At 68.2% G+C, this 57,671-nt stretch carries 47 protein-coding genes, 3 tRNA genes and 1 pseudogene (1 of these 51 running past the window's edge); 21 read left to right on the top strand and 30 right to left on the bottom strand.

From position 1 onward, the window contains the following. The 4 genes from NAM01S_RS23585 to NAM01S_RS23570 all read left to right on the top strand — a co-directional run. Positions 1-266, top strand: partial view of a peptidase inhibitor family I36 protein gene (locus NAM01S_RS23585; RefSeq protein ID WP_084483221.1) — the 3' portion only. The gene continues 124 nt to the left of window position 1, outside the view; the window shows 266 of its 390 coding nt (coding positions 125-390); its start codon lies off the left edge, out of view; its stop codon occupies positions 264-266. 169 nt (positions 267-435) lie between these two features. Next, positions 436-1,404 (top strand): NADPH:quinone reductase, encoded by a 969-nt coding sequence (locus NAM01S_RS23580; protein ID WP_067788710.1) that lies wholly within the window; start codon positions 436-438, stop codon positions 1,402-1,404. 136 nt (positions 1,405-1,540) lie between these two features. Continuing rightward, positions 1,541-1,876: a ferredoxin gene (fdxA, locus tag NAM01S_RS23575; RefSeq protein WP_067788872.1), complete on the top strand. Its 336-nt coding sequence runs from the start codon at positions 1,541-1,543 to the stop codon at positions 1,874-1,876. Positions 1,877-1,962: 86 nt separating this feature from the next. Then, positions 1,963-2,811, top strand: coding sequence for a 3-hydroxybutyryl-CoA dehydrogenase (locus NAM01S_RS23570; RefSeq protein ID WP_067788708.1), 849 nt, complete (start codon positions 1,963-1,965; stop codon positions 2,809-2,811). Positions 2,812-3,017: 206 nt separating this feature from the next. Here the strand turns inward: NAM01S_RS23570 and NAM01S_RS23565 are convergent, their stop codons facing one another. Both NAM01S_RS23565 and NAM01S_RS23560 read right to left on the bottom strand, forming a co-directional pair. Further along, positions 3,018-4,271: an FAD-dependent monooxygenase gene (locus NAM01S_RS23565; RefSeq protein WP_067788706.1), complete on the bottom strand. Its 1,254-nt coding sequence runs from the start codon at positions 4,269-4,271 to the stop codon at positions 3,018-3,020. A gap of 1,007 nt (positions 4,272-5,278) precedes the next feature. Continuing rightward, entirely contained in the window at positions 5,279-6,250 is a 972-nt protein-coding gene (locus tag NAM01S_RS23560; RefSeq protein WP_067788704.1) for a hypothetical protein, read from the bottom strand. 1,034 nt (positions 6,251-7,284) lie between these two features. On the opposite strand from NAM01S_RS23560, the gene NAM01S_RS23555 reads away from it, so the two are divergent. Further along, positions 7,285-8,271, top strand: coding sequence for an IPT/TIG domain-containing protein (locus NAM01S_RS23555; protein WP_218018444.1), 987 nt, complete (start codon positions 7,285-7,287; stop codon positions 8,269-8,271). A gap of 383 nt (positions 8,272-8,654) precedes the next feature. Here NAM01S_RS23555 and NAM01S_RS23550 read toward each other — a convergent pair. Then, positions 8,655-8,736: transfer RNA gene (locus tag NAM01S_RS23550), tRNA-Leu, on the bottom strand. Between the two features lie 437 nt (positions 8,737-9,173). On the opposite strand from NAM01S_RS23550, the gene NAM01S_RS23545 reads away from it, so the two are divergent. Together NAM01S_RS23545 and acpS are read left to right on the top strand one after the other, a co-directional pair. Further along, a complete protein-coding gene (locus NAM01S_RS23545) occupies positions 9,174-18,500 on the top strand; it encodes a type I polyketide synthase (protein WP_253799250.1) in 9,327 nt (3,108 codons plus the stop codon). A gap of 133 nt (positions 18,501-18,633) precedes the next feature. Continuing rightward, on the top strand, positions 18,634-19,071 hold the full coding sequence (gene acpS / locus NAM01S_RS23540) for a holo-ACP synthase AcpS (RefSeq protein WP_067788698.1): 438 nt from the start codon (positions 18,634-18,636) through the stop codon (positions 19,069-19,071). A gap of 6 nt (positions 19,072-19,077) precedes the next feature. On the opposite strand, the gene NAM01S_RS23535 is transcribed toward acpS, so the two are convergent. Beyond that, entirely contained in the window at positions 19,078-19,758 is a 681-nt protein-coding gene (locus NAM01S_RS23535; protein WP_084483232.1) for a TetR/AcrR family transcriptional regulator, read from the bottom strand. A 345-nt stretch (positions 19,759-20,103) separates the two neighbouring features. On the opposite strand from NAM01S_RS23535, the gene NAM01S_RS23530 reads away from it, so the two are divergent. Next, positions 20,104-21,321 (top strand): hypothetical protein, encoded by a 1,218-nt coding sequence (locus tag NAM01S_RS23530; RefSeq protein WP_157107868.1) that lies wholly within the window; start codon positions 20,104-20,106, stop codon positions 21,319-21,321. 94 nt (positions 21,322-21,415) lie between these two features. On the opposite strand, the gene NAM01S_RS23525 is transcribed toward NAM01S_RS23530, so the two are convergent. Beyond that, on the bottom strand, positions 21,416-22,204 hold the full coding sequence (locus tag NAM01S_RS23525) for an ABC transporter permease (protein WP_067788695.1): 789 nt from the start codon (positions 22,202-22,204) through the stop codon (positions 21,416-21,418). A gap of 17 nt (positions 22,205-22,221) precedes the next feature. After that, complete coding sequence (locus NAM01S_RS23520) at positions 22,222-23,181, bottom strand: ATP-binding cassette domain-containing protein (RefSeq protein ID WP_067788693.1); 960 nt, start codon at positions 23,179-23,181, stop codon at positions 22,222-22,224. Positions 23,182-23,308: 127 nt separating this feature from the next. Here NAM01S_RS23520 and NAM01S_RS23515 point away from each other — a divergent pair, with 127 nt between their 5' ends. After that, entirely contained in the window at positions 23,309-24,040 is a 732-nt protein-coding gene (locus NAM01S_RS23515; protein ID WP_067788691.1) for a TetR/AcrR family transcriptional regulator, read from the top strand. 3 nt (positions 24,041-24,043) lie between these two features. Here NAM01S_RS23515 and bcp read toward each other — a convergent pair whose 3' ends face one another. Further along, positions 24,044-24,514 (bottom strand): thioredoxin-dependent thiol peroxidase, encoded by a 471-nt coding sequence (gene bcp, locus NAM01S_RS23510; protein WP_067788866.1) that lies wholly within the window; start codon positions 24,512-24,514, stop codon positions 24,044-24,046. A gap of 140 nt (positions 24,515-24,654) precedes the next feature. On the opposite strand from bcp, the gene NAM01S_RS23505 reads away from it, so the two are divergent. Continuing rightward, on the top strand, positions 24,655-24,876 hold the full coding sequence (locus tag NAM01S_RS23505; protein ID WP_067788690.1) for a DUF3618 domain-containing protein: 222 nt from the start codon (positions 24,655-24,657) through the stop codon (positions 24,874-24,876). 67 nt (positions 24,877-24,943) lie between these two features. On the opposite strand, the gene NAM01S_RS23500 is transcribed toward NAM01S_RS23505, so the two are convergent. Together NAM01S_RS23500 and NAM01S_RS23495 are read right to left on the bottom strand one after the other, a co-directional pair. Next, on the bottom strand, positions 24,944-25,240 hold the full coding sequence (locus tag NAM01S_RS23500) for an excalibur calcium-binding domain-containing protein (RefSeq protein WP_067788688.1): 297 nt from the start codon (positions 25,238-25,240) through the stop codon (positions 24,944-24,946). A gap of 134 nt (positions 25,241-25,374) precedes the next feature. Beyond that, positions 25,375-26,352, bottom strand: a complete 978-nt coding sequence (locus tag NAM01S_RS23495) for a pirin family protein (protein ID WP_067788687.1) — start codon at positions 26,350-26,352, stop codon at positions 25,375-25,377. A gap of 79 nt (positions 26,353-26,431) precedes the next feature. On the opposite strand from NAM01S_RS23495, the gene NAM01S_RS23490 reads away from it, so the two are divergent. After that, complete coding sequence (locus NAM01S_RS23490) at positions 26,432-26,896, top strand: MarR family winged helix-turn-helix transcriptional regulator (RefSeq protein ID WP_067788685.1); 465 nt, start codon at positions 26,432-26,434, stop codon at positions 26,894-26,896. Between the two features lie 3 nt (positions 26,897-26,899). On the opposite strand, the gene NAM01S_RS23485 is transcribed toward NAM01S_RS23490, so the two are convergent. The 3 genes from NAM01S_RS23485 to NAM01S_RS23475 form a co-directional block, all read right to left on the bottom strand. Next, positions 26,900-27,214 carry a hypothetical protein gene (locus NAM01S_RS23485; RefSeq protein WP_067788683.1) on the bottom strand — a complete coding sequence of 105 codons (315 nt, stop codon included), beginning with the start codon at positions 27,212-27,214 and terminating at the stop codon, positions 26,900-26,902. A gap of 76 nt (positions 27,215-27,290) precedes the next feature. Further along, positions 27,291-27,941, bottom strand: a complete 651-nt coding sequence (locus NAM01S_RS23480) for a transglycosylase SLT domain-containing protein (protein ID WP_067788682.1) — start codon at positions 27,939-27,941, stop codon at positions 27,291-27,293. 693 nt (positions 27,942-28,634) lie between these two features. Next, positions 28,635-28,707: transfer RNA gene (locus tag NAM01S_RS23475), tRNA-Lys, on the bottom strand. Positions 28,708-29,018: 311 nt separating this feature from the next. On the opposite strand from NAM01S_RS23475, the gene NAM01S_RS23470 reads away from it, so the two are divergent. Further along, on the top strand, positions 29,019-30,233 hold the full coding sequence (locus tag NAM01S_RS23470) for a L,D-transpeptidase (protein WP_067788680.1): 1,215 nt from the start codon (positions 29,019-29,021) through the stop codon (positions 30,231-30,233). A 70-nt stretch (positions 30,234-30,303) separates the two neighbouring features. Here the strand turns inward: NAM01S_RS23470 and NAM01S_RS23465 are convergent, their stop codons facing one another. The 3 genes from NAM01S_RS23465 to orn form a co-directional block, all read right to left on the bottom strand. Next, positions 30,304-30,618 carry a hypothetical protein gene (locus NAM01S_RS23465; protein ID WP_067788679.1) on the bottom strand — a complete coding sequence of 105 codons (315 nt, stop codon included), beginning with the start codon at positions 30,616-30,618 and terminating at the stop codon, positions 30,304-30,306. A 252-nt stretch (positions 30,619-30,870) separates the two neighbouring features. Further along, positions 30,871-30,946 (bottom strand) — tRNA-His (locus NAM01S_RS23460). A gap of 54 nt (positions 30,947-31,000) precedes the next feature. Further along, a complete protein-coding gene (gene orn / locus NAM01S_RS23455; protein ID WP_067788676.1) occupies positions 31,001-31,651 on the bottom strand; it encodes an oligoribonuclease in 651 nt (216 codons plus the stop codon). Positions 31,652-32,019: 368 nt separating this feature from the next. On the opposite strand from orn, the gene NAM01S_RS23450 reads away from it, so the two are divergent. Further along, complete coding sequence (locus tag NAM01S_RS23450) at positions 32,020-33,684, top strand: helicase HerA-like domain-containing protein (RefSeq protein ID WP_157107867.1); 1,665 nt, start codon at positions 32,020-32,022, stop codon at positions 33,682-33,684. 107 nt (positions 33,685-33,791) lie between these two features. Here the strand turns inward: NAM01S_RS23450 and NAM01S_RS34280 are convergent, their stop codons facing one another. Both NAM01S_RS34280 and lysA read right to left on the bottom strand, forming a co-directional pair. After that, a complete protein-coding gene (locus NAM01S_RS34280) occupies positions 33,792-34,424 on the bottom strand; it encodes an antibiotic biosynthesis monooxygenase family protein (RefSeq protein ID WP_084483220.1) in 633 nt (210 codons plus the stop codon). A gap of 257 nt (positions 34,425-34,681) precedes the next feature. Continuing rightward, complete coding sequence (gene lysA, locus NAM01S_RS23440) at positions 34,682-36,025, bottom strand: diaminopimelate decarboxylase (RefSeq protein WP_067788673.1); 1,344 nt, start codon at positions 36,023-36,025, stop codon at positions 34,682-34,684. 235 nt (positions 36,026-36,260) lie between these two features. On the opposite strand from lysA, the gene NAM01S_RS23435 reads away from it, so the two are divergent. Next, complete coding sequence (locus NAM01S_RS23435; RefSeq protein ID WP_157107866.1) at positions 36,261-36,521, top strand: acyl carrier protein; 261 nt, start codon at positions 36,261-36,263, stop codon at positions 36,519-36,521. Here NAM01S_RS23435 and cmrA read toward each other — a convergent pair whose 3' ends face one another. Genes cmrA through NAM01S_RS23420 form a run of 3 tightly spaced genes read right to left on the bottom strand, consistent with a single transcriptional unit; the run spans position 36,522 to position 39,953 of the window. Then, positions 36,522-37,325 carry a mycolate reductase gene (gene cmrA, locus NAM01S_RS23430; RefSeq protein WP_067788668.1) on the bottom strand — a complete coding sequence of 268 codons (804 nt, stop codon included), beginning with the start codon at positions 37,323-37,325 and terminating at the stop codon, positions 36,522-36,524. A 22-nt stretch (positions 37,326-37,347) separates the two neighbouring features. Continuing rightward, entirely contained in the window at positions 37,348-39,378 is a 2,031-nt protein-coding gene (locus tag NAM01S_RS23425; protein ID WP_067788666.1) for an NADPH-dependent 2,4-dienoyl-CoA reductase, read from the bottom strand. Continuing rightward, on the bottom strand, positions 39,375-39,953 hold the full coding sequence (locus NAM01S_RS23420; protein WP_067788664.1) for a PadR family transcriptional regulator: 579 nt from the start codon (positions 39,951-39,953) through the stop codon (positions 39,375-39,377). Before NAM01S_RS23420 ends, NAM01S_RS23425 begins: the two co-directional genes overlap by 4 nt. Before the next feature lie 113 nt (positions 39,954-40,066). Here NAM01S_RS23420 and NAM01S_RS23415 point away from each other — a divergent pair, with 113 nt between their 5' ends. Beyond that, on the top strand, positions 40,067-41,398 hold the full coding sequence (locus tag NAM01S_RS23415; protein WP_067788663.1) for an MFS transporter: 1,332 nt from the start codon (positions 40,067-40,069) through the stop codon (positions 41,396-41,398). 16 nt (positions 41,399-41,414) lie between these two features. Here the strand turns inward: NAM01S_RS23415 and NAM01S_RS23410 are convergent, their stop codons facing one another. Next, positions 41,415-42,353, bottom strand: a complete 939-nt coding sequence (locus tag NAM01S_RS23410) for a hypothetical protein (protein WP_067788662.1) — start codon at positions 42,351-42,353, stop codon at positions 41,415-41,417. A 66-nt stretch (positions 42,354-42,419) separates the two neighbouring features. Beyond that, a complete protein-coding gene (locus NAM01S_RS23405; RefSeq protein WP_253799241.1) occupies positions 42,420-43,040 on the bottom strand; it encodes a TetR family transcriptional regulator in 621 nt (206 codons plus the stop codon). A gap of 196 nt (positions 43,041-43,236) precedes the next feature. Here NAM01S_RS23405 and NAM01S_RS23400 point away from each other — a divergent pair, with 196 nt between their 5' ends. The 3 genes from NAM01S_RS23400 to NAM01S_RS23390 are packed head-to-tail and all read left to right on the top strand — an operon-like array spanning position 43,237 to position 45,771. Next, entirely contained in the window at positions 43,237-44,295 is a 1,059-nt protein-coding gene (locus NAM01S_RS23400; RefSeq protein WP_067788659.1) for a ferredoxin reductase, read from the top strand. A gap of 21 nt (positions 44,296-44,316) precedes the next feature. Further along, positions 44,317-45,465, top strand: coding sequence for a fatty acid desaturase family protein (locus tag NAM01S_RS23395; RefSeq protein ID WP_067788656.1), 1,149 nt, complete (start codon positions 44,317-44,319; stop codon positions 45,463-45,465). Between the two features lie 42 nt (positions 45,466-45,507). After that, complete coding sequence (locus tag NAM01S_RS23390) at positions 45,508-45,771, top strand: hypothetical protein (RefSeq protein WP_253799244.1); 264 nt, start codon at positions 45,508-45,510, stop codon at positions 45,769-45,771. Here NAM01S_RS23390 and NAM01S_RS23385 read toward each other — a convergent pair whose 3' ends face one another. After that, complete coding sequence (locus NAM01S_RS23385) at positions 45,772-46,302, bottom strand: DUF4254 domain-containing protein (RefSeq protein WP_067788653.1); 531 nt, start codon at positions 46,300-46,302, stop codon at positions 45,772-45,774. A gap of 392 nt (positions 46,303-46,694) precedes the next feature. On the opposite strand from NAM01S_RS23385, the gene NAM01S_RS23380 reads away from it, so the two are divergent. After that, positions 46,695-47,015, top strand: coding sequence for a hypothetical protein (locus NAM01S_RS23380; RefSeq protein WP_067788863.1), 321 nt, complete (start codon positions 46,695-46,697; stop codon positions 47,013-47,015). Positions 47,016-47,403: 388 nt separating this feature from the next. On the opposite strand, the gene NAM01S_RS23375 is transcribed toward NAM01S_RS23380, so the two are convergent. From NAM01S_RS23375 to NAM01S_RS23360, 4 genes and pseudogenes are all read right to left on the bottom strand, one after another. After that, complete coding sequence (locus tag NAM01S_RS23375) at positions 47,404-48,657, bottom strand: MFS transporter (protein WP_067788651.1); 1,254 nt, start codon at positions 48,655-48,657, stop codon at positions 47,404-47,406. Between the two features lie 263 nt (positions 48,658-48,920). Then, a pseudogene (locus NAM01S_RS23370) lies at positions 48,921-50,012 on the bottom strand (PLP-dependent cysteine synthase family protein); the annotation flags it as partial. A gap of 106 nt (positions 50,013-50,118) precedes the next feature. Further along, the gene (lpqS, locus tag NAM01S_RS23365) at positions 50,119-50,538 is read right to left on the bottom strand and encodes a putative copper homeostasis (lipo)protein LpqS (protein WP_157107865.1); all 420 of its coding nucleotides are present in this window, start codon (positions 50,536-50,538) and stop codon (positions 50,119-50,121) included. A 598-nt stretch (positions 50,539-51,136) separates the two neighbouring features. After that, entirely contained in the window at positions 51,137-51,427 is a 291-nt protein-coding gene (locus NAM01S_RS23360) for an excalibur calcium-binding domain-containing protein (protein ID WP_067788648.1), read from the bottom strand. 233 nt (positions 51,428-51,660) lie between these two features. Here NAM01S_RS23360 and NAM01S_RS23355 point away from each other — a divergent pair, with 233 nt between their 5' ends. Then, the gene (locus tag NAM01S_RS23355; RefSeq protein WP_372508083.1) at positions 51,661-52,350 is read left to right on the top strand and encodes a DUF4389 domain-containing protein; all 690 of its coding nucleotides are present in this window, start codon (positions 51,661-51,663) and stop codon (positions 52,348-52,350) included. Positions 52,351-52,391: 41 nt separating this feature from the next. On the opposite strand, the gene NAM01S_RS23350 is transcribed toward NAM01S_RS23355, so the two are convergent. The 3 genes from NAM01S_RS23350 to NAM01S_RS23340 all read right to left on the bottom strand — a co-directional run bounded on the left by NAM01S_RS23350 (position 52,392) and on the right by NAM01S_RS23340 (position 54,941). Then, entirely contained in the window at positions 52,392-53,258 is an 867-nt protein-coding gene (locus NAM01S_RS23350) for an ABC transporter ATP-binding protein (protein ID WP_301318221.1), read from the bottom strand. Between the two features lie 128 nt (positions 53,259-53,386). Further along, positions 53,387-54,217 carry an ABC transporter permease gene (locus tag NAM01S_RS23345; protein ID WP_067788644.1) on the bottom strand — a complete coding sequence of 277 codons (831 nt, stop codon included), beginning with the start codon at positions 54,215-54,217 and terminating at the stop codon, positions 53,387-53,389. Next, on the bottom strand, positions 54,210-54,941 hold the full coding sequence (locus NAM01S_RS23340; RefSeq protein WP_157107864.1) for an ABC transporter permease: 732 nt from the start codon (positions 54,939-54,941) through the stop codon (positions 54,210-54,212). Before NAM01S_RS23340 ends, NAM01S_RS23345 begins: the two co-directional genes overlap by 8 nt. Positions 54,942-55,211: 270 nt before the next feature. On the opposite strand from NAM01S_RS23340, the gene ectB reads away from it, so the two are divergent. Then, a complete protein-coding gene (gene ectB, locus NAM01S_RS23335) occupies positions 55,212-56,468 on the top strand; it encodes a diaminobutyrate--2-oxoglutarate transaminase (RefSeq protein WP_067788642.1) in 1,257 nt (418 codons plus the stop codon). Positions 56,469-57,671 lie beyond the last annotated feature (1,203 nt).

Genomic DNA, 57,671 nt, shown 5'->3' with positions numbered 1-57,671 from the left:
GCGGATTGTTCTGCGGCTGGGACGGTCCCGACGGCACCGGCAGCATGATCGTGCAGGTCGATTCGAACTGCGTGCTGCACGACATCGGCAACGGCGGCGTCGGCGACCGCCTGACGTCGTACTGGAACCGCACCGGCAAAACCGTGGGTGTGTACAACTGGACCGGCGTGCGCTGGCAGCTGCTCGCCTCCGTCCCGAACAACGGTCGGGGGAACATGCCGCGCGGTGCCGACAACGCGGCCGACGCGGTGCGCGTCTGCGCCTGAGCCGCCCAGTAGATGCCCCGGGATTCCTCGGCGCTCGGTCCCGGGGCATCGCAGGCCACGGCTGATTCCGGCTCACCCGCGCGTCGGCTGCTGTGTCGTTGCCCGCCTCGGGAACGGCGTGACAGACTGAGCCGACTCCGCTTGCCCATTCGCAGGGGAGGACCATCGCGTGCGAGCTGCTTACATCGAACGACTCGGACCGCCGGAATCGATCGTCTACGGCGAGCTGCCGCCGCCGGTGGCCGGACCCGACGACGTCGTGGTCAGAGTTTCGGCCACGGCGGTGAATCACGTCGACACCTTCGTGCGCTCCGGGCGATACCCGACCGCGATGGAGTTCCCGTTCGTGATCGGCCGCGACCTGGTCGGAACTGTCGTCGAATCGCGTTCACCGGAATTCTCGCCCGGCGATCGGGTCTGGTGTAACAGCCTCGGGCACGAGGGGCGGCAGGGAGCGGCCTCCGAACTCGCCGCCGTTCCCGTCGACCGCCTCTACCATCTGCCTGACGGCGCGTCTCCCACGCAGACGGTGGCGGTCGTCCATCCGGCGGCCGCCGCCTACCTCGCCGCATTCACCCACGGGAATCTCCGGCCCGGTGAGACGGCGCTGATCGCGGGCGCGGCAGGCAACCTCGGTAGCGCACTCGTCGCCCTGATCACCCGCGCCGGAGGCACGGTCATCGCGACCGCGCACCCCGACGACCACGACTACTGCCGACGCCTGGGCGCCGCGCACACCATCGACTATCGCGAGGCGAACGTCGTCGACAAGGTGCGCGACATCGTGACCAGCGGCGTCGACCTCTTCATCGATACCTCCGGCCGGAACGACATGGTGGCCGCCGTGGAGATGCTCGCGATCGGAGGCCGGATCGTCATCGTCGCGGGCACGGGTTCCCGATCCGAACTGCCGACGGGAGCGCTGTATCTGAAGGACGGTTCGATCCGCGGCTTCGTCATCTCCCGCGCGACCAGCGCACAACTGCGCGACGCCGCGACGGCGATCAATCGCCACCTGCTCGACGGAGCGCTGCGACCGCGGTCGATCGACCTGCTTCCACTGTCGGCCGCCGCCGAGGCGCATCGCCGAATCGAGACCGAGCGACTGCACGGCACCCGCCTGGTCCTGGAGATCTGAGGCGTAAGGGTGACGCCAGGACATAAGGGCAAGTTATGAGGTTGTCGGTACCGGACCTCTAGCCGCGCACGTGATCGGGCACCAAGATCGGGGACATCCGCTGGTCGCGGGGTGCGGAACGGCAGAGGAGAACATTGTGACGTTCGTGGTCGGCGCTGCCTGCGTCGATGTCCTGGACAGGGCCTGCGTCGAGGAGTGCCCGATCGACTGCATCTTCATCGGTGATCGGATGGCGTACATCCAGCCCGACGAGTGCATCGACTGCGGGGCATGCGAACCGGTCTGCCCGGTCGAGGCGATCTACTTCGAGGACGACATTCCCTCGGGCCAGGAGCAGTTCGTCATCGAGAACGCCCGCTTCTTCGCCGAGCCGCTGCCCGGACGGCAAGCCCCACTCGGGCAGCCGGGTGCCGCGGCGGGTATCGGCGCGCTGGGAGTCGACACCGTTTTCGTGCGGGAATACCAGCCGTGATTCTTGTTCCGACCTTGCCTCCTGTTCGGCGCGTGATTTCGTGCCCTGCTAGGAATGGGTGTTGATTTCGGATAGGAGACATGACTGTGAAGTTGATCGGTGTGATCGGTGGCGGCACGATGGGTGCGGGCATCGCCGAGGTGTGTGCGAAGGCCGGGAGCGAGGTCCTGGTGCTCGAGACGACGGTGGAGTTCGCCGAGGCGGCGCAGCAGCGGATCGCGTCGTCGGTCTCGCGTGGCGTGACGAAGGGCAAGATCACCCAGGAGGACGCCGACGCGGTGCTGGCGCGGGTGCGCGTCACCCTCGATATCGAGGAGTTCGCCGATCGTGACCTGGTCATCGAGGCGGCCCCGGAGATCGAGTCGCTGAAGTACGAGATCTTCGGCAAGCTCGACAAGATCGTGAAGCCGGCAGGCATCCTCGCGACCAACACCTCGTCGATCCCGGTCATCAAGGTCGCGGGCGCGACCCAGCGTCCCGAGCAGGTCGTCGGCGTGCACTTCTTCAACCCGGTGCCGGTGATGCCGCTGGTCGAGATCATCTCCACCCTGGTCACCTCCCCGGAGACGGCCGCCGCTGTCACCGACTACGCGAAGAACACCCTGGGCAAGACCACCGTCCAGGCCGGTGACCGCTCCGGCTTCATCGTCAACGCGCTGCTGATCCCGTACCTGTGCCAGGCCGTCCGGATGCTCGAGTCGGGCTACGCCTCCGCCGAGGACATCGACGCGGCGATGAAGGGCGGCTGCGGTTACCCGATGGGTCCGCTCACCCTGCTCGACACCGTCGGCCTCGACATCGCACTGGCGGCAGCCGAGTCGCTGTACGCCGAATTCGCCGAACCGCACTACGCGCCGCCCGCGCTGCTGCGTCGGATGGTCGACGCGGGTCGCCTCGGCCGCAAGACCGGTCGCGGCTTCTACAGCTACAACTGAGGTCGCGCGGGCTGATCGCCCGCTGCCGGGACACCACCGCGCCACCCGACGATATTCATCGAGGTGAGCGGTGGTGTCCGTGCCCTTGCACGCCTGGTCAGGCCGCCGCGCGTCGGCGGACGGTGCGTTCGAGGATCCCGAGTGTTGCCTCCGCGCCGATCTACGGAAATCGTTGTTGCCCTGGGCAGGTCGCAGGCCTGCCCGGATCAGGACACCGACCGATCGGTCGGCATCGGTTCGGTGGGACGTCGTGGCGAGGGGAGCGGCATCGGGAGTTCCCCCCGTCGGGCAGCCCGCAGCCACCGCTGTCCGGAGTCGATGGCACGCCGGGTCTTGCGCACGGTGGGTACCTGTGTGAGCAGGTGTAGCTGATATCGCCACGGCATCTGCGGCCCGTGCCGAGCCGCCATCGCGTAGGCGAACTGCACGGCGCTGCGGTCGAGATACCGGTCGGCGTGTTCGAACCAGATCATGCTGTTGCGGGCGGCGGCCTGTATCGGGCGCATCGCAGCGCGCCGCTGCGCGTCGTAATTCTCCAGCGCGTCGGCGATCTCGGCATGCTGGTACAGGTTCTGGGCGAGTACGACGGCGTCGACGATTGCCAACCGGGTGCCCGAACCGATGGTGAAGTGCGTCGTGTGCGCCGCATCGCCGACCAGCACCACGTTGTCGTGATACCAGGACTTGTTGGTCACCTCGGGAAAACGGCTCCACCTTGCGAACTCGCCCCGTGTCTTGCTGATCAACGAGTGACCGTCGAGAGGGCGCGCGAAGATGTTCTCCAGGACGCGCAAGCACTCCAGGTTGTCCATGGAATCGAAGCCGAGTCCGCGCCAAGTCTGCGGTTGGCACTCGACGATGCAGGTGCTGATCTTGTCGGCGACCGACGGGTAGGCGTGGAACCAGATCCACCCGGCCGAGGTGTGTTCGAAGGCGAAGGTGAATCGGGTGAAGACCTCGTCCGTACCGAGCCAGATGTATCGGTTCTCGCCGAGTGCGACGGACGTGCCGAAATGATGATCACCCAGCTGCCGTATCCGGCTGTTCGCGCCATCGGAAGCGACGACGAGATCGGCGTGGTCGAAGCCGGACAGATCGTGGACCTCTCGCCCGTGCTGGACATCTACCCCCAAGTCACTCGCCCGCCGGGTAAGTACGTCGAGCAACGCCGCGCGTCCCATGCTGAACCCGTAGCCACCGAAATGTGCGGTCTCTTCGTCGCGTACATGGATTGCTTGTTCACGCCATACGACCGAGCCCGCGCGCACCGCCTGCGCGCTGTCGGGATCGTTCCCATAGAGAAGGTCGAGCAGGTCGTCCCAATACACGACGCCCCAGCCATAGGTGGACCCGGCGGGATCGCGGTCGATCACCGTGATGTCATGGGCCGGGTCGCGCCGCTTCATCGAAATAGCGAAGTACAACCCGGCAGGCCCGCCGCCGACACACACGATTTTCATTTCCAGCCACCAGCTTCAGCGCGGTTGGTCGAACCTGGCCTCACGCAATCGGTTCTCGATGCAACCGAGCCCGGCACGCTGTGCGTGTCCGGGCTCGATCACCGGGACTAGAAGCTGCCCCAACCACCCCAGCCACCCCAACCGAAGGGGTTCCACCAATTCCCCCAGCCGGGACCACCCCAACCCCAGCCGCCGTGGCCCCAACCCCAGCCACCGCCGTGACCCCATCCCCAGCCACCGCCGTGACCCCAACCCCAACCGCCGCCACCCCATCCCCAGCCACCGCCCCAGCCGGGGCTGTTGACGAGTTGGGTTTCGGACGTGGGATTTGTCGCGTGCGCACTAGGCGCTTGAGCCGCCGCTGTGGCGACCGGAATCGCAGCAATTGCCGCTATGCCGGCGGCTGCCGCCAACCGGGCGAACTTCGTGTGTGATTTCTTTCTCTCGCTCATGACAGGTCTCCGGAATGCTGTCCCGACCTGCTCGAAGTCTACGCGGTTTCCCCGTACCCCAGTAGTCGTCGCGTTCAACTATTTATAATGCCCGCCACCTTCCGCACCGCCGCCCGATTCGCGGACACCTGCGTGCTTCGTGGGGAGGGAGACGGTGCTGACGGGTGCGAGAGGCCCCAGGACCCGACCGACCTTTCCCGGCCGACAAACCGTCATCCGACCTGTCGGCGCCGTTCTGGCCGAGTGGGCACAATGAGTGAATCGGATCCGACGGTGCACCTGGCATTGGGTGAATTCGCTGACCGGCTGAGCGACCCGGCCCGGCGACGACCTCGAACGCGCAGACAGCCACGGACCCGAGATGAGAAGAGAATGGCACAGCGATTTCGGGTCGTTGTCAGCAAGAGCGCCGGCAATTGCGCGGCGACTCGACGCGCTCGGTGCCGAACTGTTCGGCGCGGACAAAGATGCTGAGCCGACGATCAGCATCCATTGCGCCCAGCAGCATTACCCTGCGGGAAACCGGGTGAAGCGCAACGGTGACAGGGGCGCATGTCACGATGCCGATTCGATCAGCAGATGCTCCAAACGGGCCGTATCGTCGGAGTCCTGATCGACACTGATCACTGCGACGAACTCGCGATCACCGGCACGTCGCTGCAAGGGACTCCAGGAGTTGGCGAGATACCAGCTTGCCCCGGTGGTACCGCGCGGGCCCAAGCCCGCGCAGAATATCCAGTATCGGTCGGGGTGCATGTCCGGGTTCGGTCGCACCCGCGCGATAACGCCGATGCTGTGGTCTCCACTCGAGCCATATCGGCTACCGTCGGTCAACTCCAACTGCTCTGAACCGGAATCGCCTTCGGTACCGCTGCCTTTGAGAGTGAAAAGCGGACGATCGACGCTGTCGAGGTACATACGTGTGCAGTCGTTGCACGTCAGTCCAAAGCTGATATAGGGCAGGTCATTGTGCGCGACGACGTCCCGGTCGCTCCGGATATCAGTCGACAGATCTGGGTGGCGCTGGAGCACGGAAAACACGTACAGCAGTCCGCGAACTTCCTTCTCCGGTAAGGCAGCCAGCACTTCCGAGCGATGATCAGCCGCGACGGCGCGGACCTTCCTGTATGCGCACGGGTGTGCGTTATCGGCCGCACCGAATACTGGCGCGGGCCGCAGCGGTAGCTCGAATGTCGGGTACACGAGAGTAACCCCGTTGGTGATCATCTCAGCCCCGAGAAATGCTTCGAGCTCGATGTCGGTTCCGGGAGAATCCAACTCGTGCCCGCCACCGGCATCTGCCATCTGAAACAATCTCTCGATCGTCCAGCCAGGGAACATCCTGACCAGTACCCGGCAATGGTAGTCGCGTGGAAGCCCGACCATCCTGCCCGAAAGCCACTGATAGAACTGTGTCTTCGCCGGCCCGTAACCAGGAGGGATCGGAGGATCGAGTTGCGCGGCGCACCTATCGTACGCGGCCAGGAAATCCGAATGGCTCTTGAGATGCTGCTCCGCCAGCAACATCTTCAGAACGGTAGCCAATGGAACCCCCTTACCCCTGAAACCTCCGCCCTGGTGGCGGCGACTCGATTTACAACCGCGGCTCGCATGATCGGCAACGCCGTCCGGTGACCGCCTCGACCGCTCGGATACCGGTGCAGCAGAGGCGGTTACCGTTCTCAACCGCAGTGGCCACGGTGAGCTGCGCCGTTCCCCTCCCTGCTGGGGCGACCGCAAAGCTGCGTGTCCGGGTCCGATGTACAGCGAGGTAGCCGCAATGCTGTTGTCGGTCTCTCCGAGGGGCGGCAACGACCTGTACCGTACCGGCAGGCGTGATCGCCGTGACCTGCGCTATCCGAGTCGATGGTGGAGGTGGTCGCGCCAGTACCGGATCGCTCGATCCAGGAACGGCGAAGCCGGTACCCATCACGGAACGTTCGCGTCTCCCGACGTGTTCCTCGAGGTCGGAGAGCGGGAGGTGATGGTAGGCATGACGGCTCCTTTGCCGCGACGATGATTCCCCGACTGCAACCGGATGGTTTCTTCCAGTAAGCCCTCTACGTTGTTGCAGAGCAATGAATCTTCGATCCGTTTTCGTCCGTTTTCACTGCTGGACCTTGCCTCCCGTCGATGTAACCGACCGACTGCTGCAGATCTTTGACGGTAGAGCCACCACCAGGGTGATTCGGTACCGGCGGTGGCGCGGACGGACCTGCACGGTGATCGCATCGGAACGTCGCGACGAGTCATCACGTCGGTGGCGAAACCCGTTGTGGCGCATGCCTCGAGGGTACCCACGCGGCGTTGTATCCCAACGGCTGCGGCGGTGCTCGTGATCACGGCGATCGGCTCGGTCCGGTAGGTGTTGCCGACCCGACGGGGAGTCTCCGGATCTTCGACATGCGGCGGGAATCCGATAGCGAACGAAAACGAACCGCTCGGGCGGGTCCATCGCCAGTTTCGAGGACTCTAATGGAAGTTGCGGGCCGCCACAGCAACTCGGGCGAACGGCCCAGTTGCACTACAGGAATTTCGCAGCAACAAAGGAGGCAAGCATCGTGCCTACCATCACCTCGATCTCCCCGACGTCGGGACCCACGACGGGGGGAACCAGCGTCACGATCACCGGTACGGGGTTCGCTGGCCCGACTACCGTGCGATTCGGTACTACCGCAACGACTTTCACCCTGGATTCGTCGACCCAGATCACGGCGATCGCCCCTGCCGGCTCGGTCGGTACCGTTCAGGTCACCGTTACCACCTCGGCGGGCACCAGCAATGGTGTGCCCTATACCTATCTCGCGGTTCCCGCGTTGAGCAGCATCAACCCCGGTCAGGGGTCGACTGCGGGCGGAACGACGGTCACGCTCACCGGGTCGGGGCTGACGGGGGCCACGGCGGTGAATTTCGGTGGCGCACCGGCGGCCTCGTTCACGGTCGATTCCGACACGCAGATCACCGCTGTTTCCCCGGCGGGCACCGGGTTCGTGTCCGTTACCGTCACCGGACCGGGCGGTACCAGCAACCCGATTACCTACATCTATGTCGTTGTTCCGACGATCACCTCTATCTCCCCGACCACCGGACCCACCGCGGGCGGGAACAACGTGACGATCACCGGCACCGGATTCACCGGCCCGTTGACCGTCCGGTTCGGCACGACCGCAACGACATTCACCGTGAACTCCGCTACCCAGATCACCGCCATCGCCCCGGCCCATGCGGCCGGGACAGTGCCGGTGACCGTTACCGGCTCGGGTGGAACCAGCAACAGCGTCACCTACACGTACGCCGCGGTTCCTACCCTGACCGGGGCGGTACCGAACACCGGCCCGGTCGCCGGTGGGACGACGGTCGTCCTCACCGGGACGGGCCTTACAGGTGCGACTTCGGTGAGTTTCGGTGGCACACCGGCGACCTCGTTCACGGTCGACTCCGCCACCCAGATCACCGCCGTCGCCCCGGCGCGGGCGGCGGGGACGGTGCAGATCACTGCCACGACAGCGGGCGGCACCAGTAACGGTATCGCCTTCACCTACGTCTGACGGTGAATGCGGCGGGGCCGCCGGTGGGCCATTGCCTGCCGGCGGCTCCGTTGCTCCCCGCGCATGCGGGGATGAGCCCCGGCCTTCGGCCAGCTCGTCGGCGTCCAGGCGGTGCTGCCGCGCATGCGGGGGATGGGCCGCCGGATGGGATCACCCAGTCAGACGCGGAGCCGGTGCTCCCCGCAAACGCGGGGATGAGCCCCTGGTCAACTACTTGTCCTGGCTGGCCGTGCTGCGCTCTCGCGCACGCGGGAATGGGCTCCGGGAACGGGGCAAGGCGCTGTCGTCGAGGGCGAGCTCTTCGCGCGCATGGGTCACCGGAATCGTTGGAATCCACGAACTTCGCTCGTGCTCCCCGGCTGTGCGGGGATCGTCTGAATCTGTGCGCGAGAGGGGACTTGAACCCCTACGTCCGTGGACACCAGAACCTAAATCTGGCGCGTCTGCCAATTTCGCCACTCGCGCTTGATGGTACGACCGTCCAAACTCTACCGGGCTTGACCGTGATCGCGAAGCAACTGTGGCGAGTGTCGTACTGGCCGGTAACACGACCAGGGACTATAACGATTCGGTAACGGCCAACATGAGGGGCACTCATGTTTCATACGTGTTGGTAACCGGGTGGACCAGCGCGTTCAAACATGAGGACGGGTCATGTTTTTCGTCATTCTGGTACGGACGTACGCAAATACTCGGCGGTAAGGGGTCGGCGGCGGGCCAAACGTGAGGATTTCCTCATGATTTTGTGCCATCCTCGCCCGTATCAGGCCTAGAGGTCGAGGACGACCCGCGCACCTATAGGAAGCGGCGTGTCGACAACGGGCATGTCGCCAGGAGAAGGAAGTCGAAGCGTCTTGACGATCAACGAGAGCACCGAGACCGGAACCGGAGCGAGCGCGAAGGTGGTCAGGACTGCCGGGCAGGCAGCCGGCGTGCGATCGCCGCTGCTGGATCGTTTGCTGAACGGGACGCCGTACGCGCTGGCCTTCGGTGGGCAGGGTGCGCAATGGCTCGGCGAACTGGAGGAGATCGGGCGCGACAGCGCGCTGGAGCCGGAGCTGACCGCGTTGGTCAACGAGGCGGCCGCGCTGCTGGAACCCGTTGCGGCACAACTACTCGTGGTCCGTCCGGTCGGGTTCGACCCGATCGCGTGGATGCTCGAGGACGAGCTGGTCGACACCGAGCAGGGTGAGACCTCCGCGGCGCCTTCGGAGCAGGTGCTGCGGTCCGCGGCCGTGTCGATGCCGGGCGTGCTGCTGACCCAGCTGGCGGCGCTTCGCGCGTTGAAGTTGCAGGGTCTCGATTTCGCCGAGCACGCGCCGGTCGCCGTCGTCGGGCACTCGCAGGGCAAGCTGGCCGCCGCGGCGGTGCGGTCGGGCGGCGCGCGCGATGCGGAGCTGCTGGCGATCGCGCAGTTGATCGGCGCCGCGGGCAACCTGGTTGCGCGCAGGCGCGGGCTGATGCCGGTGGGCGATCGTTCGCCGATGGTCGCGGTGTCGAACGTGGACCCCGAGCAGTTGGCCGCGGTGGTCGCCGAGGTTGCCGAGGGCGTGAATCCCGATGTGGCAGCGGTGGTCTCGATCCGCAATGGGCGGCGCAGGGCGGTGCTGTCCGGCACCCCGACGCAGTTGGAGCGGGTGCGGCAGCGCTGCGCGCAGATCTCCGACGAGCAGACCCGCGAACGCGACGCGAAGGTGCGCGGCGGTGCGGTGTTCGCCCCGGTCTTCGAGGACGTGTCTGTCGACGTCGCCTTCCATCACCCGGCCCTGGCCGAGACGGTGGAAATGGTGGCGGGCTGGGCCACCCAGTGCGGGCTGGACGCGGAGCTGGCCGGTTCGCTCGCCAAGTCCATCCTGGTCGACCCGGTGGACTGGGTGCAGTCCGTGGACGACCTGATCGACGCGGGCGCGCAGTGGATTCTGGATCTCGGTCCCGGTGATCTGCTCAGCCGCCTCACCGGCGGCACGTTGAAGGGCAGTGGCGTCGGCATCGTCGCCGCCGCGACCCGTCCCGGCCAGCGCAGCCTGCTGACCCCCGGCGCGGCCCCTGAGCAGGCGCGGCCGTGGTCGGACTACGCGCCGCGGCCGGTGCGGCTGCCGAACGGCCGGATCGTGGTCGAGACCGCGTTCACCAAGCTGACCGGTCGCTCGCCGATCCTGCTCGCGGGCATGACGCCGACCACCGTGGACGCCAAGATCGTCGCGGCCGCGGCGAACGCTGGCCACTGGGCCGAGTTGGCCGGCGGCGGCCAGGTGACCGAGCAGATCTTCGCCGGCCGGGTCGCCGAGCTGAAGACGCTGCTGCAGCCCGGTCGCGCGGTGCAGTTCAACTCGCTGTTCCTCGATCCTTACCTGTGGAAGCTGCAGCTGGGCGGCAAGCGCCTCGTGCAGCGGGCCAGGAGCGCGGGCGCTCCGTTCGACGGCGTGATCGTCACCGCGGGCATTCCGGAGCTGGACGAGGCCGTCGCGCTCATTCAGGAGCTCACCGAGGTCGGCATCTCGCACGTCGCGTTCAAGCCGGGCACCGTCGCGCAGATCCGCGCCGTGCTGCGGATCGCCGACGAGGTGCCGGATTACCCGGTGATCATGCACATCGAGGGCGGCAAGGCGGGCGGCCACCACTCCTGGGAAGACCTGGACGACCTGCTGCTGGAGACCTACGCCGAACTGCGCAACCGCCCCAACGTGGTGGTCTGCGTCGGCGGCGGCATCGGAACCCCCGAGCGCGCGACGGAATACCTCACCGGCTCGTGGTCGCAGGCGCACGGCTACCCGGTGATGCCGCTGGACGGCGTGCTGGTCGGCACCGCGGCGATGGCGACGCTGGAGGCCACCACCGCACCCGAGGTCAAGCAGCTGCTCGTCGACACCCCCGGCACCCCCGACTGGGTCGGCGCGGGTACCGCGTCCGGCGGAATGGCCTCGGGCCGTAGCCAATTGGGTGCCGACATCCACGAGATCGACAACGCCGCCTCGCGCACCGGCCGCCTGCTCGACGAGGTCGCGGGCGACGCCGACGCGGTCGCCGCCCGGCGCGCGGAGATCATCGAGGCGCTGAACGGCACGGCAAAGCCGTACTTCGGCGATCTCGGCACCATGACCTACCTGGAATGGCTGGAACGCTACGTCGAGCTGGCCGTCGGCCTTGACCGCCGCAAGGACTTCGACTGCGGCAGCGACCTCGGCGACGCCATCCTCGACGCGACCCGTTCGGTGTGGCTCGACATCACCTGGCGCGACCGCTTCGCGGAGATGGTGCGCCGCACCGAGTCCCGGCTGCACCCGGCCGACCGAGGCGAGATCCCGACGCTGTTCGCCGACGACGAGGCGTTCGAGCGCCCGGTCGACGCCCTGTGCACGCTGAAGAAGCAGTACCCGGCCGCCGAGCAGACCCTGCTGCACCCCGCCGACGTTCCGTTCTTCATCGCGCTGTGCAAGACGCCTGGCAAGCCGGTCAACTTCGTGCCGGTCGTCGACGCCGACGTGCGGCGCTGGTGGCGCTCGGATTCCCTGTGGCAGGCGCACGATCCGCGCTACTCGGCCGACCAGGTGTGCGTCATCCCCGGCACCGTGTCCGTCGCGGGCATCACCCAGGTGGACGAGCCGGTCGGCGAGCTGCTCGACCGCTTCGAGCAGGACACCGCCTACTCGCTGGTGCGCGCGGGCGTGGTGCCGACCCCGATCGACGCACGCCGCGCCGCGGGCGTGACGAGCGGCCCGATCGACGCGGTGCTGGCCGCGCCGGATGTGCAGTGGGCGGGCCGCACCACCGTGAACCCGGTGCACCAACTCGGCGACCACCACGAATGGACGGTGGACGGCAAGGGCGCCGTGCACCCGCGCACCGGAGCCACCCTGGTCGAGACCACCGGTCCGGAGGCCGACCACTCCTACGTCGAGCTGACCGTTCCGCTGCTGCGCAGCGACGCGGTGCGCATCCGGATCACCGTGCCGACCTCCATCTACAACGGCGGCGCACCGGTCGTCACCGAGGACGACGCCGAGGCCGCCATGGCGGCGCTGCTCGCGGTCGCTGCGGGACAGTCGCTGCCGGAGGTCAAGGGCTCGGTGGCGCACGTCAATTTGGCCTGGACCCCGGATCTGATCGCCGACCACGCCGGTGTCACCGGCTCGGGTCTGCCCGCCTCGCTCAGCACGCTTGGCCGTACCGCGCCCGACGTGCTGGTCGGCGCCTGCTGGCCCGCCGTGTTCGCGGTGCTCGGCGCCACCCGCACCGGCGACGCGCGCTCGGTCATCGAGGGCATGCTCGACCTGGTGCACCTCGACCACCAGATCGAGCTGCTGCGCGAATTGCCGAGCACCACAAGCATTCTCGTGGTGCGAGCGGAGTCGAAGTCGGTGCTCGACACCGACATGGGCCGCGTCGTCGAGGTGGAGGTCACCGTCGGCGAGATGCGCGACCAAGGCCTCGACGTGGTGCCGCTGGCCCGGCTCAGCGAGCGTTTCGCCATCCGCGGCCGCAACGGCTCGGGCGAACTGGCCGACCCGCCGCGGGCCGCGGGCACCGCCGCGTCGGCCACCGACACCCCGCGCCGCCGTCGCCGCGACGTCACCCTCGTCGCGCCGCGCGCCATGCACGCTTTCGCCGCGGTGTCCGGCGACCACAACCCGATCCACACCAGCGACAACGCCGCCAAGCTCGCCGGGCTGGGCAGCCCGATCGTGCACGGCATGTGGCTTTCGGCCGCCGCGCAGCACGCGGTGTCCGCCGTGGATCCCGAAAGCTCGGTTCCCGCACGGACTCTCACCGCATGGACCACGCGCTTCCTCGGCATGGTGCGTCCCGGCGCGGAGATCGACGTGCGGGTCGAGCGGATCGCCGTCGACGCGGGCAGCGAGATCGTCGAGGTCTCCTGCCGCACGGGCGGCGATCTCGTGATGACCGCGACCGGCCGCACGAAGGCGCCGAAGACCGTGTACGCCTTCCCGGGGCAGGGCATCCAGCGCAAGGGGATGGGTCTGGACGCCCGGTCGCGGTCCAAAGCGGCCAAGGAGATCTGGGAGCGCGCCGACAAGCACACCCGCGAGGCGCTCGGCTTCTCGATCCTGGCCGTGGTGCGCGACAACCCGACCTACCTCAAGGCGCGCGGCGTCGAACACCGGCACCCGGACGGCGTGCTGCACCTGACGCAGTTCACCCAGGTCGCCATGGCGACTCTCGGTGTCGCCCAGGTCGCGGAGCTGCGCGAGGCGGGCGCGTTCGTCGAGGGCGCCATGCTCGCGGGTCACTCGGTCGGTGAGTACAACGCGCTCGCCGCGGTCGCCGGGGTGCTGCCGCTCGAGGCGGTGCTCGAGGTGGTGTTCCAGCGCGGTTCGGCGATGCACGAGCTGGTGCCGCGGGATGCCCAGGGCCGCAGCGACTATCGGATGGCCGCTATTCGTCCCTCGCAGATCGGCCTGCCCGACGAGGACGTGATCGGCTTCGTCCAGGGTGTGTCCGAGCAGACCGGCGAATTCCTCGAGGTCGTCAACCTGAACCTGCGCGGCTCGCAGTACGCCATCGCGGGCACGGTGGCGGGTCTGGAGGCGCTCGAGGACGAGATCGACCGTCGCCGTGCCGAATTCGGCGGCAAGCGGGCGTTCATCCTGGTGCCGGGCATCGACGTGCCGTTCCACTCCACCGTGCTGCGCAAGGGCGTTCCGGAGTTCCGGCAGAAGCTCGAGCAGCTGCTGCCCGCGGACCTGCGGCCGGACGTGCTGGTCGGCCGCTACATCCCGAACCTGGTGCCGAGGCTGTTCTCGCTGGAGCGCGATTTCGTCCAGGAGATCGCGGACCTGGTGCCCTCGGAACCGCTCGCCGCGGTGCTCACCGATTTCGACAGCTGGGCGGCCCGGCCTGCCGATCTGTGCCGCGTGGTGCTGATCGAACTGCTCGCCTGGCAGTTCGCCAGCCCGGTGCGCTGGATCGAGACCCAGGATCTGCTGTTCACCGACGCCGAGAACGGCGGGCTCGGTGTCGAGCGATTCATCGAGATCGGTCTCGGCGCGACGCCGACCGTGGCGAACCTGGCCAGCCAGACCCTCAAGCTGCCGAGCTTCGGCACCGCCACCGTCGAGGTGCTCAACATCGAGCGCGAGGCCGCGGTCGTCTACGCGACCGACACCGACCCCGCCCCGGTCGACGAGCCCGACGAGACCCCGGCCGAGACCGCCGCCCCGGCCGCCGCCCCGGCCGCCGCCGCGCCCGCCGCGGTGGCCGCCCCGGCCCCGGCCCCGGTCGCGAGCTCGGGCGGTCCCCGTCCCGACGACATCCTGTTCACGGCTGCCGACGCCACCCGGGTGCTCATCGCGCTGTGGACGAAGCTGCGGCTGGACCAGATCGGCCCGGTGGACACCATCGAGGGTCTCTGCGACGGCGTCTCCTCGCGGCGCAACCAGCTGCTCGTCGACCTCGGCTCCGAGCTCTCGCTCGGCGCCATCGACGGCGCGGCCGACGCCGACATGGGCGCGCTGTCGGCCACCGTCGAGCGGCTGGCGCGCACCTACAAGCCGTTCGGCTCGGTGCTGTCCGACTCGATCAACGACCACCTGCGCAAGGTGTTCGGCCCGTCCGGCAAGCGGCCCGCCGCGATCGCCGAGCGCGTCAAGAAGGTGTGGGAGCTCGGCGACGGCTGGGCCAGCCACGTCACCGCCGAGGTCTCGCTCGGCACCCGCGAAGGCGCCAGCGTGCGCGGCGGTGATCTCGGCGGACTGGTCTCTGGCGCGCTGAACGACGCGGCCTCGGTCGACGCCGCCATCGACGCGGCCGTGCAGGCCGTCGCCGCCCGGCGCGGTGTCGCGGTGTCGCTGCCAACGGCGGGGGGTGGCGGCGGCGCCACGGTCGACGCGGCGGCGCTCGGCGAGTTCACCGAACAGATCACCGGCCGCGACGGCGTGCTCGCCTCGGCGGCGCGGGTCATCCTCGAGCAGCTCGGTCTGACCGATCGAGTGTCGGCGCCGGAGGCCACCGAAGACACGCTGGTCGACCTGGTCTCGGCCGAATTGGGTTCGGACTGGCCGCGTTTGGTCGCGCCCGCGTTCGATGGACGCAAGGCGGTGCTGATCGACGACCGCTGGGCGACCGCGCGCGAGGATCTGGCGCGGCTGTGGCTGCTCGACGACGCGGACACGGCCGACGGGTCGGTCATCGGGTTCCTCGGTGCCGGCGAAGCCGTTGCGGCGCAAGCCGAATGGTGGCGCGAGCAGGCCAAGCACGAGGCGCGCTCGGTGCTGGCGGGCCTGTACGGGCGCATCGCCGAGGCCGCGCGCAGCACGCAGGAGCCGGGCCTGTGGTCCGACGACATCGCGGTGATCACCGGCGCGAGCAAGGGTTCCATCGCCGCGGCGGTGACCGGACGCCTGCTCGGCGGCGGCGCGACCGTCATCGTCACCACGTCGAGCCTGAACGACGACCGTCTCGGCTTCTACAAGAAGCTCTACCGCGAGAACGCAAGGCACGGCGCCGCCCTGTGGGTCGTGCCCGCGAACATGGCCTCCTACCAGGACATCGACGCGCTGATCGACTGGGTCGGCAGCGAACAGGTCGACAACGCGGGCGGCGCGAAGGTCAAGATCAAGGACGCCATGACGCCGACCATGCTGCTGCCGTTCGCGGCGCCGCGGGTGGCGGGCGATCTGGCCGACGCGGGCGCGCGCGCCGAAATGGAGATGCGCGTGCTGCTCTGGTCGGTGGAGCGGTTGATCGGCGGGCTGTCCAAGCTCGGCGCCGATCACGACGTCGACGCGAAACTGCATGTGGTGCTGCCCGGTTCGCCGAACCGCGGCATGTTCGGCGGCGACGGCGCCTACGGCGAGTCCAAGGCGGCGCTCGACGCGGTGGTCGCCAAGTGGCGGGCCGAGAAGTCCTGGTCGACGCGGGTCACCTTGGTGCACGCGCTGATCGGCTGGGTGCGCGGCACCGGTCTGATGGGCCACAACGACCCGATGGTGGAGGCCGTCGAGAAGGCGGGCGTGCAGACCTGGTCCACCACCGAGATGGCCGACGAGCTGCTCAAGTGGTGCACCTCGCGGGCCCGCCAGGTGACGGTCACCGGTCCGCAGCAGATCGACCTGACCGGCGGACTGGCAAGGGCCAAGCTGGATCTGCCCGCGCTGGCCAAGGAAGCGGCCGAGCGGGAGGCGGCGGAGACCGCGGAAACCGCTGCGGCCGCGACCATTCCGGCTTTGCCCGCCCCGCCGACCATGACCTCGGCGCTGCCGGTGCCGGAGTGGGGCGAGGTCACCGCCGATCTGGCCGACATGGTGGTCATCGTCGGCGCGGCCGAGCTCGGCCCGTACGGCTCCTCGCGCACCCGCTTCGAGATGGAGGTCTCCGACGAGCTCTCCGCCGCGGGCGTGCTCGAACTCGCCTGGACCACCGGCATGGTGACGTGGGAGAACGATCCCAAGCCGGGCTGGTACGACGCCGAATCCGGCGACTACGTCCCGGAATCCGAAGTCGCCGAGCGCTACCACGACGCCGTGGTCGCCCGTTGCGGTATCCGCCGCTACGAGGACGACGGCGCCATGCTCGACAACACCGCGCCGCTGATGACCTCGGTGTTCCTCGACCAGGATCTGTCGTTCACGGTCGGCAGCGAGGCCGAGGCCCGCGCCTTCCACGCGGCCGATCCGGAGCACACCGTCGTCACGGCGGTGCCGGACTCGAGTGACTGGACGGTGACTCGCAAGGCGGGCACCGAGATTCGGGTGCCGCGCAAGGCCAAGCTCTCGCGCACCGTCGGCGGCCAGATCCCGACCGGCTGGGATCCCACCATCTGGGGGATCTCCGCCGACATGGCCGCCTCGGTGGACCGGGTCGCGCTGTGGAACATCGTCTGCACGGTGGACGCGTTCCTCGGCTCCGGCTTCAGTCCCGCCGAGCTGATGAGCTGGGTGCACCCCTCGCTGGTCGCCAACACTCAGGGCACCGGCATGGGCGGCATGTCCTCGATGCGCTCGCTCTACGTCGACAACCTGCTCGGCGAGCCGCGACCGAACGACATCCTGCAGGAGGCGCTGCCGAACGTGGCCCTCGCGCACGTGGTGCAGTCCTACGTGGGCAGCTACGGCGCGATGGTGCACCCGGTGGCGGCCTGCGCCACGGCGGCGGTCTCCGTCGAGGAGGGCGTCGACAAGATCCGGCTCGGCAAGGCCGAACTCGTGGTCGCGGGCGGCTACGACGACCTCGGCATCGAGGGCATCGTCGGCTTCGGTGACATGTCGGCCACCGCGGACTCGGCGACCATGAGCGCCAAGGGCATCAGCGACCGGTACTTCTCCCGCGCCAACGACCGCCGCCGCGGCGGCTTCGTGGAATCGCAGGGCGGCGGCACCGTGCTGCTCGCCCGCGGTGACGTGGCGCTGGAAATGGGTCTTCCGGTGCTCGGCGTGGTGGCCTACGCGCAGTCCTTCGCCGACGGCGTGCACACCTCGATCCCGGCGCCCGGCCTCGGCGCGCTCGGCGCGGGTCGCGGCGGTCGCGAATCCCGGTTCGCCGCGGAGCTGCGCAAGCTCGGCGTCAGCCCGGACGAGATCGCGGTGGTGTCCAAGCACGACACCTCCACCGCGGCAAACGATCCCAACGAGTCCGAGCTGCACGAGCGGCTGGCCGCGGCGATCGGGCGTTCGGAAGGCGCGCCGCTGTTCGTGGTCTCGCAGAAGAGCCTGACCGGACACGCCAAGGGCGGCGCGGCCGCGTTCCAGCTGATCGGCCTGTGCCAGGTTCTGGAAACCGGTGTGGTGCCGCCGAACCGGAGCCTGGACTGCGTCGACGAGAAGATGCAGGCCTACCCGCATCTGGTGTGGCCGCGCGAGCCGCTGCGCTTCGGCGATCGGTTCCCGCTCAAGGCCGGTCTGGTGACCTCGCTCGGCTTCGGGCACGTCTCCGGCCTGCTCGCGGTGGTGCATCCGCAGGCGTTCCTGCAGGCCATCGAGCCCGCGCGGCGCGAGGAGTACCAGCGCCATGCCGAGCAGCGGCAGCTGGCCGGTCGGCAGCGGTTCGTCGAGGCCATGTGCGGCGGTGCGCCGCTGTACGAGCGGCCCGCGGACCGACGGCTCGGCGGAGAAGGCACGCCCGCCAAGCGGATTCGTCAGCTGGAGGCGGACATGCTGCTCTCGCCGCAGGCCCGCCTCGGTGCGGACGGCGCCTACCGCGCCGACGGATTCGGTTGCGGCACCGGCGCGGTCATCGTCGGGCAACTCGAGGGCGACGGCTCTTTGGATCGGTGACTTCGGCCACTACCCTTCACTCAGGCCGTCCGGCGCGGGCGGCCGGGACCCGGCGCTGAACGCCGGGTCCGGTGAACGGAGTGCGGTCGCGCGAGTGGCCGCACTCCACCGAGGGGTTAGGAGCTGCGACGCATTGACCATCCTGGGGATCGGCCTCGACCTGGTGACCATCTCCGAGTTCGCCGAACAGCTCGAGCGGTCCGGAACCACCATGCTCAGGGAGAGTTTCACCGCGGGCGAGCGGCGCTACTGCCAGAGCAAGGGCACCGATCCGGCGCGCAGTTTCGCGGCGCGCTGGGCCGCCAAGGAAGCGGTGCTCAAGGCGTGGGCGTCGTCGCGTTTCGCCCGCCGCCCGCAGATCGGCGACAACCCGTACCCGCTGATCGAAGTGGTCAACGACGCGTGGGGCAGACCGAGCATCAAACTGCACGGGCTCGCGGCCGAATTCCTGCCGCGCGCCAGGGTGCACCTGTCCTTGACCCACGACGGCGACACGGCGGCGGCGATGGTCGTGCTGGAGGATCCCGGCGAGCTCGCCGACCTGATCGAGGGGCGCGAAACGACCGCGTGAGCGCCCTCAGCGCTCGCTCGCGGTGCGGGATTCCTTCTCCGCGACAAGCAGATACGCGACCATCAGCCGCTTGAGTTCGGCGACGGCCTCGGCGTGCGACTGCTCGTCCTGGACCGAGAAATTGAGCATCGAGTACACCACGTGCACGAGGACCTCGGCCATCATGGTGCGCCTGACCCGCGGCGTGCGCGGGGTGAGCGGCCGCAGCATCTGCGAGACGACCTCGGCGAACTGCTTCTCGTGGATGGCGCCGGTGGCTCGGGTGGACGGCGTTGACTGCATGGCGAGCCAGACCTCGCGCCGGGACGGGTCGGTCATCCAGAGATTGGCCAGGTGGTCGACGAACTGGTTCATGTGCCGCAGCCAGTCCAGCGAGGGTACTTCGCCGTGGAAGTCGGCCAGTTCCTGGGAAACGGCAACGAGATCTTGGCGATTCAGTTCGCAGACGATGACGTACTTGTTCGCGAAGAATTGGTACAGCGTGCCGATCGGGACCTCGGCGCGCGCCGCGACCTCTTCACAGGTGAACGATTCGAAACCGACCTCGACGAGCAACTCGCGGGAGGCCTGGAGCAGCGCGTCGAACTTGCGTTTGCTGCGTTCCTGAGTCGGCCGCTTGCGCGGCATCAGCTCTTGCGGGTCGTCCTGCAGTTCCAACGCGGGGTCCAGGTGTCGCTTGGACGGCATCGCCCTGGCCTCCGTGTGTACTTCCACGTATCCAGGCTAGCGGTACCGACACGCACGCGACACGCGCACTTGGTCAGCGTGTTCAGGTCTGTCACATTTCACGACCCATCCGTGACGGTTGTGGCCGCGAACACTAACCAAGCGTGCGTGCATCCGCGGGCACGTTGCCAAGGGTGTTCGCCCACCTCGGCGCACCTTCGCCTTCGCTCCGGCGCGTGCGCGGGCTGAGGAAGGACTTCGTCCGCGTCGGTCGGCGGGTGATCCGGTCCGGACAGTCACTGGGAAGGCGTATCTGTGGTAGCTCGATCTGTGGTAACACTCGGCGTTTCCACCGAACGTGGCGCCGTGCACGCGGTAGCGCTCGCCGACACCGGCGAGAAGCTCGTGGAGCGTGTGCTGGTCCACCGGGTGGCGAAGACGCACGGCGACAGCAAGGCGGATGTGGCGGCGGCGGTCCAGGCCGCGATGGACTACGTCGCCGCGGAGGTCGGAGAGGGACGGGAGATCGCGGGCGCCGCGGTCGCGTACCGCGATGCCGCCGAGCGGCGGGCCATCGTGACCCGGCTCGCGTCCGGCCCGTGGCGCACCGCGTCGCTGCTCTCGACGAAATCCGCGCACCTGAGCGCGGCGGGCATGATGACCTGGCTCGGCGAGTTCGACGACCTGCTCGTCTGCGAGGTCGTTCCCGGACACCAGGCGTTCACGCTGGTCGACAAGGGGCGCAATCGGGTGCTCGCGGCGGTCTCGCAGACCGGTGGCACGAACGAGGCGTCGCTCGGCGCCGCGGTGACGGCCGCCTGGGACCAGTTCGAGGCGGCCGCCGTTCGTCCGGACGGTGTGGTGCTGATCGGCTCCGCGGCGGAGGAACCGGCGGTGCGCGAGGCCGTCGACCGCTTCGGCGCGCCCGTGCTGCCCTGCAAGATCGCGTCGTCGGCCGCGGCCGTCGGCGCCGCGCTGTTCGCCATGGCCGACGTGCCGGAACTGGTGGACACCGTCGAAGAGGAGCGCGGTAGCCGGAGCTCGGCGGGGTTGTTCGTGGCGGCCAGCGTGGTCGCGGCCGGTCTGGTCGTCGGCGGTGTCTTCACGCTCGGCGATTACTCCATCCGGTCGGTCGTCGCCGACGCGCGGAACACCGCGGACGCGCATGTGGTCCCCGGCACCGGGTCGTCCAGCGGGATGGCGGTCGGCTCGTCGGTGCAGCCGGAGATCATCGCGCGCGAAGACCGAGGCGCGGCATCGGTGCCTCGACAGTTGCCTCTGGTCACCGGCGACACGCCCGCTGTCGGGCCACAGACGGTGGTGCAGCGGTGGGGGAGCGGCCAGGAACGTCCGCTGACGCTGGAGGAGGCCGAGGCGCTGGGTGAGACCGACACCGCCGCCGCGTCGGTCGTTCCCGGCACCGGTATCCCGTCCACCACCCGGGTCGGCGCGCCCAACGACGCCATGCTGTTCCCGGGCGAAGCGCCCCCGCCCCCGGCCTTCACCCCGGAGTCCTACGAGTGGTGGGACAACCACCTGCGCTTGCTCGCGCAGTGGGCCTCGCAGCAGCTGGCACAGGCCTGAGACAAGCGATCGAAAGGCCCGGTGCCGCACAGGCGCCGGGCCTTTCGCCTTTCCGGCGGCGCGACCCCGCGTCCGGTTCGCGGTCGGCCTCGGATCAGTTGCGGGTGCGGCGGCGGAAGAGCGCGCCCGCCGCGACGTAACCGACCACCGCGATACCTGCGCACCACAGGACCGCGAGCAGGGCGCTGTCGCCGATGGGCGTCCCCATCAACAGGCCGCGCATCGTCTCGATCACGGGTGTCACCGGCTGATTCTCGGCGAACCGGTGCAACCAGCTCGGCATCGATTCGGTCGGCACGAACGCGCTGCTCACGTAGGGCAGGAACATGAAGAAGAAGGTGAAGCCGTTGGCCGCCTCCGGGTTTCGCGCGACAAGGCCGAGGGCGGCCGACAGCCAGGACAGCGCGAGCACATACATGGCGATCACCCCGAGCGCCGCGAGCCAGCGCAGCGGTTCGGCGGTCGGGCGGAAGCCGAGCGCGACCGCGACGACGATGACGAGCCCGGTCGTGATCAGGTTGCGAATCAGGCTCTCGGCCACGTGCCCGGTCAGCACCGCCGACCGCGCGATGGCCATGGTGCGGAAACGATCGATGATGCCCTCGGCCAGGTCGGTCGAGATGCTGACGGCGGTGGTCGAGGCGCCGAAACCGGCGCACAGCAGGATGATTCCCGGTACCACGTAGTCGATGTAGGCGCCGGGGCCGACGTCCATCGCGCCACCGAAGACGTAGACGAACATCAGCAGGATCATGACCGGCAGCGCGATCGTCATGATCATGGTGTCGGGACTGCGCAGCGTGTGCCGCAGGTTGCGGTCCAGCATGGTGCCGGAGTCCTGGACGGTGCGCAGCGCGCGCAGGGCCGGGGACAGTGTGGTCATGGTCGTTGTCTCGTTTCTCACGCGGCCGATTCGGTGCGGCCCTGGTGGCCGGTCAAGGCGAAGAAGACGTCGTCGAGGTCGGGGGTGTGCACGGTCAGCCGCTCGACGGCGATGTCCGAGTCCTCGAAGTGGTCGAGCAGACGCTTCACCTCGGCCGCTGTGCCGTCGGACGGGACCTGGAGGGTCAGCTCCTCCGGGTCCACCTGACTGCCCGCCGTGGGAACGGCGCGGGCGGCGGCCGCCAGTAGATGCCGGTCGGCGAACCGAAGCCGGATGTGGCCGCCGGGGGCGAGGCGCTTGAGCTCCTCGGGCGTGCCCTCGGCGACGATGCGCCCGCCGTCGAGCACGGCGATGCGGTCGGCGAGTTGGTCGGCCTCCTCCAGATACTGCGTGGTGAGGAAGATCGTCGCGCCGTCGTCGGCGAGTTCCTTGATGGCCGCCCACAAGTCGCGGCGGCTGCGCGGGTCGAGGCCGGTGGTCGGTTCGTCGAGGAAGACGATGCGTGGGCGGCCCATCAGGCTCATCGCGAGATCGAGGCGACGGCGCATGCCGCCGGAGTAGGTGTCGACCGGCCGAACGGCGGCCTCGGCGAGGTCGAAACGGTCGAGCAGGGCGGCGGTGCGGCGGCGCGTCTCTGCCTTGTCGAGGTGCAGCAGTTTGCCGGTGAGGCGGAGGTTCTCGGTCCCGGTCAGCACGCCGTCGACGGCCGCGTACTGACCGGTGACGCCGATCAGCCCGCGGACGACGTCCGGCTCGCCCGCCAGATCGTGCCCGAAGACGCGGGCCTCGCCGCGATCCGCTGTGCTCAGCGTGGCGAGGATGCGCACCAGGGTGGTCTTGCCAGCGCCATTCGGCCCGAGCAGCGAGAAGACCGTTCCCGCCGCGACATTCAGGTCGATGTCGGCGAGCACGGTGTGCGTGCCGAAGGACTTGCCGAGCCCGTGCACCGCGAGGGCCGGGGGTGGTTCGGGGGACATGGGATCTCCGATCCAGAAACTGTTTATCGAATAAACAGAGTTTATAGAGTAAACAGTTCATGGGCGCAAGAGGTGATCGGCGGAGCGAGGCTTACAGTCGAGGCGAGCGAAGGAGGCTGAAGGGCAGATGACGACGTCGGACGAGGCGGCGCTACCGAAGTCGGTGGAACTGTTGTGGCGGCTCGATCAGCCGGGCGGCCGCGGCCCCAAACGCGGGCTGACGCTGGACCAGATCCTGCAGGCCGCGATCGAGGTGGCGGACGCCGAGGGTTACGCGGCGCTGTCGATGAACCGGGTGGCCAAGCAGCTCGGCTTCACCGCGATGTCGCTCTATCGGTACGTCGACAGCAAGAACACCCTGGTCGAGCTGCTGCTGGATCGGGTGATCGGCGACCCGCCGAAGATTCCGCCGGGAACACCGTGGCGGACCGGGCTGGAGTACTGGGCGCGCAGCGAGTTCGAGGTGATCGGGCGGCATCCGTGGTGGCTGGACATCCCGCTCAAGGCGCCGCCGATGGGCCCGAACAACATGGCCTGGCTGGAGGCGGGACTCGCGACGCTCGTCGACACCCCGGTCCCGGAGCCGGTGCGGCTGCAACTGGTGATGAACCTGTCGCTCTACGTCATCGGCAGGCGCTGGGCGGCGAGCAATGTGGTCGGCGGGGCGGATGGCGAGCAGGACTTCACCGTCGCGCTGCGGCGCGTGCTCGATCCGCAGCGCTTTCCCGCGGTACTCTCCGCCCTCGCCCACAGTGCCTTCGAGCAGGACGACATCGACTGGGAGAAGGCCGATTTCGAGTTCGGCCTGGCGCGGATGCTGGACGGCTACGAGAGCCTCATCCGCTCCTTCGAGAGCTGACGCTCAGACCGACAGGTCGCGGCGCAGCTTGGCGACGTGGCCGGTGGCGCGCACGTTGTACTGCGCGACCTCGATCTTGCCCTGCTCGTCCACCAGGAAGGTGGAACGGATGACGCCGGTGACGGTCTTGCCGTACATCGTCTTCTCGCCGAAGGCGCCCCACGCGGTGAGCACCGCGCGGTCCGGGTCGGACAGCAGCGGGAAGGTCAGTCCTTCGGCGTCGCGGAACTTGGCCAGCTTGGCGGGCTTGTCCGGGGAGATGCCGAGGACGTCGATGCCCGCGTCGTTCAGTTCGGCCAGGTTGTCACGGAAATCGCAGGCCTGCTTGGTGCAGCCGGGGGTGCTCGCGGCGGGGTAGAAGTAGACGATCACCTTGCGGCCGCGGTAGTCGGCGAGCGAGACGTCCTTGCCGTCGGCGTCGGGCAGCGTGAACGCGGGGGCGGTATCGCCGGGGGAGAGTCGTTGGTTGGTCACGTCCTGCACGGTAACCGAACGCCCATCGGCCGGACGGATACACTCGTCCGCGAGCCCTGGTGACTCGCGAACGGCCGGTGGGAACGTGGTTCACGGCCCGGTTCGCGCCCGGCGGCACGCCCATCGACAGGAGGACATACGTGGCGAAGGACACCGAGCGGATCGAGCGGGAGATCGAGGCCGCCCGCACCCGGCTGGCGAGCACTCTGGACGAGATCGCCGTGCGCGCCGATCCGCAGCGGATCGCGGACGACACCAAGAGCATTGTCGTCGCCAAGCTGAACCAACCCAAGGTCAAGTACAGCCTGATCGGCGCGGGTGCGCTGGTCGTCGGCCTGGTGCTGGTGAAGCTCTTCCGCTGAGTTTCCCGGCAGACGAAAACACCCAGTGCGGCACGGCCACACCGGGTGTTTTCGTTTATCGGCGGTATCAGACCGTCGGGCAGGCGAATCCGTCGCCGTCGGGATCCAGGTGCGGGCCGAAGCCCGGCTCGCCGCGGAAGATCGGGGCGCGACCCGCCGCGCGGGCGTCGTCGCAGTTGGCGAAGGCGCCACCGGCCGAGCCGGTCTGGGACACGCCCGCCGAACCGGTCGCGGCGGAACCGGTGTCGATGGCGGAGGAGCCGGTTCCGGAGGAACCGGTCGGGGCGGCGGCCAGGGCGGCGGGCGCCGCGAGGATGGTCAGTCCAGCGACGGCGGCGCTGACGGTAAGCCGGCGAACGTTCATGTATTCCTCTGTGTGTGCTGCGGTGGATGGGCGCCTTGACGAGCGACGCCGCACCCACTGTTGCGAGGGGCCGCCCAGTTGTCAACCGCGCGTCACCCGAATTAGGGCCATTAGGGGCTATAGGGCGGCCCGGCTCAGCGGTTCGGCCTGGTGCCGGACAGGTGCTCTGCCGGGATGTTGCCCATCCGTCCCGACTGGAAGTCCTCTATCGCCTGAATGATCTCCGCGCGGCTGTTCATGACGAAGGGGCCGTATTGAACGACAGGTTCGCGGATCGGTTGCCCGCCGAGCAGCAGCACCTCGAGATCGCCGGGGTGATCGTGCTGCTTCGAATCCGCGTCGACCGAAATCGAATCGCCGGGGCCGAATACCGCGAGCTGGCCCGCCCCGATCGGCCTGCGCTCGGCGCCGACCGTCCCGCTGCCCGCGAGCACATAGGCCATCGCCGAGAAGTGCTGCGGCCATGGCGTTTCCAGACGGCCGCCGGGGCTGATCGAGGCGTGCGCGTAGGCGATCGGCGTGTAAGTCGATCCGGGACCGGTGAATCCGCCGACCTCGCCCGCGATCAGCCGCACGAGCGCGCCGCCGTCGTGCGAGCTGACCAGCGTCAGTTCGCTGCCGCGCAGATCCTGATAGCGCGGCGCGGCGAACTTCATGGCCCGCGGCAGATTCACCCACAGCTGCACGCCGTGGAACAGACCGCCCGCGACCACCAGTTCCTCGGGCGGCACCTCGTCGTGCAGGATGCCGGAGCCCGCGGTCATCCACTGCGTGTCGCCCTCGCTGATGACGCCGCCGCCACCGTTCGAGTCGTGATGCACCATGGTGCCGTCGAGCATGTAGGTGACGGTCTCGAAGCCGCGGTGCGGATGCCACGGCGCGCCCTTGGCCTCGTGCGGTTCGTAGGTCACCGGACCCATCTGGTCGAGCAGGATGAACGGGTCGGCGGAGCGCAGGTCGAGGCTGGGGAACGGCCGCGTCACCTCGAAGCCCGCGCCTTCGCGCTGCTTGTGCGCGGTGACGATCTGTCGGACGGGCCGTTCGCGCATGGTCTCGTCGGGGCGGGGCAGACGCGGCAGCACCAGGATGTTGTCGACGGTGATGGCGGGCATGGGAAGCACCTCCTGTGCGGGTGACCGGCCTCGGCCGGTTGGTGTCCATGTCAACCAAGCGAGGTTTAGGATCATTCCCGTGGCGCGATGGCTGAGCGACGACGAGCAGGAGACCTGGCAGGCCTACATCCGGCTGCGCCAGCGGATGGACGCGGCGATCATGGCCGGGCTGGCCCGCGACGGACTCTCCCTGGCGGACTACGAACTGCTCGTTCCGCTCTCCGCCGCGCCGCAGGGCCGCCTGCGGGCCAAGGAACTCGCCGCCGAGGTGTGCTGGGAGAAGAGCAGGTTGTCCAAGCACCTGGCCAGGATGGCGGCGCGCGGGTTGGTCGAGCGGCGGCCGTCGGAAGAGGACGCGCGCGGGATCGTCGTCGAGCTGACGGCGGCGGGCCGGACCGCGCTCGAGCACGCCGCGCCCAATCACGTGGATCTGGTCCGGCGGGTCTTCATCGATCCGATGACCGAGGCGGAGGCGCGGGCGCTGCGTTCGCTGTCGGACAAGGTCAGCGCCGGTGCGGAGAGCGTGACCGATCTCGCGGTGTGACCGCTACGACCACGGCGTGATCGGCGGCTTCACCCACAGCAGCTTCTCATCCACGTGCGCGCGAGCCGCCGCCGCATGGCCGGGGTTGCGCGCGGCCCACGCGTTCTTCTCGTCGAGCAGCCGGGCGACGACCAGCCAGGTCTCGTCGGTGCTCGGCGGATTCGTTTCGGCGGCGCGGGCCAGCTTGCGGCGAGTCGCGGCGGGCATGTCGCGCAGTTCGGCGCCGCTGATATCGCGGTCCCAGAGATAGACGGCCAAGCGGCGGGCCTTCTCGGCCCTTCGGCTGACCGACGCGTCGGAGTGCGCGTAATCGGCCACCGGGGCATCCTACGACGAACGCCCCGCACCCGGTCGTGGTGACCGGAGGCGGGGCGTTCGTCGTGCTGGAGACGGATCAGTACGCGCTGTTCACGTTGTCCATGCTGCCGTAGCGGTGCGCGGCGTAGTTGCAGGCCGCGACGATGTTGGCCACCGGATCCCAGACGTCGAACGGGGTGCCCGCCACGTGGTAGGCCGCGAAGGTCGGGTCGATGACCTGGAGCAGGCCCTTGGACGGGATGCCCGCGGCGGCGTTGGAGTCCCACAGGTTGATGGCCTGCGGGTTGCCGCTGGACTCGCGCATGATGTTGCGGTGGATGCCCTCGTAGGAGCCAGGAATGTTGTTGGCGGCCATGATATCGAGGGCCTGACGGATCCAGCCGTCCAGGTTGTTCTCGTACATCGGCGGGGCCGGAGCCGGAGCCGGGGCGGGCATCGGCGCGGGAACGGGCTCCGGCGCGGGTGCGGGCATCGGCGCCGGGACAGCGGCGGCCTCGGGAGCCGGGGCGGGCGCCACCTCGGCGACAGGCGCGGCTTCGGCGACGGGAGCGGGGGCGGCCGCGGGCTGCTGCTCGGCGACCACGGCGACGCGGGCCGGAACGCTGTCGTCGGCCACCGACACCGCCGACGAGGCGGCGACGGCCACGATGCCAGCCGCGGCCACGGCGAAGGTCAGGCCCTCGCGCAGGGTGGTGCGGCGCAGGGTGGAAAGGCGTCTGTCAGGCATTTCTGAATCGGTTCCTTGTTCGGGGACAGGGGGTCCGGCCGCACTCGGGCAGCGCGGATCCGGCGGCGGACGCTCGTGGCGCTCGCCGAGAAAAGTCGATGTGCTGTTGTGGATTTGGTTGTGGGGGACACTCCGGTCCCCGGAACGCGGCGGGGCGGGTACCGGGCATCTCTGGCCCGGGCCGCGGCGTCGCGCGGAACTCCACAACAGTGGAGCGATAGGCGTAAGGCGGGTGATCGGGATCCATTGCCGATCCGCACTCGCGACCACGCTGGACCTAGCTCAGGTCCGTCCGGTCGTTTTCCGAATGCGTGTAGACAACATCTCGGTCTAACCAAACCTCAGGTCTCTTTGCGACCTGATTGCAGAATGGTCACGGAAGGTGAACGGAAGGTGAACGAGACCTGAATGATAGATGCTGGCGATCTTGGAACGACCGAGGCCTCGTTACCGAAACGCGATCTACCAGGCTATTCGCGTTTAAACGCGTTGTGCGCTAGGTCACAAAATTGATACAGTGACCTGCGTCTAATCGACGTTTACAAGCCTCGATCGGCCCTGTTCGACGCCGTTCCGACCGCTCAGGTCACGGCGTCGTTACCATCGTAGAGGTGATCGCCGAGCGACGATTCGGACACGAAAAGACCGTGCCCTTGTCCAATCGTGACTGGAAGCTAGGCACGGTCTGTACTGTGCGCCATCAGGGACTCGAACCCCGAACCCGCTGATTAAGAGTCAGCTGCTCTGCCAATTGAGCTAATGGCGCCTGCTCCGTGTTCCGGTGCGGGACAAAGATTAACAGGCCGAGACCGAAGAAGTGAAATCGCCTGGTGAAGGGCCGTTTTGTTGGGTCGGCGACGGGTGTTAACACCGGGGGCTCTCGCGGGGATCTATCCGGTGGAACTCGGCCCGTTGCGCGCGTAGTTCGCGTTGGATCGGTCAGACCGGACTGGCAGAATGTTAGGACGCGGTCTCGACCGATCCCGCCGGCGCGGTGGGTTGAGCTTCTTTCGTCGGTTGGATCCGAAGCCATCGGCGCGTGTCTGGACGGCGCCGAGACTTGAAACGGGGTTGATTATGCGCATTGGTCGAGGTCGGCGGCGGTCGATACGAATACTCAGCGGACCTTTGGTATTGCTCGCAGTGATCGCATTGGGATCGTCGGCGTGCTCGCCCTCGTCCGGAAGTGCGGACGCGGCGGTCGCCATCGACCGGAACCCGATCACCGAACTGATCAAGCCGAAGCTGCTCGCTCCCGTCAAAGACGGCGACAAAGGCGTATCACCCGGTGTCCCTATGACTTTCAAGGTCGACGACGGCAGGTTCACCAATGTGACTTTGGTCAACCAGCAGGGCAAGCCGGTCGCGGGCAATCTCGCCGCCGACGGCCGGACCTGGGAGACCACCGAGGTACTCGGCTACGGCAAGACCTACCGGCTGACCGCCGACGCCATCGGCCTCGGCGGCGCCAACACCACCACGCTGAGCTTCACCACCAGCTCGCCGAACAACCAGACCAAGCCGTATCTGATCCCGGGGGAGGGTGAGGTCGTCGGCATCGGTCAGCCGGTGGCGATTCAATTCGACGAGAACATCCCGGACCGCAAGGCGGCCCAGGATGCGATCAAGATCACGACGAACCCGCCGGTGGAGGGCGCGTTCTACTGGGTGAACAACCGCGAGGTCCGTTGGCGGCCAGAGCATTTCTGGGCGCCGGGCACCCGGGTCGACATCCAGGTGAACGTCTACGGCAAGAACCTCGGCAACGGGCTGTACGGCCAGGACAACATCACCTCGCACTTCATCATCGGCGACGCTGTGATCTTCACCGCGGACGACGACACGCACCAGGTGACGGTCGAGCAGAACGGTCAGGTGATTCGCACCATGCCGACCTCGATGGGCAAGGACAGCACGCCCACCGACAACGGCATCTACATCGTCGCGGACAAGCACGAGAAGATCATCATGGACTCCTCGACCTACGGCGTCGCGGTGAACTCCGCGGACGGCTACCGCACGCCGGTCGACTTCGCGACCCGAATCTCCTACAGCGGCATCTTCTTCCACTCGGCCCCGTGGTCGGTGGCTCAGCAGGGTTACTCGAACGCCAGCCACGGCTGCCTGAACCTGAGTCCGGCGAACGCGCAGTGGGTGTTCAACTTCGCCAAGCGCGGTGACATCACGATCATCAAGAACACCGTGGGCGGCACGCTGTCCGGCACCGACGGCCTCGGTGACTGGAACATTCCGTGGTCGGAGTGGAAGGCGGGCAACGCGGACGTCGGATGACGGGCGAAAGTCCCTGAGCGGCAACGCAAAGGCCCCCGGCGAGTGCCGGGGGCCTTTGTCGTCGGTGGGCTCAGGGGATGTTCGGCCCTGGGGTGCCCGCGCAGGTGAGGTTGGCGTTGAACGCGCTGCCGACGGCGGCACAGAGCAACGGTCCGCCGAAAATGATCCTCTCCAGCTCGGGACCGGAGCCGGTGCCGGTCGAGCCGGTGGTGGTCGCGCCGCCCGAGGAGCCGGTGCTGTGCGCGGAGCCGCTGGTGATGCCCGCGGATCCGGTGTCGGCGGGCAGGTCGATCGGGGTCGCCTCGCGCGCCGCCGAGGCGGTGCCTCCGGACCCGCCGAGCAAGGTGGCGCCGACTAGGGCTGCGAGAACGGCGGAACGCTTCACGTAGTGCTTTCTTTCTCCCGGACCGGGCGATGCCACCGCGGCACACCCTGCTGCCGCAGTGTACGGCCGGGAGGGGAGATCCGGGACACATTTGGAAGCATCTGTGTTTCAGAACAAATTCCAGTGCTGGGGCGGTGCGCCGAGTGGCGATGTCGCCCCGAATCGGCGCGGTCTGAACGGCGTTGGGTGCGCGGGGCGAATCTGCCCCGGAAACGCGAAATGCGCGAGCCCATCGGACTCGCGCATTTCGCGTGGGGTGAGTGACGGGACTCGAACCCGCGACAGCCAGGATCACAACCTGGTGCTCTACCAACTGAACTACACTCACCATCGCCGGTAACTACCGGCGCGCTAGATACTAGCGTGCCACCCCCGCGATTCCCTAATCGGCTTCCAGCGCGCCGTTGCGCGGCACCGTACCCGCGGGCTTGGCCGTGCCGCTGAGCTCGGCGGCGATCGTGGCGATCTCCGTGCTGGAGGGCCCGGGCGGCGCGACGAACGCGGTCCGCCGGTAGTACTCGAGCTCGCGGATGGACTCTTTGATGTCGGCGAGGGCGCGGTGGGTCAGGCCCTTCTCCGGCTGGCCGAAGTAGATGCGCGGATACCAGCGGCGGCACAGCTCTTTGATGGAGCTCACATCGATCATCCGGTAGTGCAGGTGACTGTCCAGCGCGGGCATGTCGCGGGCGATGAAGCCGCGGTCGGTGGCGATCGAGTTACCCGCCAGCGGAACCGTTCCCGCGGTGGGGGCGTAGGCGCGGATGTAGTCGAGCACCTGCTGCTCGGCCTCGGCGAGGGTGACAGTGGAGCGACGCACCTCTTCGGTCAGACCGGAGCGCTCGTGCATGTCGGCGACCACCGGGGGCATCGCGGCCAGCGCCTCGTCATCGGCGTGGATGACGATGTCGACACCGTCACCGAGGATATTGAGGTCGCTGTCGGTCACGAGCGCGGCCACCTCGATCAGCTTGTCGCTGTCCAGGCGCAGGCCGGTCATCTCGCAATCCATCCACACCACAAGTTTGTCGGACACTCCGGCAACCTTACTGGCATCCTCCCTGGCGACCTCAGGGAACAAGCGCGTTCGCTCGCGCGCGCCGCCGGTGCGGGTTTGCGCCGCTACGGTGTGGGCCTCCGCACAGGGCTGTGTGCCGCCCGCGCCGAGTGCCGCGACCGGCTTCCGTGCGGGGGTGTCGGCTTGCGCACACGGCGGTGTCGGCGACGCGACCACGGGTATGCAGCGGCGGAACACCCTCGCCGGGGATACAGTTTCGGCATCGGCAAAGGCGTACCTCCGCCTTCGTTTCCAGGCGTACGTTCGCCTTCGCCATGCGGGCTGTCGGCGGACGACGCCCTGCTGGGCCCATGAGCGTTTTCGGTTCGACAGACGGAGGACGTGCGATGACCACTCCCGAGGAGAAGGCGGCCGCGGCGCGCAAGGCCGCCGACGAAGCGGCGCGAGTCGCGGCGGAAGCGGCGGCCGCCGCCGAAGCCGCCGAGCGCGAGTTGGCCGAGCATCGACCAGCGGGGGCCGCCGACGTGAGCTCCGCCGCACAGGAGATCGCCGCGGGCTACGCCTTCGACGGCGCGGCGCTGGAACTGGGCACCGTGGTCGTGGACGGCGCCGTGGATCCCACCGCGCGGGTACGGATTCCGATGCGCACGATGAACCGGCACGGCTTGGTCGCGGGCGCCACCGGCACCGGAAAGACCAAGACGCTGCAAGGCATCGCCGAACAACTCTCGCGGGCGGGCGTCCCGGTGGTACTCGCCGACATCAAGGGCGATCTGTCCGGGCTGAGCCGTCCTGGCGAGGCCGACGACAAGATCAGCGCCAGGGCGCGGGACACCGGCGCGCCGGACTGGGCGCCAAGCGGCTTCCCGACGGAGTTCGTGTCGCTGGGCACCGGCGGGATCGGTGTGCCGATCCGAGCCACCATCACCTCGTTCGGCCCGGTGCTGCTCAGCAAGGTCCTGGAACTCAACGAAACGCAGGAATCGACCCTCGGGCTGATCTTCCACTGGGCCGACCAGCAGGGCCTCGCGCTGCTCGATCTCAAAGACCTCCGCGCGGTCATCACCCACCTGACCAGCCCCGGAGGCAAGGCGGACCTGAAGGGCATCGGTGGTGTCTCGGCGCAGACCGCGGGCGTGATCCTGCGCGCGCTGGTCAACCTGGAGGCCGACGGCGGCGACACGTTCTTCGGCGAACCCGAGCTCGATCCGGCGGACCTGGTCCGGGTCTCGGACGGTCAGGGTGTGATCACGCTCTTCGAACTCGGCGCGCAGGCGGCGCGACCGGTGATGTTCTCCACCTTCCTGATGTGGGTGCTCGCCGATCTGTTCCAGACGCTGCCCGAGGTCGGCGATGTCGAGGAGCCCAAGCTGGTGTTCATCTTCGACGAGGCGCACCTGCTGTTCGACAACGCCTCTAAGGCGTTCATGGACCAGGTCGAGCAGACGGTCAAACTGATCCGCTCGAAGGGTGTCGGCGTGTTCTTCTGCACGCAGCTGCCAACCGACATCCCGAACCAGGTGCTCTCACAGCTCGGCGCGCGCGTCCAGCACGCGCTGCGGGCGTTCACCCCCGACGATCAGAAAGCGCTGTCCAAGACGGTCCGCACCTACCCGAAGACCTCGATCTACGACCTGGAGAAGGCGCTGACCTCGCTCGGCACCGGCGAGGCTGTGGTGACCGTTCTCTCCGAAACCGGTGCGCCGACGCCCGTGGCGTGGACCAGGATTCAGCCGCCGCGTTCGCTGATGGACACCATCGGCGAGGACGCCATCAAGTCCCAAGCGCTCTCCAGCGCGCTCGCCACCAAGTACGGCCAGACCATCGACCGCGAGTCCGCCTATGAGATGCTCACCGCGAAACTCGCCGCGGCAGAACCGGAACAACCGGAAGTCGCCCCGGTACCCGGCCGCTCCTCGCGCCAAGAGGAAGAATCCGCCGCCGAACGCATCATGAAGAACCCGGCGGTGAAGAGCTTCCTCCGCTCGGCGGCATCCGCGGCGGGCCGCGAGATCAGCCGCACCCTGTTCGGTACGCGCCGCCGCCGCTGAGCGGTCGCGGCGAGAAACGATGTGGGGCAGCATCTTCGCACCGTGCTGGGTCCGCTGGGACGGTCAGCGCAGTCTCCTCGACGAATATCGACGCGACGGGCTCGTACTCAGGCGAATTCGACGGCGACGCGGTAGATGCCCGTGTTGGGCGTCGCGTGTATGCGGGCGGTGTCGGTCGCGGTGCGCATCGCTGAGCTTCCGGCCGCCGCCTGCCATGCCTCCAGGCTGTCCCACTGGGCGACGTTCACGAGTTGGAAGCGAGCCTGCTCGGACAGCGCGCGGTGGAGACGTACCGCGCGAAAACCCGGTGCGGCCCGCATCATTCGGGCGCGTTCGCCCCAGCCCTCGGTGAACTCCGTGACTGTTTCGGGTGCGATCTCGAAGACGTTGACGAAGGTGACGCCGGGGCCGTCGAGGTCGCGTTCGGCGGCCGGTCCGTAGTCGAGGACTGTCCGGTAGGCGGCCGCGCCGGCTCGTGCTTCGGTCGGGATTCGGTCGTCGGCCGTGCGCCAGTCGGCGGTGGAGCGCGCGGCTTCGAGGAGTTCTGGGCTCCCCCAGCGCGCGAGGGTGATCAGTGGGAAGCGTGTGTCCGGTCGCACGGTTCGGTGCAGACGTCCGTCGCGGAATCCGGGGGACTGTCGCAGCTGCTCGGCGCGGGCCCGCCAGTTGTCGACGAGCCCGTCGATCGCGGATTCGGGCAGTTCGAACACGTCGATGTAGGTGACCTCGCTGTCGCTCATGCCCTCAGTCTTGCCCCGCAACGATGCTGTGCGTCAAGGGTTTTCGCGCCCGGTGTCGGCATGATCGCAAAACCTTCACTGTGCGCCGCAGCGCGGTTAGTATTCGTCGCTCGTCGCTCGTCGCTCGTCGCTCGTCGCTCGTCGCTCGTCGCTCGTCGCTCGTCGCTCGTCGCTCGTCGCTCGTCGCTCGTCGCTCGTCGCTCGTCGCCCGGTCGCGGCGTTCGTCGAATACCCATCCGAGGTCGCCGCGGCCGCCCTCAGACTCCCACTTCGCGCGCCATGAGATCGTCGATCGTCTCGCGGCGGACCAGGGTTCTGGCGCGGCCGTCGCGGACCGCCACGATCGGCGGGCGGCCGACGCTGTTGTAGGTGCTGGCCAGGCTGTAGTGGTAGGCGCCGGTGCACGGGACCGCGATGATCTCGCCGGGGCGCAGGTCGGCGGGCAGCCGGACGTCGACGGCGAGGACGTCGCCCGCCTCGCAGTGGCGGCCCGCGATGGTGGCGGTCATGTGCGGCCCGCACGGGTGGCGGTTGGCGAGCACCACTTCGTAGCGCGCGCCATACAGCGCGACCCGTGGGTTGTCGCTCATGCCGCCGTCGACGGTGACGTAGGTGTGCCCGCCCTCGATGTGCTTCACCGAGAGCACCCGGTACAGCGTCACGCCCGCGCGCGCCACGATCGCGCGGCCCGGCTCCACCGCGATGCGCGGCCGCGGGAAGTGGTGCCGGGCGCAGCCCGCGTCGAGGGCGTCCTCGAGGATCTCGGACAGCTCGGTCAGGTTCATCTCGGCGTCGCCGCCGCGGTACGCGACCGCGTGCCCGCCGCCAAGGTCGAGTTCGGTGAGGATGTGCCCGTGGTCCTGCCGGACCCGCGCCATTTCGCCGATCATCCTGCGGACCGCCTCGCCGTAGTGGTCGGGGTTGTGGATCTGCGAGCCGAGATGGCAGTGGAAGCCGACCAGCTCCAGGTTCGTCCTGCGCAGAATGCGCTCGACCGCCTCGGCGGCCAGGTCGCTGCCGAGCGGGAAGCCGAACTTCTGATCGACGACGCCGGTCTTGACCGCAGGATGGCCGTGCACGTCGATGCCGGGCGAGAGTCGCACCAGCACCCGTTGCCGCGTGGTGGCCAGGGCGGAGAGCAGCGTGATCTCGGTGAGCGAGTCGACCACGATCCGGCCGACACCGCAGCGCACCGCGGTGCGCAATTCGTCGCAGGATTTGCCGTTGCCGTGCAAGATGATTCGCTCCGGGTCCACACCGGCCGACAGGGCGATGGCGAGTTCACCCGCCGAGCACACGTCCACCGAGAGCCCCTCCTGGGAGACCCACTCGGCGACCGCGCGGATCATCAGCGCCTTGCCCGCGTAGATGATCTCCGCCTGGGGAAACGCCCGCCGGTAGGCGCGGCATCGCGACCGGACCTCCTGTTCGTCCAACACGTAGGTGGCCGTCCCGTACTCGTCGGCGATGTCGGCCAAGGCCACACCGCCGACCGTGATCCGGCCTTCGCTGTCGTAGTGCGTGTCCCGTGGCCACACCGCCGGATCGAGCCGCGAGGGCATCCCCGACCGCAGCGACGGGAAGATTTCGAGCAGCGTCACAGTGTTCTCCTGGGTGCGTCCCCGCTTTCTCCGAACTGCGGGGTCGATGCCAGGACTACGCCTCCCAGACCGCCCCGAACGCGTCCCTTACACCTCTTTGACGGCCGCCCCTCCGTTACTGACGCCCCACTGACACCCACCTGGGCGCGGCATTATCCCAGCTCACACCGGTTTGAACGGGACGACGGCTCGCGGAACAGGGTGGCTTGGAAACACCTCGCGGTTCCACCGGTCGATGCGTGATCGCTATGACAACATGATCAACATGGCGACCATCGAAGAGCGCGTCATCGCGCTGCTGAAGGCAAACCTGGCCGACGCGGACGGCATCAAGCCCGCCACCAACATCCTCGACATGGACAGCAGCGCCTACCGCCAGGAGCTGGCCATCCAGGCGATCGAGAACGAGTACGACATCGAGCTGCCGAGCGCGGGGATCGAGGCCTTCTCCACGGTCGGTGAACTGATCAAGTTCATCGCGGAAGCGAAGGGCTGATCAGCCGCCGAGCTTGCGATAGAAGGCACCCGCGATCGGCGCGGTGAGGGCGCGCGGGCCGTACTGGCCCGCGACGCTCATGCCCTTGCTGATCAGGCCGGGGACGACGCGCATCTTGTTGCGGGCGAGCGCGTCGATGGAGACCTTCGCGGTGTACTCCGAGGACACCCACATGAAGTCGGGCACCATGCGGTCGACGATCGACGCCTCGGCCGGGTCGGGCAGTTCGGTGCGCACCGGGCCGGGCGCCAGCAGGGTGACGTGTACGCCCGAATCCTTCAGCTCACCGCGCAGCGATTCGCAGAAGGTGTTGGCGAACGCCTTGCTCGCCGCGTAGGTGGCGTTGTTCGGGATCGGCATGTTGCCCGCGGCCGACCCGCTGATCAGGATGCCACCGGCGCCGCGCGCGATCATGCCGGGCAGCACCGCCAGGGTCAGATCGTGCACGGCGACGGCGTTGAGCTCCATCTGGGCGCGCTCGTACTCCAGGTCCAGCTGCGCGACCGGGCCGAACGTCGCGATGCCCGCGTTGTTGCACAGGATCGAGATGTTGCGCGCCGACAACTCCTCGACCAGCGGACCGCGTTGCGCGCGATCGGACAGGTCGACCGCGCGCACCTCGGCGGTGATGCCGTGCGCCAGGGTGAGCCGCTGCGCGAGCTCGTTCAGCAGGTCGCCGCGGCGGGCGACCAGGATCAGCGAATGACCGCGTCCGGCCAGTTCGGCGGCCAACGCGGTGCCGATGCCGGAGGAGGCTCCGGTGACGACGGCGCGGTTCTCGGAGGTGGGGGAGGGCAGGCTCACCTGAGCGATGCTAGCGAGCCACTCAGAGGCGGGCCGCCAGGCGGGTGCCCTGATCGATCGCGCGCTTGGCGTCGAGTTCGGCGGCGAGTTCGGCGCCGCCGATCAGGTGCGGGGTGATTCCCGCGGCGCGCAGCGGCTCGACCAGCTCGCGCACCGACTCCTGACCCGCGCAGATCACCACGTTGTCCACCGGAATCAGTTGCGGGCGTTCGCGTTTCTCCCCGAAGCTGATGTGCAGCCCGTTGTCGTCGATGCGTTCGTAGTTCACGCCGCCGATCTGCTCGACGCCCTTGGCCTTCAGCGCGGCGCGGTGCACCCAGCCGGAGGTCTTGCCGAGGTCCTTGCCGAACGACGACGACTTGCGTTGCAGCAGAACGACATCGCGGGCAGCGGGGGAGGGCTTGGGCGTGGTGAGCTGGCCGGGCGCCTGCTCGTCGTCCGCGTCGACGCCCCACTCCTCTTTCCACTCGTCCAGCTTGAGCGCGGGGTGCCCCTCGACGGTGAGGAATTCGCTGACGTCGTAACCGATGCCGCCCGCGCCGATCACGGCGACGCGCTTGCCCACCGGCTTCTCCTCGCGCACCAGTTCGGCGTAGGAGAGCACCATCGGGTGGTCGATGCCGGGAATGCTGGGAATTCGCGGCCGCACGCCGGTGGCGAGCACCACCTCGTCGTAGCGGCCCGCGACGAGCTCGTCGGCGGTGACCCGCTTGTTCAGGTGCAGGTGAACGCCGCGCACCTCGATCATCCTGCGGTAGTACCGGATCGATTCATCGAACTCCTCCTTGCCGGGAATCCGCCGGGCGATGTCGAACTGGCCGCCGATCTTGTCGTCGGCCTCGAAAAGGTCGACGCGGTGGCCGCGTTCGGCGAGATTCACCGCGGCGGAGAGCCCGGCCGGTCCCGCGCCGACCACGGCGATGCGCTTGCTGCGCCGCGTCGGCAGCAGCTTCAGCTCGGTCTCGTGTCCGGCGCGCGGGTTCAGCAGGCAGGACACCGTCTTGTGCTGGAACGCGTGGTCCAGGCAGGCCTGGTTGCATGCGATGCAGGTGTTGATCTCGTCGACGCGGTCCTGCGCGGCCTTGTTCACCCATTCCGGATCGGTGAGGAACGGGCGGGCCAGCGAAACCAGTTGCGCGTCACCGCGAGTCAGGATCTCCTCGGCGATCTCGGGCATGTTGATGCGGTTCGACGCGCAGACCGGAATGTTCACCTGCTTGGTGATCTTCGCGGTGAACTCGACGAACGCCGCCCGCGGCACCGAGGTGACGATGGTGGGCACCCGCGCCTCGTGCCAGCCGATGTCGGTGTTGATGATGGTGACGCCAGCGCGCTCCAATTCCTTGGCGAGCGTGACGATCTCGTCGAAGGTCTGACCCTTCTCCACCAGTTCGGCCATCGACAGCCGGAACACGATGATGAAGTCCGGCCCCACCGCGGCGCGGACCCGGCGCACGATCTCCAGCGGGAGCCTGCGCCGATTCTCGGCCGTGCCGCCCCACTTGTCGGTGCGCTTGTTGGTGCGCGGCGCGAGGAACTGGTTGATGAAATAGCCTTCACCGCCCATGATCTCGCAGCCGTCGTACCCGGCGAACTGGGCGAGCTTCGCGCAGCGCGCGTAGTCCGCGATGGTCTGCTCGATGCCGCGCGCGGAGAGGGCGCGTGGCCGGAAAGGGTTGATGGGGGCCTTGATCGAGGACGCCGAGACGCTGCCGGGCATGTAGGAGTAGCGGCCCGCGTGCAGGATCTGGATGGCGATCTTGCCGCCCTCGGCGTGCACCGCCTTGGTGATCGCGCGGTGGCGGTAGGCCTCGGTCTTGTTGGTCAGCTTGGCGCCGAAGGGCAACAGCCAGCCGGTGCGGTTGGGCGCGTAACCGCCGGTGATGATCAGCCCGACACCGCCGCGGGCCCGCTCGGCGAAGTAGGCGGCCAGCTTGTTGGTGTCCCAGGCTCGGTCCTCCAGGCCGGTGTGCATCGACCCCATGACCACGCGGTTGCGCAGGGTGGTGAAGCCGAGATCGAGCGGCTCGAAAAGGTGGGGGAAGGAACTCATGCCTGGCCTTTCTCCATCGGATCCAGGTGCGGGGCTGACGCGCCCGGACGCAGTGCTTGCAGTACTTCGTCGCACCATTCGATGAACCCGACCTCGACGCGGATGCCGCCGCGCAGGACCAGGTACTGGTGCAGTGCCGTGCCGGAGAGCTGATCCGGCGCGGCGAAGTCCTTCTTCTCGATCAGCCGGTAGACCTCGAGCCGCTGGGCGTGCTGGTCGCGGTGCCTTGCCACCTCCGCACACAGCGCGTCCAGGTCGCCGTAGGCCGCGCCGCGGATCTTGACGCCGAGTTCGCCGCGGGGGAGGTCGGTATCGGAGGGCTCGGCGATCCAGCGGGCCAGCTCGGCGCGGCCCGCCTCGTTCACCGAGTAGACCTTCTTGTCCGGCTTGCCCTCCTGGGTCACCGATTCACTGTCCAGCCAGCCGGATTCCTCCATGCGCTTGAGCACGCGGTAGATCTGCTGGTGCGTCGCGCTCCAGAAGTAGCCGATGGACTTGTCGAACCGGCGCGCCAGCTCGTAGCCCGAACCGGCGCGCTCGGTCAGCGATACCAGTAGTGCGTGCTCGAGGGCCATGTCGCCACGGTACTCGGTACAGTCGGTACTATGCAACTGGGTGCATAGCCCTTCGGTCGTCGCCCTCGTTTCTTTGGCGGACGTCGTGCGTCCGCACGGGTTACGCTGCGCCCATGACCGAGGTGGACGCGCGCGACACGATCGGGGAGGCCGCAGGCCGCGGGCAGATCGTGGCATGGGGGTTGTGGGATTGGGGTTCCTCGGCGTTCCACGCCGTGATCCTCACGTTCGTGTTCTCGGTGTATCTCACCGACAAGGTCGGCGACGATCTGCCCGGCGGGATCTCGGCGAGCGCCTGGCTCGGCTGGGCGCTCGGGATCGCCGGTCTCGTGGTCGCGCTGACCGCGCCGATCAGCGGCCAGTGGTTCGACGCGGCCGCGAAACGCAAACGCTCCCTTGGTGTTCTGACCGCACTGACCGTCCTTGCCATGGCCGGGATGTTCTTCGTGCACGACGACTACCGCGATCTGTGGCTCGGTCTGACGCTGCTCGCCTTCGGCTCCGCCGCCTTCGAACTGGCCAACGTGCCCTACAACGCCATGCTGCGCCAGGTCTCGACGCCGGAGACGGTCGGCCGCGTCTCCGGTTTCGGCTGGGCGATGGGCTATTTCGGCGGCATCTTCCTGCTGCTCATCTGCTACGTCGGCTTCATCGCGGGCGAGGGCGACAACCGGGGACTGTTCGACATCCCGACCGACGACGGGCTCAACATCCGACTGGTGACCGTCCTCGCCGCGATCTGGTTCGCCACGTTCGCGCTGCCCGTGCTGTTCGCGGTCCCGGAGCTGCCGCGAACCAGCGCCGATCCCGACGCGGCGAGCGCGGGGTTCTTCGGCTCCTACCGGGTGCTGTGGCGGGATCTGCGCGAGCTGTGGGAAGTCGACCGGCGCACCGTCTGGTTCCTGTTGGCCAGCGCGGTCTTTCGCGACGGGCTCGCGGGCGTCTTCACCTTCGGCGCGGTGCTCGCGGTGCGGGTCTACGGGATCGACGATTCCGATGTGCTGCTGTTCGGCGTCGCGGCGAACGTCGTCGCGGCGCTGGGGGCGATCGTCGCGGGCCGGTTCGACGACCGGGTGGGGCCGAAAGCGGTGATCGTGACTTCGCTGGCCGCCATGCTGGTCTGCGGACTCGCGCTGCTCGTGGTGTCGGGGCCGCTCATGTTCTGGATATTCGGTCTGCTGCTGACCATCTTCGTCGGACCAGCGCAAGCCTCGGCGCGGTCGTTCCTCGTCAGGTTGGCCCCGCCGGGGCGGGAAGGACAGCTGTTCGGCCTCTACACCACGACCGGCCGGGCCGTATCCTTCCTCGCCCCCTCGCTTTTCGGCCTGTTCGTCTGGATTTTCGACGCCGACCGCGCCGGGATGATCGGACTGGCCGTCGTCCTCGCCGCGGGGTTGGCGGTGTTGCTCCCGGTGCGCGCGCCCGACGCGGTGCGGGACCGCTGATAAGACGCGGCGCGGGTCAGTTGATCCGGCCCTCCATGCCGCTGTAGATCTCGGTGGCCTCCGCGAAACCGCCGCCGATCAGCTCCGCCAGCGCCAGCGCCTCGCCGCACTTGCGCAGCGACAGGCGCGTCCGGTCGTCGCCACCGCTCAGTGCGTCGGCGTGTTCGGCGACCCAGCCGCGCGCCGCGGTCGCGTCACCGGCGCCGACGAATCCGCCGACCGCGTAGTTGGCGGTGATGGTGTCCTCGGTGCGCCAAGCGATTTCGGGGAACTGGGACGGCAGGTCGCCGAGCAGCGGGCCGTTGCCGCCGAACCCGGCGGGCCAGCCGGTTCCGGCTTCCTCGGCCAGCGCGGTCGGCCAGACGACGCCGCGGTCCATCCAGCCCGGCAGCAGTCGCGCGGCGAATTCGACGAGACAGAACTGGAGGTTGTTGCGCAAAAGGTCGGCGGCGTCGTGCGTTTCGGGGCTGTGCGGGTCGTCGACGGTCGGCTGGCCGGAGCGCAGCGCGAGTGCGGCCTGGCGCAGCAGGCGGATCTTCCACGCGATGTCGACGGCCAGGTCGTCGGCGCCGGGCAGCGTACCGCTCATATCGGGTTCGGTCCGTGCGGCCAGTGCCGGATCGAACAGCTCGAGTTGCGCGCGGGCCAGCTCGTCCACCGTGCGGACGGTGCAATCCCGGTATCGCACAGCGATTTCCGCCACGTCCTCGGGCGTCTCGGCCGTGATCAGGTACGGCCGTCCCCACACGTAGAGCGAGGCGTCGAACTCGTCGTCGGCGACCTTCAGCGCGCCGAGCGCCCACGCCTTGGCCCGGAAGCGCACCCGAGCCTGCTCGACCGCGAAGGCGATCAGATCGTCGAGATCGGCGTCGCCGCCGAGCCCGGCCAGATACGGCAGGATCCGCTCCTCGACGAGCCGCATGTCCAAGGCGTGAAAGCTGGTGTCGTAACCCATGTTCGGCACAGTACGGGACGCGGCAGGACGAGATTCGCGGTCAGTCCACGTATCTCGAACGTTGGCCTATCGATCCTTGGGCGGCCACCAGTTGTCCATGCCGAGCGCGATCAGCCGGATCTGCTGCACCGTGCGGTCGACGATGCTCCGCTGGTCGCGCTCCTCGGCCGCGACATACGCGGCGATCCCGTCGGCGACGGTGCCGACCAGCAGGTCCGCGGCGATCTCCAGGTCGCGCGGGCTCCAGTCGTCCAGCGCGCGCACCCGGGACAGGTCGGCGACCAGCTCGCGCACGATCAGCTGGAGTTCCAGCGCGATGGCTTTGCGCAGCGCTGCCGAACCGCCGTGGCGTTCCCGGGTGAGGAAGCCGAACACCGCGCGCTTGCCCCCGACCTGATCGAAGACGAACCGCACCGTATCGGCGATGCTGGCCTCGGGATTGCGCCGGACCTCGCGCAGCGCCAGCCGGAGCGCGGTCACGCCTTGGTCGACGAGGGTCGCGCCGAGGTCGTCGAGCGAGGCGAAGTGGCGGTAGAAGGCCGTCGGAACGATCCCCGCCGAGCGCGCGATCTCACGCAGGCTCAGCGCGGCGAAACCGCGGTCGGCGGCCAGTTCCAGGGTGCCGTCGACCAGGGCCTGCCGCGTGCGCTCCTTGCGCTCGATTCGGGTTGCTGCCTGCTCGCTCATCACGGTGAGCATACATCCGTTCACCATTCGCTCATCCAAGAGGTGTAGTTCGGGTCACACGAATTGCCGGTTGACACTGGACCCTGCCTATCGGTCACACTGGATGAGTGTACAGGCGTGCACTGAAATCTGATCAAGTGACAGAGCGCACGCCACAGCCATGACCTACCGAAGAATCAGAGGTACGGAGAACCGAATGGTGGATCTCATCGACCTGGTGCAGACCCTGACCACGCCCCATCCGCTCGACCGGTACCTGGAACTCGTGCGTCCCACGCTGACCGTCCGGCAGATGCGCGCCGAGATAACCCACGTGCGCCGCTCGGTGCCCGGCTCGGTGACGCTCACTCTGCGCCCGACCCGGCAGTGGCGCGGCCACGCCGCGGGCCAGTACGTCCAGATCGGCGTGGTGATCGACGGCGTCCGGCACACCAGGTGCTACTCGCCGGTGAATCCGGAAGGGCGGCGCGACCGGCACATCCAGCTCACCGTCAAGGCACACCCCGGCGGTCTGGTGTCGCAGTACTTGCACGAGAACGCCGTGCCCGGCATGGTGGTCGACCTGAGCCCGGCGGCCGGTGTGTTCCGGTTGCCCGAGGTCCGTCCCGACCGGGTGCTGCTGATCAGCGGCGGCAGCGGCATCACGCCGGTGCTGTCGATGATGCGGACCCTCGCCGACGAGGGTTATCCCGGTGAGCTGACCTTCCTGCACTACGCCCGTTCGCCGGAGGCGGTACCGCACCGCGCCGAGCTGGAGGCGATCGCCGAGCGGAACCCGCGTTTCCGCATCGAGATGCGCTATCCGGAGCAGGGCGGCGGCCCGTTCGACTACGACGAGCTCGAGCGCGTCGCGCCCTGGTTCGCCGAGGCGCAGACCTACCTGTGCGGTCCGCCGCCGCTGATGGACGCGGTGCGCAAGGTGTACGAGGCCGAGGAACTGGCCGACCGGCTGCACTCCGAGGAGTTCACGCTCTCGACCGCACCCGTCGACGCGGACGAGGTGCACGGCTCGACGAGCTTCTCGGCCAGCGGGGTGCGCGCCGAGAACACCGGTACCAGCCTGCTGGAGCAGGCCGAGGCCGCGGGCCTGACGCCGGAGTACGGCTGCCGCATGGGTATCTGCTTCTCCTGCACCGCCGTTCGCCGCTCCGGCTGCACGCGCAACCTGCGCACCGGCGAGACCGACAGCGATCCCGACCAGCCCATCCAGCTCTGCGTCAGCGCCGCGGTGGGCGACGTCGACATCGAAATCTAGACAGACACAAGGGGACTGACAATGACCATTCTGACCGAGACCAAGGACGGACCGCTGGTCCTGACTCCCGACCAGGTCGAGGAGCTTGGCAAGGCGCTCGATGAACTGCGCGACCGCGTCGTCGCCGATCTCGGCGAGCGCGACCGCGAGTACATCTATTCGATCATCAAGGCGCAGCGCGGTTTCGAGATCGCCGGGCGCGGCCTGATGTACCTGGGCTTCCTGCCGCCGGTGTGGCTGGCGGCGGTCGCCGCGCTGAGCGTGTCGAAGATCCTGGACAACATGGAGATCGGCCACAACGTCATGCACGGCCAGTACGACTGGATGCGTGAGCCCGGCCTGAATTCCCGTGAGTTCGAGTGGGATACGGTCTGCCCGGCCGACCAGTGGAAGCACTCGCACAACTACATGCACCACACCTTCACCAACATCCACGGCATGGACCGCGACATCGGATACGGCATCCTGCGCATGGACGAGGGCCAGAAGTGGAACCCCTACTACCTGGGCAACCCGCTGTGGGCGTTCCTGCTGATGGTGTTCTTCGAGTGGGGTGTCATGCTGCACGACGCCGAGGCCGAGAACATCGTTCAGGGCAAGCGCAAGTGGTCGGACCTCAAGCCGCTGATCAAGGGTTGGTGGCGCAAGGCGGGCCGCCAGGCGCTCAAGGACTACGTCGTGTTCCCCGCGCTGACCGGTCCGCTGTTCGTCAGCACGCTGGCGGGCAATGCCGCGGCCAACCTGGTGCGCAACGTCTGGGCCTACTCGATCATCTTCTGCGGCCATTTCCCTTCCGGCGTACAGACGTTCACCGAAGAGGAGACCGCCGAGGAGACCCGCGGCGAGTGGTACGTCCGGCAGATGCTCGGCTCGGCGAATATCTCGGGCGGCAAGCTGTTCCACATCATGAGCGGCAATCTGTCGCACCAGATCGAACACCACCTGTTCCCCGACATCCCGGCCAACCGCTATCCGGAGATCGCGCCGGAGGTGCGGGCGCTGTGCGAGAAGTACGGATTGCCGTACCACACCGGCCCGTTGAGCAAGCAGATCGGCGATGTGTGGGCGAAGATTTTCAAGCTGGCACTGCCGCCGCGCTTCACGAAGAACACGTCATCTCCCGGTGTTATCGTGATGCGTCAGCGGAAGGCGACCGAAGTGGGCGTGTGAATGATCGGGAAATTCGAAAGCAACAAGGATTTGATTCAAGAATTGACGGCCTCCGGTGCCAGGCACGTCGGAAATATTGCGACGATCATCACCGGAACCGTCCAGGAGGTCACTCGGGAGATCGGTGAGTGGATCACCGACGCGATCGAGATGAACGAGGCGGCCGCCGCGGCCCGCAAGGATGCCGCGGTGCAGCGGGAAGCGCCGCTGGACGAGGTCCCCGACGAGCCGGAGCCCGAGCCCGCGACCGGCTCCGCCTTCGTCGAGGCCGAGGTCGTCGAGTCCGACCTCGACGACCGCCGCTGATCACCACACCGGCAGCCTGCGCCGGTGCTCGGTGACGTCGGTGATCAGGTCCTGATAGCCGTCGGCCAGCTCGGCGAGCCGCGTCCACAGCAGGTGGGCTTCCCCGTCCACCCGCGGTGGCTGCGTCGCCGGGCCGGTCGCGCTCAAAGCCTGTTGTGCCGCAGTCCATTTCGCCGCCATTCGATCGATGACCGCGCCCAGTGTCTCGGTGTGCAGCGAGGCGCCGGTGCGGTGCGCGACGTTGGTCGCCACCCAGTCGTTTATCCGGCCGACCAGCTCGGCGCGGCGCTCGTCGATGTCGTCCACCAGCTGACTGCACGCCGCGACGCGACCGTTGGTGGCGCCCGGCGCGTGCGCCGCGGCCAGCGCCCGGTGCCTGCGCTCGTGGCATTCGACCAGCTCGCGGGCCGCGGCGAGGACTCGGTGCTTTCGGCGATTCGGGTCGTCGGCTTCGCGAAACGCGCGCAACAGCGCTGATCGCGGTGGCAGCTCGCCGGCTCCGATACGGCTCCCGGCGTATTCGGTAGGCATGGTGCACGCCCCTGCGGTAACGATCCGACATGGATACGCCAGGGCCGAGGGGGATTTCGGGGAGGGGCACCCCTCGGCTCCGGCGCAGCCCCGAGCCCGGACGCCCCCCACACAGTCCACCAGCACGGCAAAGAAACCGGGAAATCCGCGACGATGCGATGAGGAAGACGGCCCGAGAAAATCGGGACACTTTCAGGAAAGCGCGATAGTCGAATCGGCGCAACAAGATGGTGTGAAAAACATGCGCGAGTCGGAAATCGTTATCGTCCGTTACGGGGCGGTCACACGAAATCTACCTTTGCCCAAGGTGAACTGGGCGATCGGCGCACATCCAGTTACCATCGCGGCGCGGCGGCTGCGCGCCCCGGTTCGATGGACTAGCCTCGATGTTCGTGCCCGCCTATGTGTCATCGCCGGAGCTGACATTCGGCTTCATGTTCTCGCTGGAAGACCCCGAGCGAATAGCTGAAGTCGTGCGCAACCTCATCGTCCGCAAGACGGTGTCGGTGTTCCGGCTCGCACGCCTGTCCGATGACGACGGCCCGCCGGAGCGCTACGTGGTCAACTGGGGCGCCATCCCGCAGATCAACATCACCACCACCGCCCCCGACCCCGAGGAACTCCGGATCAACCGGATCATGCTGGTCAACGCGTTCCTCAGCGAGGAAGGCGAGGTCAGCTTGTACTCCGCGCAGGGACAGGCACCGAGCTAACGCCAACCGAATGTCACCACTGGTCGGCCCACCGCACCAAAGGTCACCCTCGGTCGGTTCACCGGTGCACGCAGGTCGGGTGAATGAAGGTCACGTCCAGTCGGTCTGGCGGGATGTTGGTGGCCTTCGGTCGGTGACCGCGCCGACCATTCTGGACGCGGCACCAGTGTTCCGCCGGAGGGTGTGCAGTCCGGCTGATGGCGAACGCGGCCGCATGCGTTGAGCGGGTATCGCTGTCCACAGCCCGGGCATCGGCCGCTCAGCCAGGCCGCGGCGCCGGAGTGGCCGGGGGCCGCAGGCGCATCTCCAGGGCAGGTGGCGAGCGCGGCCGAGCACACGGGGTGCACGCCCCGCAGGGCGGTGACCCCTGCGAAGCGCTCCCGAGGGATTACACCATCGCCGCCGTTGTGGGAGCCGGTGCGTCCAGGCGACCGGATCGGGCGAGGCCGTACAACCCGGCGGCGGAGGCGGCGCCGATGGCGATGAGTGCGGCCCAGGCCAGGGAGCTCAGTCCGGCGGAGCGGGCCGCGTCGAGGACCGTGCCGGTGCCGAGGTTGCCGAGCAGGATGCCGGTGCCGACGATCGTGTTGTAGAGGCCGTAGTGGGTGGCGACCAGGCGGTCGCCGCAGAGCGCGACCACGGTGTCCATTTCGAACGGGAAGACCGCGGCCGCACCGACACCCAGCATCGCGGCGGTGAGCAGCATCGCCCCGACCGCCGTCGGGACGCCGAGCGCGGTGCCGGGCACGAGCAGCAGTGGGACGAACGCCGCCGCCAGGATCGCCATACCGATGATCAGGCTGTGCGGGCGACCCCAGCGGGCGGCGAACCAGCGGGTGATGCGCAGCTGTCCGGCGATGGCGATCACGCCGGAGACGACGAAGACCGCCGTCATGAGCGCGGTGGCCGACCCTTCGCCGACGATGCGGGCGGCCTGCATCGGCAGCGCGAGATACACCTGGAACGAGAGCACATAGCAGCCGATCATCGCCGCCGAGAACAGCAGGAACGGTCGGTTGGCCAGCACCACGCGCCAATCCTCGAGCACCGACGCGGTTTTCGGCTCCGCGCGGTGCTGCGGCAGCGCGCGCAGCTGGGCGACGGTGAGCAGGGCGAACACCGCGGCCGCGCAAGTGGCGGTGGCCTGGAAATCGAACGCCATCAACGCGAGACCGAGGATCGGCCCGAACAGGATGCCCGCCTGATAGAAGATGTTGAACACCGCGAACGCCTCGACCCGTCGTTCGCCGGAGTCAACGGCGAGATACGCGCGCACCGCGGGATTGAACAGCGCGCCGGCGAATCCGGTTGCGGCCGAGGCGATCAGCAGCGCGGGCAGCGAGTCGGCGAACGCGAGCAGTGCGAAACCGCCGGTGCGCAGCAGACATCCGGCCACGATCAGCGGTTTGTAGCCGAGCCGGTCGGCCAGGGTGCCGCCGACCAGGAACATCCCCTGCTGGGAGAAGTTCCTGATGCCGAGCACCAACCCGATCGCCCACGCGGCGAGGCCGAGCGGGCCCGCCATGTAACCGGCCAGGTAGGGCATGAGCATGAAGAAGCCGGTGTTGATGGCGAACTGGTTCACCATCAGCACCCGGCTCGGTTTGCCGAAGCTGCGATAGGTCGCGTAGACGTCTTTCATCGCGCGACCCCCGGTGTGGCGCCCGGCCGTGCGGGTGCGGTCGGATCGTCGGTGGGCACGGCGGCCTCCTCGGGGTGGTCGGGCTTCGGGTCGAGTCGACGCGGTGCCGGATCGGGTTCGCGCGTCGAGACCGGGCGATGCTTCGTTCCACGCGCGTGCTGTGCCGCCTCGGGCTCGTGCCGCATCGCGTCCGGCTGGTGTGTCGACCGCGGCTCGTGCCGAGTCGCCTCGGGCTGGTGCGTCTGCGCGGAGTAGTGCGGTTTCGGGTCGAGCACGGTCGTGCAGCGGGTCCACGAGTCGACCACCGCAGCGTACGGATGCGCGATCGTCGCGGGTTCGGTCGGCGCGGCGCCGAGCAGTCCGTGCTCCCGGCAGTAGGCGTCGTTGTAGACGGTGTCGAAGTAGCGCAGCGGACCGTCCGGGAAGACGGCGGCGATGCGCGCGTCCGGCTCACCGGTGCGGGCCAGCCACCCCGCGACCAGCGCCACCGCGCCGACACTCCACCCGCCGCTTGCGTGATGGGTGGCGGCCAGCGTGCGGCAGGCCCACACCGCTTCGGCGGGCGCGACCCAGTGGATCTCGTCGAACGCCGAATAGTCGACGTTCTCGGGATGGATGCTCGAGCCGAGCCCGCGCATCAGCCGCGGTCCGGCGGGTTGGCCGAAAATGGTGGACGCGACGGTGTCCACGCCGACCAGGCGCAGGTGCGGGAAGTAGCGACGCAGTGCGCGGGCGATGCCGGAGGAGTGGCCGCCGGTGCCGACCGAGCACACCAGTACGTCGATCCGGCCGAGTTGCGCGACGAGTTCCATGGCGAGCGATTCGTAGGCGGCGCGGTTGTCGGGATTGCGGTACTGGTCGGGGCACCAGGCGCGCGGGTCGGCGGCCAAGAGTTCGGCGACGCGGTCGCGGCGGGCCTGTTGCCAGCCGCCGACGGGATGCGGTTCGGTGACCATCTCCACCCGGGCGCCGTAGGCGGCGAGCATGTGTCGCATGAGCGGTTCGAGGCCGGGATCGGTGACCAGGGTGACGGGGTGGCGGTGCACCATTCCGGCGAGGGCGAGGCCGAGACCGAGGGTGCCGCTGGTGGATTCGACGATCGGCGCGCCGGGCGCGAGTTCACCGCGGGCGGCGGCGCGCTCGACCATGTGCAGCGCGGGCCGGTCCTTCATGCCGCCCGGATTGGCGCCCTCCAGCTTGGCCCAGAATCCGCGGCCCGCGGGTGCGAGCGGTTCGGTGATCCAGAGGACCGGGGTGTTGCCGACCATGGTGGCCGGGCGCGGGCAGCGGTTGGCGGTGGTGAGCAGGCTTGCCGGGCTCGGCAGCGGTTCCGTTTCGAGCAGTGCTGAAGACATGGGGATGCCATCGATTCTGTGCGGTCGCTGTGGCAGCGAGGGTGCGAGTGCGGGAACGCACGAACACCGGCCGGGCCCCGGCAGGCCACGACCTGACGCTGACCGATCAGTTCCGATCGATACCGAATCGAATGAGCTGATCCCGGCCGCCACCGACCGGGACGGCGGCCACGGGCGGCGCGCGCGGCCCGAGGCCGACAGACGCGGCCAACGACAGCACAAGCAGCGAAGCGATGCCGACGAGCAGCAACTCCTGAAGCGACGGGCCGGAGCGTGGCAGGGTCGCGATCACCGCGTCGGGGGAGAGATGCCGCTCCGGTTCGGCGGCATGCTGATGCAGATCCGCCGCGGCCCACGGCACCACCTGCGATGGGACGCCGGGCCCTGACGATTCGATATGCGCGTGAATCGTCGCGGCGGGCGTGAACAGGTGACAATCCGGCAGCGCAAGGGCGAGCGCCCACGCGGCGAACGCGACGGCGACCACCGTCCGCATACCGGCCCCCCGTATCGCACCGAATGTCACGTCTGCCGATAGTACAAGCCCTGTGCTCCGGGCCGGTCAGGCGTGGGATCGGTGCGGAGGGGCGGCATCTGGATCGGCTCCGACGCCGCCGTCGACAGCCCAGTGCTCGAACACCGAGCAACCAGCGTGCGGCCCAGAGCACGGTCGCGGTCGCTCGTTCCGCGGGCGAACCCCGGCCGTCGGATCGCGTCGCGAGGCGGGCGGTCGGTGTGGCGGGCGCGATGCCGGGATCAGCTCCGGCCGTTGCCTCCCCGAACAATCGAGTGCGGGCGCCGAGTCTGTGTACGTCCGTAGTGCGGGCGTTCATTCGGCGCGCGGACCGGCCGTCGGATCGCGCGGGGGTTCAGCGTTCTCGACGCGCCGGTCGGATCAGCTTCAGTCCGTTGTCGGCGCGGAGAGCCCGCCGACAAACCGTCACGGACGGCTCTTCCGAGTCGGCATTCCCCACCAGTCGTGGCCCGCGTGCGACGGCGGTCCGATGCCTGTGTAGGTCTTGCGGGGTCGCCGGATCACAGCGCGATGTGGCCGGTCGGAGCGCGGTCCGGTTCGGTGCGGGGTCGAGCCGGCGCGGGCCGAGTTGGTGGAGCGCGCTATCGAATCAGCGGCCGGGTGCGGGGCGGACCAGGCAGGCGACGCCGTCCTCTTTGCCGTCGAGGCGGTCGAGTTGCACCGAGTAGCCGGGGTCCGTGCGGCGCAGGGGCGCTTTGCCCGCGGCCCAGGCGTCTTCACAGTTGCGGAAGGCGGCCGCGGCGGTCGTGGTCGCGGCGGCGACCGGTCCGGACGAGGAATGCCGCTTCTTCTTGCTCGAACCGCAGCCGGTCACCGAGACGGCAAGCACGGCGATCAGCAGTAGGCCGACGACCAGCACGACGGGGCGCACGTTACGCATATGGATTCCCCCCAAACACAACGGTTTTCGATCCAAACGCCAGCCAGTATCACGGCCGCGATCGCCTTTCGCAACATCGCGGTGCGGGCTGGACGGTCGTTTTTGTTGGCGTGTCGGTACCGCATCGTGGCCTTACCGACGGAGCGGTGCCGGACAATTATGAGATACCTCACAGGGGCGCTGTGAAATTCAAGCCCGGGTGGGCTGTGCGCAGCCCGGAAGGAGCGTCGATCATGGAAATGGAACTCGAGAAGCCGGCGGCCGCGGTGAATCCGGTTCGCGTCCGAGGGGATCTCGATCCCGGTCTGTCGCGATGGATGTGGCTGGTGAAGTGGATCCTGGCCATCCCGCACTACATCGTGCTGTTCTTCCTGCACATCGCGTACTTCGTGGTGTCGGTGATCGCGTTCTTCGCGATCCTGTTCACCGGTAGGTATCCGCGCGGCCTGTTCGACTTCAATGTCGGTGTGATGCGCTGGAATTGGCGGGTCAGTTTCTATGCGCTGACCGTGCTCGGCACCGACAAATATCCGCCGTTCCATTTGCGGCCGGACGCGGACTATCCGGCGGATCTGGAGGTCGACTATCCCGAAACCCTGCACCGCGGCCTTGTTTTGATCAAATGGTGGCTGCTCGCCATTCCGCACTATCTGATCATCGGCGCGCTGATGAGCGGCGCGATCGGCACCGCCATGCAGGACAACGGTTCCGACGCCTGGAATGTCGTGCTGGCCTGGCCGGTGATCTACCTGCTTCTCGCGGTGGCGCTGATCGCGCTGCTGTTCACCGCGGTCTACCCGAAGGGCATGTACGACTTCGTCGTCGGCATCAATCGCTGGGCCATCCGGGTGCAGGCCTACGCCTCGCTGATGCGTGACGAGTACCCGCCGTTCCGGCTCGACCAGGGGCCGCGCGAGCCGTAACCCCGCTCGAACCGACTACCGCGAATCCGCCCGCCGACCCGTCAGCGGGCGGATTCGTATATCCGGCGGACCACGTCTTCGATACCGGGCTCCTCGATGGACAGGTCACGCACCTCCGCGCGATCCGACACGGCGGCGAGCAGTTTTGCCGCGGTGATGGATTCGGCGTCGAAGGCAAGGCGCTGGCGCATACCGTCCGCCTCGCTGGTGAGCAGTTCGGCGCCGGGCGGCAGGTCGCGCAGATCCGGCGTCGGCTCGGCGAGGTCCACCACGAGCACCCGGCGCGCGCCCACCGTCGCGCCGAGTCCGGCCAGCGATCCGTCGTAGACCAGGCTGCCGTGATCTACGACGAGCACACGGTCGCAAAGCCTTTCGATATCGCCCATGTCGTGCGTGGTGAGCAGCAGCGTGGTGCCGCGGTCCACCCGCTCCGCGCGCAGGAACTCGCGCAACCGCTGCTTGGAAAGCACATCGAGACCGATGGTCGGTTCGTCGAGGATCACCAGCTCCGGGGAGTGCAGCAGCGCCGCGGCGACCTCGGCGCGCATCCGCTGACCCAGCGAGAGCTGGCGCACCGGAGTGTCCAGCGTCTCGGCCATTTCCAGCTGCTCGACCAGCTCGTAGGTGCGCTTGCGGGTGATGTCGGGTTCCAGCCGGTGGATGGCGGCCAGGATAGTGAACGATTCGCGCAGCGGCAGATCCCACCACAGCTGGGACCGCTGCCCGAACACCACCCCGATTCGGCCCGCCAGTTCCCTGCGCTGCCGGACCGGCTCGAGTCCGCAGGTGCGCACCCGCCCGGACGAGGGGACCAGGATGCCGGTGAGCATCTTGATGGTGGTGGACTTCCCCGCCCCGTTCGCCCCGATGTAGCCGACCGCCGCGCCGCGTTCGATGCGGAAGGTCATCCTGTCGACCGCGGTGAGGGTGTCACGCTGCCTGCGCCAGCGGCGGCCGTTCTTGCGATACAGCGTGAAATGTCTTGTCAGATTCTCGATGTCGATGATCGCGTCAGATAAGTCGCTGTCCGCCACGCTTATCCCCCACCTCCCTGGTAGTGCCTTGTCCCGAGCCGCCATAGACCGAGTGCCAGCAGCCATATCCACAGCGTCGCCAGCGGGGTGAACCAGACCAGCCAGGACGGCAGCAACGGCGGGCCCGGCAACCCGAGCAGGGCGATGGTGGGCAGGTACGCCGTGAACGCGACCGGGATGGCGAATCCGAACACCAGCTTCAGCGGCGGCGGGAATACCGAGGCGGGCTGCATAGCGGCGAACGACCCGCCGTAGGTGAAACTGTTGGTGAGCTCGGAGCCGTCGATCAGGAAGAACTGCAACCCGGCCGCGCAGACGAAGATCCCTCCGAACAGGAGAATACCGCACGAGAGGGTCATCGCCAGGAGTGCGAATGCGGCCGGTTCCCAATCGATGTCGTTCTGTAGCAACCCGATAACCAGCACCACGATGGCGACCGCGGCGCGGGCGAATCGGCGCAGCGAGACATCGCCGGTGACGAGTTGCAGCAGCAAGGGTTGGGGGCGTAGATGATAGGCGTCGAGGGTGCCCATCCTGATCAGGGTCGGCAGCGTATCCAGATGTCCGACAAGCACTTGGGCCAGCGCGAACGTGGTGTTGCTCAGTCCGAACAGCAGCAGCGCCCCGTGCATATCCAGCCCGCCGAGCACCCGCACGTTGTGGAAGATGACCCACACCTCGGCGAATTCGACGACGCCGATGAGGAACGCGCTGAACACCTCGCTGGCGAAGGACAACCGGTATGCCCGCTGGGCTCTGATGCGCGAGCGCAACACCGCGGCATACGGTGTGTACCAGTTGCCCGACGGCACGGAGACGAGCGGCTCAGCCACCCTGCACCTCCAGCCTGCGGCGGCCCGCGGCCAGCATGAGCCTGCCGATCGCGGCGATCGTGAGCACCCAGAACAGCTGTGCGCCAACGACCGTGACCGCTTCCATGCCGAGTATCCGGCCGGAGAGCACGTCGATCGGGGCTTGCAGAATCGACGGGAACGGGGTGGCGTACGCGAGCGTGCGCAGCCAGTCCGGGAACATGTGCACCGGCACGAACAGTCCGGCGAGGAAGGTGCCGCAGATCTGGTAGAGCACCCGGATGCCGCGGGTCTCCACCACCCAGAAGCCGATCAGGCCGATGGCGAACAGCATCAGGAACGACAGCGCGACGGCGAGCACCATCGAAATCACGCCGAGCACATACGGACCCGGCGTCGTGGGCATGGCGAGACCGACGGTGAGGAATCCGAACAGCACGCTCGGCAGGAACCGCGGCACCAACGTGCACGTCGCACGCCCCAGATCGGCGGCGAGATAACCCAGTTGGATATCGACGGGGCGCAGGAAGTCGATCGCGACGTCGCCGTTCTTGACGCGATCCACCAATTCCAGTGGCGGGCCCATGAATTGCATCGCGCCGAGCAGCCCTTGGGAGAGCCAGATGTAGGCGCCCATGGTGCCTTCGTCGTAGCCGCCGAAATCGCCCGCACCGCGCACGGCGGCGAGCATTACCGCCGCGCGTACCAAACCGAACACGCAGTTGGTGAACAGACCCGCCAACATCGCCAGTTTGTACTGCGACTGACGCCGGAACCCCGCCACCGCGAGCCGCCAATAGAGTGTCGCCTCGCGTCGCGCCCGGGTTGCTGCGGCCAGCCGTTCCTCCCCTCCCGCACTCCAGCGCACAAGGAGTCGACTTTACTGCCCGGTCGCGGACGCGCGGTAGCTTCCCGCGCGATTTTTGGAAAAGCGCTACGAAGCTGAGGCGCCAGTGTTAGAAACACAGACACTTCAGATCGTTGGAGTGCTCGCGCACGACAGGAAGGATCGTCGATGTCTGTCGCCGAGTCGACCGTTTTCGAGGCACTCGAATCGAATGTTCGCGGGTACTGCCGATCCTGGCCGACGGTGTTCGACACCGCCAGCGGCGCCTGGTTGCGCGACGAGCAAGGCCGCGAGTACCTGGATTTCTTCGCCGGTGCTGGTGCGCTGAACTACGGCCACAACAATCCGGTCCTCAAGCGCGCGCTGATCGACTATCTCGCGGGCGACGGGATCACCCACGGTCTGGACATGTCGACGGTGGCCAAGCGACGGCTGCTGGAAACCCTGCGCGACACCGTCCTCGCTCCGCGCGGACTGGACTACAAGGTGCAATTTCCCGGCCCGACCGGTGCGAATGCCGTCGAGGCAGCGCTCAAGCTCGCTCGCAAGGTCACCGGCAGACAAGCGGTGCTGAACTTCACCAACGCCTTCCACGGCATGTCGCTCGGCGCGCTGTCGGTGACCGGCAATGCCGCCAAGCGCGCGGGAGCTGGCGTGCCGCTGGTGCACGTCACGCCGATGCCCTACGACGGCTACCTCGGCGCGGACGACGAGCTGCACTGGATGCGCCGGGCGCTGGACGACCCCTCGTCGGGATTGGACAAGCCCGCCGCAGTCATCGTGGAGACCGTCCAGGGCGAAGGTGGTGTAAACGTCGCGCGGGCGCGGTGGCTGCGCGAACTGGCTGAGCTGTGCCGGGCGCGCGGCATCCTGCTGATCGTCGACGACGTGCAGATGGGCTGCGGGCGGACCGGTCCGTTCTTCTCCTTCGAGTTCGCGGGCATCACGCCCGACATCGTGACGCTGTCGAAATCGATCGGCGGCTACGGATTGCCCATGGCGCTGGTGCTTTTCCGGTCGGAGCTGGACCAGTGGACGCCCGGTGAGCACAACGGCACCTTCCGCGGCAACAACCCCGCCTTCGTCACGGCCGAGGTCGCGTTGCGCCACTACTGGTCCGACGATGCGCTCGAGCGCGCGACCCTCGCCAAGGGCGCGCGGATCGAGGCGGCGCTCGCTCGGCTCGCGGCCGAATTCCCCGGTGTCTCGACGCGTGGGCGGGGGTTGGTGCACGGGATCGTCTTCGAGGATCCGTCGCTGGCGGGGAAGGTTTGCCAGGTGGCGTTCGATCGGGGGTTGTTGGTGGAGACGTCGGGGTCGGTGGACGAGGTGGTGAAGTTGTTGCCGCCGTTGACGATCGGTGAGGACGAGTTGGAGCGGGGGTTGGAAGTAGTTGCCGGTGCGGTGGGGGCTGTTTGTGGGTGATGGGCTGCATTCGGCTTCGCCGTGGGCGGGGTCGGCTGGAGATGCCGAGTACGGCTGGTTGGGTCGAGTACGGCTGGTTGGGCCGGGTACGGCTGGTTGGGCCGGGTACGGCTGGTTGAGTCGGGTACGGCTGGTTGAGTCGGGTACGGCTGGTTGAGTCGGGTACGGCTGGTTGAGTCGGGTACGGCTGGTTGAGTCGGGTACGGCTGGTTGAGTCGGGTACGGCTGGCTGGGTCGGGTACGGCTGGCTGGGTCGGATACGGCTGGCTGGGTCGGATACGGCTGGCTGGGTCGGATACGGCCGGTGGGTCGGATACGGCCGGGCTGGGTTGGGTCGGGTACGGCTGCGTTGGGTTCCGGTTGAGTTGGGCGGCGTGGTGTGTCGGGTTTGGCGGGGCCAAATGGTTTCGCGGGGCCAAAATGGTTTGGCCTGGGGCGGGTTTGCCGCAAAGCGGGCTGGCTTGGGTCGGATGCGGCTGCGTTGGGTTCCGGTTGAGTTGGGTGACGTGGTGTGTCGGGTTTGGCGGGGCCAAATGGTTTCGCGGGGCCAAAATGGTTTGGCCTGGGGCGGGTTTGCCGCAAAGCGGGCTGGCTTGGGTCGGATGCGGCTGGGTCGGGTTTCGGTTGCGTTGGGTGACGTGGTGTGTCGGGTTTGGCGGGGCCAAATAGTTTGGGCTGTGGCGGGTTTGCCGGAGATCGGGCTGGTGTGGGTCGGAAGCGGCTGGGTCGGGTTTCGGTTGTGTTGGGTGACGTGGTGTGTCGGGTTTGGCGGGGCCAAATGGTTTGGGCTGTGGCGGGTTTGCCGGAGATCGGGCTGGTGTGGGTCGGAAGCGGCTGGGTCGGATTCCGGTTGTGTCGGGTGACGTGATGTCCACGGTCGGCTGCGTCCAAATGGTCTGGCCTACCCAGGTTTTCTCGAACAGTTCTGGGCGCGTCGTGTGCCGTACCCGGCTTACCTCCCGCTGTTGGGTGCGTTCTCTGGGCTTCCGGCGTGGTCGGCCAGCTCTGGTTGCGTCTAGAGAGCCCCAACTCGAAAAGAGTCCTCGGCCTGTCAACCCCCTAACCACCATTTGACTACCGTCGATAGAGAAATGGTTTCGACGGTAGTCAAATGGCGGCTAGTTGATCCTTGGGTTCAGGGGGTGGATGCAACACTCACCCTCAAGCCCCGTGGAGTGTTGCGATGGCCCTGCCGCCGTGAAT

The organism is Nocardia amikacinitolerans NBRC 108937, from assembly GCF_001612615.1.
In the GTDB taxonomy this organism is placed as follows: Bacteria; Actinomycetota; Actinomycetes; order Mycobacteriales; family Mycobacteriaceae; genus Nocardia; species Nocardia amikacinitolerans.
Note: the sequence above shows the minus strand (reverse complement) of the source record. Positions and strands in the feature narration are given on the sequence as shown.

Bases quoted from the DNA above. Each gene is read 5' to 3' on its own strand.
- NAM01S_RS23535 (WP_084483232.1), bottom strand. From the start codon at position 19,758: ATGCCGTCCAAGCGACACCTGGACCCCGCGTTGGAACTGCAGGACGAC.
- NAM01S_RS23525 (WP_067788695.1), bottom strand. From the start codon at position 22,204: ATGACCACACTGTCCCCGGCCCTGCGCGCGCTGCGCACCGTCCAGGAC.
- NAM01S_RS23415 (WP_067788663.1), top strand. From the start codon at position 40,067: ATGACCGAGGTGGACGCGCGCGACACGATCGGGGAGGCCGCAGGCCGC.
- NAM01S_RS23450 (WP_157107867.1), top strand. From the start codon at position 32,020: ATGACCACTCCCGAGGAGAAGGCGGCCGCGGCGCGCAAGGCCGCCGAC.
- NAM01S_RS23375 (WP_067788651.1), bottom strand. From the start codon at position 48,657: ATGAAAGACGTCTACGCGACCTATCGCAGCTTCGGCAAACCGAGCCGG.
- NAM01S_RS23340 (WP_157107864.1), bottom strand. From the start codon at position 54,941: ATGTTGGCGGGTCTGTTCACCAACTGCGTGTTCGGTTTGGTACGCGCG.
- NAM01S_RS23405 (WP_253799241.1), bottom strand. From the start codon at position 43,040: ATGAGCGAGCAGGCAGCAACCCGAATCGAGCGCAAGGAGCGCACGCGG.
- NAM01S_RS23410 (WP_067788662.1), bottom strand. From the start codon at position 42,353: ATGGGTTACGACACCAGCTTTCACGCCTTGGACATGCGGCTCGTCGAG.
- NAM01S_RS23495 (WP_067788687.1), bottom strand. From the start codon at position 26,352: ATGCCCGCCATCACCGTCGACAACATCCTGGTGCTGCCGCGTCTGCCC.
- ectB (WP_067788642.1), top strand. From the start codon at position 55,212: ATGTCTGTCGCCGAGTCGACCGTTTTCGAGGCACTCGAATCGAATGTT.
- NAM01S_RS23565 (WP_067788706.1), bottom strand. From the start codon at position 4,271: ATGAAAATCGTGTGTGTCGGCGGCGGGCCTGCCGGGTTGTACTTCGCT.
- NAM01S_RS23360 (WP_067788648.1), bottom strand. From the start codon at position 51,427: ATGCGTAACGTGCGCCCCGTCGTGCTGGTCGTCGGCCTACTGCTGATC.
- NAM01S_RS23560 (WP_067788704.1), bottom strand. From the start codon at position 6,250: ATGTTGCTGGCGGAGCAGCATCTCAAGAGCCATTCGGATTTCCTGGCC.
- NAM01S_RS23500 (WP_067788688.1), bottom strand. From the start codon at position 25,240: ATGAACGTTCGCCGGCTTACCGTCAGCGCCGCCGTCGCTGGACTGACC.
- NAM01S_RS23395 (WP_067788656.1), top strand. From the start codon at position 44,317: ATGACCATTCTGACCGAGACCAAGGACGGACCGCTGGTCCTGACTCCC.
- NAM01S_RS23355 (WP_372508083.1), top strand. From the start codon at position 51,661: ATGGAAATGGAACTCGAGAAGCCGGCGGCCGCGGTGAATCCGGTTCGC.
- NAM01S_RS23520 (WP_067788693.1), bottom strand. From the start codon at position 23,181: ATGTCCCCCGAACCACCCCCGGCCCTCGCGGTGCACGGGCTCGGCAAG.
- NAM01S_RS23515 (WP_067788691.1), top strand. From the start codon at position 23,309: ATGACGACGTCGGACGAGGCGGCGCTACCGAAGTCGGTGGAACTGTTG.
- NAM01S_RS23400 (WP_067788659.1), top strand. From the start codon at position 43,237: ATGGTGGATCTCATCGACCTGGTGCAGACCCTGACCACGCCCCATCCG.
- NAM01S_RS23480 (WP_067788682.1), bottom strand. From the start codon at position 27,941: ATGCCTGACAGACGCCTTTCCACCCTGCGCCGCACCACCCTGCGCGAG.
- NAM01S_RS23435 (WP_157107866.1), top strand. From the start codon at position 36,261: ATGCGTGATCGCTATGACAACATGATCAACATGGCGACCATCGAAGAG.
- NAM01S_RS23385 (WP_067788653.1), bottom strand. From the start codon at position 46,302: ATGCCTACCGAATACGCCGGGAGCCGTATCGGAGCCGGCGAGCTGCCA.
- NAM01S_RS23350 (WP_301318221.1), bottom strand. From the start codon at position 53,258: ATGACCTTCCGCATCGAACGCGGCGCGGCGGTCGGCTACATCGGGGCG.
- NAM01S_RS23420 (WP_067788664.1), bottom strand. From the start codon at position 39,953: ATGGCCCTCGAGCACGCACTACTGGTATCGCTGACCGAGCGCGCCGGT.
- NAM01S_RS34280 (WP_084483220.1), bottom strand. From the start codon at position 34,424: ATGAGCGACAGCGAGGTCACCTACATCGACGTGTTCGAACTGCCCGAA.
- NAM01S_RS23470 (WP_067788680.1), top strand. From the start codon at position 29,019: ATGCGCATTGGTCGAGGTCGGCGGCGGTCGATACGAATACTCAGCGGA.
- NAM01S_RS23425 (WP_067788666.1), bottom strand. From the start codon at position 39,378: ATGAGTTCCTTCCCCCACCTTTTCGAGCCGCTCGATCTCGGCTTCACC.